Origin of the sequence: Mycobacterium saskatchewanense, assembly GCF_010729105.1 — a bacterium.
Classification (GTDB): Bacteria; Actinomycetota; Actinomycetes; order Mycobacteriales; family Mycobacteriaceae; genus Mycobacterium; species Mycobacterium saskatchewanense.
In genome coordinates this window covers 1,709,543-1,767,213 of record NZ_AP022573.1, presented here as the reverse complement: position 1 = coordinate 1,767,213, position 57,671 = coordinate 1,709,543, and the positions used below count along the sequence as shown (strand labels likewise).

The 57,671-nt window shown below is 69.4% G+C and carries 42 protein-coding genes (2 of these 42 running past the window's edge); 21 read left to right on the top strand and 21 right to left on the bottom strand.

Annotated elements, in window-relative coordinates:
• Positions 1–52: the beginning of a TetR/AcrR family transcriptional regulator gene (locus G6N56_RS08135; RefSeq protein ID WP_085258001.1), read on the bottom strand. It extends 599 nt beyond the left edge of the window; the window shows 52 of its 651 coding nt (coding positions 1–52); the start codon lies at positions 50–52; its stop codon lies beyond the left edge, outside the window.
• 103 nt (positions 53–155) lie between these two features.
• On the opposite strand from G6N56_RS08135, the gene G6N56_RS08130 reads away from it, so the two are divergent.
• Complete coding sequence (locus tag G6N56_RS08130; protein ID WP_085258000.1) at positions 156–1,424, top strand: cytochrome P450; 1,269 nt, start codon at positions 156–158, stop codon at positions 1,422–1,424.
• 269 nt (positions 1,425–1,693) lie between these two features.
• On the opposite strand, the gene G6N56_RS08125 is transcribed toward G6N56_RS08130, so the two are convergent.
• Together G6N56_RS08125 and G6N56_RS08120 are read right to left on the bottom strand one after the other, a co-directional pair.
• The gene (locus G6N56_RS08125; protein ID WP_085257999.1) at positions 1,694–2,527 is read right to left on the bottom strand and encodes an SIR2 family NAD-dependent protein deacylase; all 834 of its coding nucleotides are present in this window, start codon (positions 2,525–2,527) and stop codon (positions 1,694–1,696) included.
• A gap of 187 nt (positions 2,528–2,714) precedes the next feature.
• Complete coding sequence (locus tag G6N56_RS08120) at positions 2,715–3,254, bottom strand: cysteine hydrolase family protein (RefSeq protein WP_085258022.1); 540 nt, start codon at positions 3,252–3,254, stop codon at positions 2,715–2,717.
• 58 nt (positions 3,255–3,312) lie between these two features.
• Here G6N56_RS08120 and G6N56_RS08115 point away from each other — a divergent pair, with 58 nt between their 5' ends.
• Together G6N56_RS08115 and G6N56_RS08110 are read left to right on the top strand one after the other, a co-directional pair.
• Positions 3,313–5,376: an NAD(+) synthase gene (locus G6N56_RS08115; protein ID WP_085257998.1), complete on the top strand. Its 2,064-nt coding sequence runs from the start codon at positions 3,313–3,315 to the stop codon at positions 5,374–5,376.
• Positions 5,377–5,408: 32 nt separating this feature from the next.
• Entirely contained in the window at positions 5,409–5,807 is a 399-nt protein-coding gene (locus G6N56_RS08110; protein ID WP_085257997.1) for a VOC family protein, read from the top strand.
• 335 nt (positions 5,808–6,142) lie between these two features.
• On the opposite strand, the gene G6N56_RS08105 is transcribed toward G6N56_RS08110, so the two are convergent.
• Genes G6N56_RS08105 through G6N56_RS08085 form a run of 5 tightly spaced genes read right to left on the bottom strand, consistent with a single transcriptional unit; the run spans position 6,143 to position 10,813 of the window.
• Complete coding sequence (locus G6N56_RS08105; protein ID WP_085257996.1) at positions 6,143–6,691, bottom strand: YbhB/YbcL family Raf kinase inhibitor-like protein; 549 nt, start codon at positions 6,689–6,691, stop codon at positions 6,143–6,145.
• Positions 6,688–7,248 (bottom strand): LeuD/DmdB family oxidoreductase small subunit, encoded by a 561-nt coding sequence (locus G6N56_RS08100; protein WP_085257995.1) that lies wholly within the window; start codon positions 7,246–7,248, stop codon positions 6,688–6,690. Before G6N56_RS08100 ends, G6N56_RS08105 begins: the two co-directional genes overlap by 4 nt.
• Complete coding sequence (locus G6N56_RS08095; RefSeq protein ID WP_085257994.1) at positions 7,245–8,492, bottom strand: 3-isopropylmalate dehydratase large subunit; 1,248 nt, start codon at positions 8,490–8,492, stop codon at positions 7,245–7,247. Before G6N56_RS08095 ends, G6N56_RS08100 begins: the two co-directional genes overlap by 4 nt.
• Complete coding sequence (locus G6N56_RS08090; protein WP_085257993.1) at positions 8,483–9,367, bottom strand: isocitrate lyase/PEP mutase family protein; 885 nt, start codon at positions 9,365–9,367, stop codon at positions 8,483–8,485. The genes G6N56_RS08095 and G6N56_RS08090 overlap by 10 nt, the downstream gene beginning before the upstream one ends.
• Before the next feature lie 12 nt (positions 9,368–9,379).
• Positions 9,380–10,813 (bottom strand): MmgE/PrpD family protein, encoded by a 1,434-nt coding sequence (locus G6N56_RS08085; protein WP_085257992.1) that lies wholly within the window; start codon positions 10,811–10,813, stop codon positions 9,380–9,382.
• A 70-nt stretch (positions 10,814–10,883) separates the two neighbouring features.
• Here G6N56_RS08085 and G6N56_RS08080 point away from each other — a divergent pair, with 70 nt between their 5' ends.
• Positions 10,884–11,711, top strand: coding sequence for a GntR family transcriptional regulator (locus G6N56_RS08080; protein WP_232069249.1), 828 nt, complete (start codon positions 10,884–10,886; stop codon positions 11,709–11,711).
• 5 nt (positions 11,712–11,716) lie between these two features.
• On the opposite strand, the gene G6N56_RS29735 is transcribed toward G6N56_RS08080, so the two are convergent.
• Positions 11,717–12,337, bottom strand: a complete 621-nt coding sequence (locus tag G6N56_RS29735) for a PfkB family carbohydrate kinase (protein ID WP_408632673.1) — start codon at positions 12,335–12,337, stop codon at positions 11,717–11,719.
• A gap of 85 nt (positions 12,338–12,422) precedes the next feature.
• Between G6N56_RS29735 and G6N56_RS08070 the strand changes: the two genes are divergently transcribed.
• The 5 genes from G6N56_RS08070 (at position 12,423) to G6N56_RS08050 (ending at position 19,775) form a co-directional block, all read left to right on the top strand.
• On the top strand, positions 12,423–14,657 hold the full coding sequence (locus tag G6N56_RS08070) for an adenylate/guanylate cyclase domain-containing protein (protein WP_408632672.1): 2,235 nt from the start codon (positions 12,423–12,425) through the stop codon (positions 14,655–14,657).
• A 2-nt stretch (positions 14,658–14,659) separates the two neighbouring features.
• A complete protein-coding gene (locus tag G6N56_RS08065; RefSeq protein WP_085257990.1) occupies positions 14,660–16,066 on the top strand; it encodes a mechanosensitive ion channel domain-containing protein in 1,407 nt (468 codons plus the stop codon).
• A 68-nt stretch (positions 16,067–16,134) separates the two neighbouring features.
• Entirely contained in the window at positions 16,135–17,406 is a 1,272-nt protein-coding gene (locus G6N56_RS08060; RefSeq protein WP_085257989.1) for a glutamate-5-semialdehyde dehydrogenase, read from the top strand.
• A gap of 25 nt (positions 17,407–17,431) precedes the next feature.
• The gene (locus G6N56_RS08055; protein WP_085257988.1) at positions 17,432–18,319 is read left to right on the top strand and encodes an AAA family ATPase; all 888 of its coding nucleotides are present in this window, start codon (positions 17,432–17,434) and stop codon (positions 18,317–18,319) included.
• Positions 18,320–18,329: 10 nt separating this feature from the next.
• Positions 18,330–19,775 (top strand): vWA domain-containing protein, encoded by a 1,446-nt coding sequence (locus G6N56_RS08050; protein ID WP_085257987.1) that lies wholly within the window; start codon positions 18,330–18,332, stop codon positions 19,773–19,775.
• 7 nt (positions 19,776–19,782) lie between these two features.
• Here G6N56_RS08050 and G6N56_RS08045 read toward each other — a convergent pair whose 3' ends face one another.
• Positions 19,783–20,751 carry an alpha/beta hydrolase gene (locus G6N56_RS08045; protein ID WP_232069248.1) on the bottom strand — a complete coding sequence of 323 codons (969 nt, stop codon included), beginning with the start codon at positions 20,749–20,751 and terminating at the stop codon, positions 19,783–19,785.
• A 159-nt stretch (positions 20,752–20,910) separates the two neighbouring features.
• Here G6N56_RS08045 and nadD point away from each other — a divergent pair, with 159 nt between their 5' ends.
• From nadD to G6N56_RS08020, 5 genes are read left to right on the top strand one after another with little or no spacing between them, the layout of a single operon-like run.
• Positions 20,911–21,567 (top strand): nicotinate-nucleotide adenylyltransferase, encoded by a 657-nt coding sequence (nadD, locus tag G6N56_RS08040; protein WP_264019896.1) that lies wholly within the window; start codon positions 20,911–20,913, stop codon positions 21,565–21,567.
• Positions 21,564–21,959: a ribosome silencing factor gene (rsfS, locus tag G6N56_RS08035; protein ID WP_085257985.1), complete on the top strand. Its 396-nt coding sequence runs from the start codon at positions 21,564–21,566 to the stop codon at positions 21,957–21,959. The genes nadD and rsfS overlap by 4 nt, the downstream gene beginning before the upstream one ends.
• A complete protein-coding gene (gene gpgP, locus G6N56_RS08030) occupies positions 21,956–22,651 on the top strand; it encodes a glucosyl-3-phosphoglycerate phosphatase (RefSeq protein WP_085257984.1) in 696 nt (231 codons plus the stop codon). Before rsfS ends, gpgP begins: the two co-directional genes overlap by 4 nt.
• Positions 22,638–23,390, top strand: a complete 753-nt coding sequence (gene octT, locus G6N56_RS08025) for a diglucosylglycerate octanoyltransferase (protein WP_085257983.1) — start codon at positions 22,638–22,640, stop codon at positions 23,388–23,390. Before gpgP ends, octT begins: the two co-directional genes overlap by 14 nt.
• Positions 23,391–23,394: 4 nt before the next feature.
• Positions 23,395–24,222 carry a DegV family protein gene (locus G6N56_RS08020; RefSeq protein WP_085257982.1) on the top strand — a complete coding sequence of 276 codons (828 nt, stop codon included), beginning with the start codon at positions 23,395–23,397 and terminating at the stop codon, positions 24,220–24,222.
• On the opposite strand, the gene G6N56_RS08015 is transcribed toward G6N56_RS08020, so the two are convergent.
• The 7 genes from G6N56_RS08015 to G6N56_RS07985 all read right to left on the bottom strand — a co-directional run bounded on the left by G6N56_RS08015 (position 24,214) and on the right by G6N56_RS07985 (position 36,442).
• On the bottom strand, positions 24,214–27,165 hold the full coding sequence (locus G6N56_RS08015; protein ID WP_085257981.1) for an MMPL/RND family transporter: 2,952 nt from the start codon (positions 27,163–27,165) through the stop codon (positions 24,214–24,216). The two genes, G6N56_RS08020 and G6N56_RS08015, sit on opposite strands and share 9 nt — an antisense overlap.
• Positions 27,162–27,590, bottom strand: a complete 429-nt coding sequence (locus G6N56_RS08010; protein ID WP_085258018.1) for an MmpS family transport accessory protein — start codon at positions 27,588–27,590, stop codon at positions 27,162–27,164. The genes G6N56_RS08015 and G6N56_RS08010 overlap by 4 nt, the downstream gene beginning before the upstream one ends.
• Before the next feature lie 208 nt (positions 27,591–27,798).
• Entirely contained in the window at positions 27,799–28,857 is a 1,059-nt protein-coding gene (locus G6N56_RS08005; protein WP_085257980.1) for an NAD(P)H-dependent amine dehydrogenase family protein, read from the bottom strand.
• 87 nt (positions 28,858–28,944) lie between these two features.
• Positions 28,945–30,702, bottom strand: coding sequence for an AMP-binding protein (locus G6N56_RS08000; RefSeq protein WP_085258017.1), 1,758 nt, complete (start codon positions 30,700–30,702; stop codon positions 28,945–28,947).
• A gap of 49 nt (positions 30,703–30,751) precedes the next feature.
• Positions 30,752–31,888 (bottom strand): acyltransferase PE, encoded by a 1,137-nt coding sequence (gene pe / locus G6N56_RS07995; protein WP_085257979.1) that lies wholly within the window; start codon positions 31,886–31,888, stop codon positions 30,752–30,754.
• 51 nt (positions 31,889–31,939) lie between these two features.
• Positions 31,940–34,939 (bottom strand): MMPL/RND family transporter, encoded by a 3,000-nt coding sequence (locus G6N56_RS07990; protein WP_085258016.1) that lies wholly within the window; start codon positions 34,937–34,939, stop codon positions 31,940–31,942.
• A gap of 81 nt (positions 34,940–35,020) precedes the next feature.
• Entirely contained in the window at positions 35,021–36,442 is a 1,422-nt protein-coding gene (locus G6N56_RS07985) for a condensation domain-containing protein (RefSeq protein WP_085257978.1), read from the bottom strand.
• A gap of 422 nt (positions 36,443–36,864) precedes the next feature.
• Between G6N56_RS07985 and G6N56_RS07980 the strand changes: the two genes are divergently transcribed.
• Complete coding sequence (locus G6N56_RS07980; RefSeq protein ID WP_085257977.1) at positions 36,865–47,976, top strand: type I polyketide synthase; 11,112 nt, start codon at positions 36,865–36,867, stop codon at positions 47,974–47,976.
• 9 nt (positions 47,977–47,985) lie between these two features.
• Here G6N56_RS07980 and G6N56_RS07975 read toward each other — a convergent pair whose 3' ends face one another.
• Genes G6N56_RS07975 through G6N56_RS07965 form a run of 3 tightly spaced genes read right to left on the bottom strand, consistent with a single transcriptional unit; the run spans position 47,986 to position 50,706 of the window.
• The gene (locus tag G6N56_RS07975; protein WP_085257976.1) at positions 47,986–48,417 is read right to left on the bottom strand and encodes a PPOX class F420-dependent oxidoreductase; all 432 of its coding nucleotides are present in this window, start codon (positions 48,415–48,417) and stop codon (positions 47,986–47,988) included.
• 5 nt (positions 48,418–48,422) lie between these two features.
• Positions 48,423–49,538: an acyl-CoA dehydrogenase family protein gene (locus tag G6N56_RS07970; RefSeq protein ID WP_085257975.1), complete on the bottom strand. Its 1,116-nt coding sequence runs from the start codon at positions 49,536–49,538 to the stop codon at positions 48,423–48,425.
• 7 nt (positions 49,539–49,545) lie between these two features.
• Complete coding sequence (locus tag G6N56_RS07965; RefSeq protein ID WP_085258015.1) at positions 49,546–50,706, bottom strand: acyl-CoA dehydrogenase family protein; 1,161 nt, start codon at positions 50,704–50,706, stop codon at positions 49,546–49,548.
• A gap of 195 nt (positions 50,707–50,901) precedes the next feature.
• Between G6N56_RS07965 and G6N56_RS07960 the strand changes: the two genes are divergently transcribed.
• Genes G6N56_RS07960 through holA form a run of 3 tightly spaced genes read left to right on the top strand, consistent with a single transcriptional unit; the run spans position 50,902 to position 54,398 of the window.
• On the top strand, positions 50,902–51,783 hold the full coding sequence (locus G6N56_RS07960; RefSeq protein ID WP_085257974.1) for a ComEA family DNA-binding protein: 882 nt from the start codon (positions 50,902–50,904) through the stop codon (positions 51,781–51,783).
• Between the two features lie 50 nt (positions 51,784–51,833).
• A complete protein-coding gene (locus G6N56_RS07955; RefSeq protein WP_085258014.1) occupies positions 51,834–53,408 on the top strand; it encodes a ComEC/Rec2 family competence protein in 1,575 nt (524 codons plus the stop codon).
• 30 nt (positions 53,409–53,438) lie between these two features.
• On the top strand, positions 53,439–54,398 hold the full coding sequence (gene holA / locus G6N56_RS07950; protein ID WP_142280808.1) for a DNA polymerase III subunit delta: 960 nt from the start codon (positions 53,439–53,441) through the stop codon (positions 54,396–54,398).
• A gap of 15 nt (positions 54,399–54,413) precedes the next feature.
• Here holA and rpsT read toward each other — a convergent pair whose 3' ends face one another.
• Positions 54,414–54,674 carry a 30S ribosomal protein S20 gene (gene rpsT, locus G6N56_RS07945; protein ID WP_085257972.1) on the bottom strand — a complete coding sequence of 87 codons (261 nt, stop codon included), beginning with the start codon at positions 54,672–54,674 and terminating at the stop codon, positions 54,414–54,416.
• A gap of 165 nt (positions 54,675–54,839) precedes the next feature.
• Between rpsT and G6N56_RS07940 the strand changes: the two genes are divergently transcribed.
• The 3 genes in view from G6N56_RS07940 to G6N56_RS07930 are tightly spaced (each overlapping or abutting the next) and all read left to right on the top strand, a layout consistent with a single transcriptional unit that may run on beyond the window.
• A complete protein-coding gene (locus G6N56_RS07940) occupies positions 54,840–56,519 on the top strand; it encodes a circularly permuted type 2 ATP-grasp protein (protein WP_085257971.1) in 1,680 nt (559 codons plus the stop codon).
• The gene (locus G6N56_RS07935; protein ID WP_085257970.1) at positions 56,519–57,496 is read left to right on the top strand and encodes an alpha-E domain-containing protein; all 978 of its coding nucleotides are present in this window, start codon (positions 56,519–56,521) and stop codon (positions 57,494–57,496) included. Before G6N56_RS07940 ends, G6N56_RS07935 begins: the two co-directional genes overlap by 1 nt.
• A protein-coding gene (locus tag G6N56_RS07930; RefSeq protein ID WP_085257969.1) for a transglutaminase family protein crosses the window boundary here: on the top strand, positions 57,496–57,671 show its 5' portion. The gene runs 664 nt beyond the window's last position; the window shows 176 of its 840 coding nt (coding positions 1–176); the start codon lies at positions 57,496–57,498; its stop codon lies beyond the right edge, outside the window. Before G6N56_RS07935 ends, G6N56_RS07930 begins: the two co-directional genes overlap by 1 nt.

Sequence of the window (57,671 nt, the reverse complement as noted above, 5' to 3'; positions counted from 1 at the left end):
GCTCCCGTCCCCGCTCCTGGCGGGCCGGCGGCTTTCGCGTGACCGAGGGCATTCGCCGAGCATAGCCACCGACTCGACGTCTTGACTAGACATACTGTCTAGACATATGGTCGGCGTATCTTGTGACGGGAGTCATACCCAGGCGGAGGTCAACGATGACGGTGATGGCGGGAATGTCGGGCAGCAACCGCGCCTACGACGCGATCGATCTGTCCTCGCGCGCGTTCTGGTCGCAGGCAGCGGCGGAGCGGGAACGCTCGTTCGCGGTGCTGCGGGCGGAGCGCCCGGTGAGCTGGCACCCACCGGTCGAGGACGCGCTGATGCACGACCCCGACGACCGGGGCTACTGGGCGGTCACCCGGCGTTCGGATGTCGTCGCCGTCAGCCGCAACAACGATGTGTTCCTGTCCGGGCGGGGCGTGATGTTCGAGAACGTTCCGGTGGAACTCCTCGAGGCGTCGCAATCCTTCCTGGCGATGGACCCGCCCCGGCACACCAAGCTGCGCAAGCTGGTCAGCGCCGCCTTCACCCCGCGCCAGGTCCGCCGGATCGAGGACTCGATCAAGGCGAACGCGTTGACCATCGTCGAGGAGCTGCGGGCCGCCGGCAGCGGTGCCGACTTCGTCCAGCACTGCGCCAAGGAACTGCCCCTGCGCACGCTGTCGGACATGGTGGGCATCCCGGACTCCGAGCGCCAGCAGGTCGCACGCGCCGCCGACGCGTTGGTGTCCTGGGCCGACCCGGTCTATCTCGACGGCCGAAACCCGCTGGAGGTGCTGGTGGAGAGTCAGATGTACCTGCACCAGGTCGCCGGCGCGCTGGCCGCGGAGCGGCGCAAGCGCCCGGGCGACGACCTCTTCAGCGCGCTGGTCACGGCCGAGGTCGACGGCGACCGGCTCACCGACGCCGACGTGGCGGCCTTCTTCGTGCTGCTCGCCGTGGCCGGCAACGACACCACCCGCCAGACCGCCAGCCACGCGCTCAAAGCGCTCACCGACTTCCCCGGTCAGCGGGCGTGGCTGCTGGCGGCCTTCGAGGATCGCATCGGCATGGCGGTCGAGGAGCTCATCCGCTGGGCCACGCCGGTCATGACCTTCCGCCGCACGGCCGCAAGCGATTTCGAGCTCGGCGAGCAGACCATCCGGGCGGGGGAGAAGGTGGTGATGTTCTACTCGTCCGCCAACTGGGACACCGCGGTGTTCGAACACCCGGAGCGCCTCGATCTCGGCCGGGACCCCAACCCGCACGTCGGCTTCGGTGGCGGCGGGGTGCACTTCTGCCTCGGCGCGCACGTGGCGCGGGCACAGCTGCGCGCCATCTTCGGCGAGCTGTTGCGCCAGCTGCCGGACATTCAGGCCGGTGAGCCGGCCTACGTGCCCGGCAACTTCATCCACGCCATCCGCAGCATGCCGTGCACGTTCTGAGCGGCTAACGCCTGTTGCCCAAGGCTTGTCGGCCGCACGTCCCACGACCATCGCACTCAGCACATGAGGCGCAGCGGGGTTGGGCCCCGGAGGTCCCCGTCCGATCCGTCTGCCGGCGGCGGCCTTGATCGGGTCGCCCACCTGCGCGTGGTTGGTCTGCACCGACCCGGTGCGGATGTTGGCTAGAGCAGTCGTCTGCGCGCATCGGCCCCGACGCCATTCGTCGCGCCCGCAGCGGTGGCTCGGCGCCATTTGACTGGAATCACATTCTAAGACAATGGTTCTCGCTGTGCGATAAGCGGCAGCGTCAACTCGTCCGCAAGCAACGTCAGCAGCTCCGAGCACCCACCGTCGACCCTGACGGTGGCCAGGTCGTCACCGCGGGTCGGCCCGCGGTTGATGATGCCGATCGGCTTGCCGGTGGCGGCGGCGTGGCGCACGAACCGGTAGCCGGAGAACACCGTCAGCGACGAGCCGGCGACCAACAGCCCGTCGGCCTCGTCGACCAATGAATAGGCCTGGGCGACAACCTCTTTGCGCACGCTTTCGCCGAAGTACACAATGTCGGGTTTGAGCATGCCGCCACAGCGCGGGCAGTCCAGGTAGCGGAACGATGTCGTGTCGGCGACCACGGCGTCGGCGTCGGGCGCCACCGCCAGGCCCCCGGCGGCTCGCTGGCCGGCTCGCTCGATGAACCCCGGGTTGAGGGCCTCGAGCCGCTCGGCCAGCGCCGCCCGGCTCATGGTGGCACCGCACTCCAGGCAGACGACCCGCGCGTAGGTGCCGTGCAGGTCGACGACGTTGTGGCTGCCGGCCTTGGTGTGCAGCAGGTCGACGTTCTGGGTGATGACACCGGTGACCGCCCCGGCCCGCTCGAGTGAAGCCAGCGCCCGGTGACCGGCGTTGGGCAGCGTGTCATCCATGTGCCGCCACCCGACGTGGTTGCGCGCCCAGTACCGCTGCCGGAACACCGGATCCGCGGTGAACTGGCGGATGGTCATCGGATTGCTCGGCGGCGAGTCCGGCCCGCGATAGTCCGGGATGCCGGAGTCGGTGGACAGCCCAGCGCCGGTGAGCACCGCCACCCGTCGACCCGCCAGCATCCCGAGCAGCTCGGGGGCCCCGGAAGAAGTTGGGGAAGAGGGGACGGCCACCTCGTCGAGGGTAACCGTCGCCCGCGAGTGCGCGCGTCTGCGCTGGGGGCACCTCCCGCTTGCGGGGGGGACGACACGCCGGTCGAGCCGGCATTTTGCGCACGCTCGCGCCGGCTGGCTGAGTCTGGGGCCGGGTTCAGCGGAGGCAGTCCGCCACGCAGGTGAGCTCGGCGGACATGTTCGACTCCATCATCCTCAGTGCCGCCTTGCCCAGGTCGGCGTCGATGTGGGCGACGGCGTCGGTGGGGACCACCACGGGGAAGTGGCGTACGTAGGCGTCCAGCGCGGTGTAGAGGATGCACTGCTCGGTGACCTGGCCGGTGAGGATCAGCTGCTTCGTCTCGAGACGGTTGAGCAGGTACGCCAGCGCCGTCGCGTAGAACGCGCTGTGGCGCACCTTCGTCAGCACGCGGCTGCCCTCTTGCGGCACGATCGGCTTGACCAGGTCGGGCCGCGCGCCGTCGAGCGCGGAGCGGACGATGTCGGAGAACTCGGCGCTGAAGTCGCCGTAGTTGTCGTTGACGTACACGAGGTCGACGTCGTCGGATTCGCGCGCCCGGCGGACCAAATCGGCCAGGGGGTCGACGATCTTCCCGACATTGGGTATCAGTTCTTCAGCGTCGGGATGCTGATATGTGTTCATCATGTCGACCACCAGGACAGCAGTGTCACTCATGCTGTCGGGATACCCGGCGGCCATGAGTTGACACCCGGGAGGCGACAATGGAAGGGCCATGAGTTCTCGCAGGGACTTTTACAACGCTTACAGCCAGGGCTTCGTTCGGGTCGCCGCGTGCACCCAGCACTCCGCGATCGGCGATCCGGCGGCCAACGCAGAGTCGGTGCTCCGGATGGCGCGGGAGTGCCACGACGACGCCGTCGCCGTGGCCGTCTTCCCCGAGTTGACGCTGTCCGGGTACTCCATCGAGGACATCCTGCTGCAGGAGGTGCTGCTCGACGACGTGGAGCGCGCCCTCGCGGACGTCGTCGCGGGCGCGGCGGATCTTCTCCCGGTGCTGGTCATCGGGGCGCCGCTGCGTCACCGGCACCGGATCTACAACACCGCCGTGGTCATCCACCGCGGCTCGGTGCTGGGCGTTGCGCCCAAGTCCTACCTGCCCACCTACCGGGAGTTCTACGAGCGCCGCCAGCTCGCGCCCGGCGACGACGAGCGCGGCACCATTCGCATCGCGGGCCCGTCGGGCCCCGTCGAGGCCCCGTTCGGTCCCGACCTGCTGTTCGCCGCCGCCGACCTGCCGGGTCTGGTGTTGCACGTGGAGATCTGCGAGGACATGTTCGTGCCCATTCCGCCCAGCGCCGAGGCGGCGCTGGCGGGCGCGACCGTGCTGGCCAATCTGTCCGGCAGTCCCATCACCATCGGGCGCGCCGAGGACCGTTGCCTGCTGGCCCGCTCGGCGTCGGCGCGCTGCCTGGCGGCCTACGTCTACGCCGCGGCGGGGGAGGGCGAGTCCACCACCGACCTGGCGTGGGATGGCCAGACCATGATCTACGAAAACGGCGTCATGCTTGCCCAATCCGAGCGCTTCCCCAAGGGTGAGCGGCGCAGCGTCGCCGATGTGGACACCGACCTCATCCGGTCGGAACGGCTGCGGATGGGCACCTTCGACGACAACCGCCGCCATCACCGGAGTCCGGAGTCGTTCCGGCGCATCGAGTTCCGGCTCGACCCCCCGGCGGGCGACATCGGGCTGTTGCGGGATGTCGAGCGCTTCCCATTCGTCCCGGCGAATGCCGAACGCCTGGAACAGGATTGCTACGAGGCCTACAACATCCAGGTGTCCGGGCTCGAACAACGGCTGCGCGCGTTGAACTTCCCGAAGATCGTCATCGGGATCTCCGGCGGACTCGACTCGACGCACGCCCTGATCGTCGCGGCGCGGGCGATGGACCGCGAGGAGCGGCCGCGCAGCGACATCCTGGCCTTCACGCTGCCCGGGTTCGCGACGGGGGATCGCACCAAGCGCAACGCGATCGAGCTCTGCCGCGCGCTCGGTGTCACCTTTGCCGAGATCGACATCACCGAGACCGCGAAGTTGATGTTCAAGGAGATCGGCCACCCCTTCGCCCGCGGCGAGAAGGTCTACGACGTCACCTTCGAGAACGTCCAGGCCGGCCTGCGCACCGACTACCTCTTCCGGCTGGCCAACCAGCGCGGCGGCATCGTGCTCGGCACGGGTGACCTCTCCGAGATCGGGCTTGGTTGGTCGACATACGGGGTGGGCGATCAAATGTCGCACTACAACGTCAACGGCGGCATCCCGAAGACGCTCATCCAGCACCTGATCCGCTGGGTCATCTCGTCCGGCCAGTTCTCCTCCGACGTCACCGACGTGCTGAAGTCGGTGCTCGACACGGAGATCTCGCCGGAACTCGTGCCCAGCGGCGAAGAGGAGGAGTTGCAGAGCAGCGAGGACAAGGTCGGACCTTATGCCCTGCAGGACTTCTCGCTGTTCCACGTGCTGCGCTTCGGGTTCCGGCCTTCGAAGATCGCGTTTTTGGCCTGGCACGCATGGAGCGATCCCGAACAGGGCGACTGGCCGCCCGGATTCCCCGAGGACAAGCGACCTTCATACTCTCTGAAGGAGATTCGGCACTGGCTGGGCGTGTTCGCCCAGCGGTTCTATTCCTTCAGCCAGTTCAAGCGCTCGGCCCTGCCCAACGGCCCCAAGGTGTCGCACGGCGGGGCGCTCTCCCCGCGTGGGGACTGGCGCGCCCCGTCGGACATGTCCGCGCGCATCTGGCTCGATGAGATCGAGCGCGAGATTCCCGAGAGCTAGCGGCATCCGGCCACGACTTCATGAGGAGAAGCATGGATCTTGTTTCGTTGCGCATCATCACTGACGACTTGGAGCGGCTGGTCGGATTCTACGAACAGCTCACCGGCGTCGCGGGGACTCGCTACACGCCGGTGTTCGCCGAACTCGTGTTCCCGTCGTTCACGCTGGCGATCGGCCACACGGACACCACCCAGCTGTTCGGAGCCGATTCTGCGCGCCCTGCCGCGAACCGCAGTGCCATCATCGAATTCAGGGTCGACAACGTCGACAACGAATACGAGCGATTGCGTCCGATCGTGAGCGAGTGGGTGCAGGAGCCCACGACCATGCCGTGGGGCAATCGCTCCATCCTGTTCCGCGATCCCGATGGCAACCTCGTCAATCTGTTCACCCCGGTGACCCAGGACGCCATCAAGAAGTTCGACGGCTGAACCGCGAGTCTGCGGGCTTGAGCTTGGCAACCCCGCGGTTAGTTCGCCTCAGGCGTGGCTGTCCAGGTCGCCAGATCCGCGGATCCCCGCAGCCAGTTCACGCCCGACGCCGTCGATGCACACTCGATGCGGGGCCTAGGGCCGGTCGCGCCGGCGGCCTCGAGGCTTGGGGGGGGGGTGAGTGTGCTTTGCGGGCGTCGAATGTGCATCCTGGTCGTCCCGTGTGCGTCCAGGTTGCCGAAAACGCGTAATTCTCTTCGCTAGTGCACACTCAACGCCCTGAATGCACACTCGACGCGGTTCGGCCACGGTCCATGGCCGCACGGCCAACCCGGTCACCGCTCGTAAGTCCCGGTCAGCACCCCACGCGCCAGCACGTGTCCGCTCACCGCGGCCAACAGCGCCTTCGCGTTAACCGGGGTGTCTGGGATCGGCCGGTCGACGGCGAACACGTGGAACCGGTAGCGGTGCGGCCCGTGGCCGGGGATGGGGCGCGGGCCGGCATAGCCGCGATGACCGAGGTCGGCGCGGACGAAGCGCATACCGGCGCTGCCCGGTCGTAGCGCGCCCGCCGCGACGTCGTCGAGCGTCGGCTCGATCAGCGCCACGGTATGCATTAGCGGGCGGGGCAGTGGGACGTCGACGTCGTCGATGACGAGCAGCACCTGGCGAGTGCCGGGCGGTAGCCCGTCCCAACGCAACGGCGGGGAAACGTTGTCCCCGGCGCCCTTTCCCGCGGCGGACCGTGGCAGGGGGCCGCCGTCGATAAACGCGGCGCTGCTCACCGTAATCGAGTCCGGCGCGTCGAACCCACCGGCGCTCAACGGGCTCCGATGCGCTCCCGCACGAATCCCCCGCAGCGCCCTGCCGAGCAGGGCCGTCATGCGCCGCTCCCGGCGCCGCGGATCGCGACGGCCGGCGACCGGAGCAGGTCGCCCAACTCCTCGGCCAGGTAGCCCTGTTGCACCAGCCGCGGCAGCACGCCGCCGCTTGCGATGATCTCGAGGATGAGGTCGGGCAGCTTCGCCACCTTGCCGGATGCCCCGGTGGTGTCGTTCCTCCAGGTGCCGGCGGTGAGGTCGAACGTCCCGGTATCTCCTTCGCGAAAGACGTTGGTGGCGTTGGGAACCGTCATCGCCGGCAATCCGGAGTTCACGGCGTTGCGGAAGAACAGCGAGTTGAATTCCTCGGCGACCAAACCGGCGACGCCGAGCTCGACGAACAGCGCGGCGACCGGCCGCGACGACCCGAGCCCGAAGTTCTTGCCCGCGACCACGACGTCACCCCGCGAGACCTCGTCGGTCCAGCCGGGCCGCACCTCGTAGAAGACGTGCTTGGCGGCCTCGGCGGGCTCCATCTTCATCGCGAAAGCCGGGTACATGGCGTCGGTGTTCAGGCTGTCGCCGAAGACCCATACCTTTCCGCTGAACGACACTGTCACGCCGTCACACTCCTCGGGTCGGTGATGTAGCCGGTGACCGCCGACGCGGCCACCGTCGCGGGTGAGGCCATGAAGATCTGCGCCTCGGTGCTGCCCATGCGCCCGGTGAAGTTCCGGGTGCTCGAGGTGATGCACACCTCACCGGGGCCGACGACGCCCATGTGGTAGCCGAAGCACGCGCCGCAGGTGGAGTTGGTGATGAGGGCACCGGCGTCGGCGAGGTCCTGTAGGTACCCCAGTCGCATGGCCTCCCGGTACACCGCCTGCGAGGCGGGCGTGACGAGCAGCCGCACGCCGGGGGCAACGGCCCTGCCGCGCACCACGTCCGCGGCGATCCGCAGATCCTCGAGCTGACCGTTCGCGCACGACCCGATGAAGGCCTGGTCCACTTTCTGCCTGTCCAGCCGTGAGACGGGCAGTGCGTTGCGGCTGACTGTGCCCGGCCGCGCGACGTAGGGCTCCAGGCCCGTCAGGTCGACGCTCCGGACCTCCTGATAGGTGGCGTCGGAATCCGGTGCGGCGGCTGCGTACCCGGTGACACCTCGCTCGGCGAGGAACGACGCCAGCACGTCGTCGGGCTCGAAGGTGCCGAAGTCGGCGGAGATCTCGGCGACCTGGGTCGCGATGGTGCGCCGATCGTGCATCGGGATGCCGGCCAGCCCGGGGCCGCCGAATTCCAGGCTGCGGTTGGCGGCGTCGCCGTATTCGTTGGCGATGTGCAGGAAGACGTCCTTGCCGCTCACCGTGTTCGGCTTGGCGCCGTGAAATTCGTAGCGAATGGTCGGCGCCACCTGGAACCAGGTGCTGCCGGTGCACATGATCGAGTACACCTCCGCCGGTCCCAGGCCGCGCGCCGCGGTGTTGTAGGCGCCGGCGGCGCAGGTGTGGGAGTCGGTGCAGGCCAACACCTCTCCTGGGCGCGCCAGTCCGTTCTCGGCGATCACCTGGTGGCAGATGCCGTGGCGGCCGACATCGTAGAAGCGCTCGATGCCGAAGTCGGCGACGAACTTGCGGGCCCGCGGGCCGCCGGCCGCGTCTTTGATGGTGGGCGCCGGTACGGCGTGGTCCATCACCACTGCCAGCTTGTTCGGATCGTGGATCCGGTTGGGCGGCAACCACATCGTGGCGAACTGCAGGTCGATCAACACGGTCATGTCGACGTCGACCACCACGGTGTCGCCCGGCGAGACGGAGCCCAGGCCGGCCTTGCGGGCGAAGATCTTCTCGATGATGGTCATGCCCATGATGCGTCCTTGCGTGCGTAGCGGGTGTCCAGGTCGAGCCACTCGCTCATGCCGACCAGGTTGAAGAAGTCGGCAGGCGCGGCGGGCAGGTGCGGCGCGATCTCGGTGCCGTTGAGCTCGCAGAGGCTCTGCAGCATGCCGAAGGTGGCCTGGACCAGCAGATTGCCCGGATGAATCGCGATGGCATAGCCCAATTCCTGCAGCCGCGATGCCGACTCGAGCGGCGTCATGCCGCCGACGACCAGGTTGATCAGCAGGGGAGCGTCGACCTCGGCCGCGATGCGCTCGATCTCGGCGGCGTCCTGCGGCGCCTCGACGAAGATGATGTCCGCGCCCGCCTGCGCATACCGGTTGGCGCGCTCGATCGCGGCGTCCAGTCCCAGCGGTCCGCGCGCATCGGTGCGGGCCACCACGAGCAGGCCGTCGTCGGACCTCGCGTCCAGCGCGGCGGCCAGCGTCTGTTCGAAGACCGGCGCGTCGACGACCTGTTTGTCCGGCAGGTGCCCGCACCGCTTGGGAAACACCTGGTCCTCCAGCTGGATCGCGGCCACGCCCGCCACGTCGTAGGAGCGCACCGTGCGCACGACGTTCATGGGGGCGCCGTACCCGGTGTCGGCGTCGGCGATCAGCGGGATGTCGCCCAGGGCGTCGGCGATCATCGCGGCCCGCCCTGCCATTTCGGTCGCCGTGACCAGCCCGATGTCGGGCAGCCCGAAGCCGGAGGCGGCGACGCCCGCGCCGGTCATGTACGCCGCGGCCTGGCCGGTCCGTTTTGTCAGCTGCGCGGAGATGCCGTCGAAGACGCCTGGGGCGACGATGAGCTCGCGCTTGTCGAGCAGTTCTCTCAGCCGCCGGCGGGCCGGGGTGGCGGGCATCGGTGGGTCCTCTCAGTCCAGTGCGCCCGCCACCGGGGCGGCGAGCACATCGATCAGGTCGTTCGTGTCGTCGAGTTCTTCCAGCCCGATCACCGCCCGCTCGATCGCCTCGGCGCGCGAGCGGGCGGTCACCCGGTCGGCGAGGGCATGAAACTTCGCGACCAGTTCGTCGTTGGTGACGGGATCGGTGGGGGCGCCGTGCGGTTGGGCGACGCGGGCGCGGTGCACGGCGCCGTCGCGGGTGGTCACCGCCACGTCGGTGCGGAACTTCTCGGCGAGGCCGGCGTCGGCGAGCGACTCGTCGAGCCGCACCGTGGTGGCGCCGATCAGCGTCCAGATGTCGTCGGAGTCGAGGCGCTCGGGCGTGAACTGCTCGGGCAGCACGTTGCCGTCGAGCAGCGCAGCCGCGGTCGCGTAGGCGATGTTCATCTGGGCGCCCATCGGGGTGAGCGGCCGCTGCGGGGGCCACCAGCCGTGCTTGTAGACGGTTTCCCCCACGGCGATCTCGATCGCCGAAATATCCTGTCCCACAAGCGAACCGCGCAGGGATCGGGCGGCATCGATCGCGCCGTGCAGCCCGCCCATCGCGGCGTAGGACTTCACCATGATGACCGTGGTCTCCCAGCGCTGACCGAGTTGCCCGGTCAGCAGCGAGGCGTCGGGGTCATGGCCCTCGCCGAAGACGCTGAGGAAGCCGCCGTACTCGCGCTCGAACACCCGCTTGATGCCGGTGTATCCGGCCGCCGCGAGACCGGCGGCGTAGAAGCCGTTGCGCGCCGCCAGCCCGTGGTGCATCCGCTTGCTCATGGCCTCGTACTGCGCGGCCATCAGCCCCGCCGACTGGGTGGCGGCGAGGCCGAGGGCATCCTCCAGTTGCGCCGGCGGCAATCCGCGCAACTTGCCGGACGCCGTCGCCGCCGAGTGGGTGCCGAACACCGATCCCGAGTGCCAGCCGCGGTCGAGCATCTGCGTGCCGTGCAGCGTGTAGCCGACCCGCGGTCCCACCTCGAAGCCGACGATCGCGCCCAGCAGGAATTCGGCGCCGGTGGTGGTCTGCGGCCGCGTCGATGCCGTCGACAGCAACGCGGGAATGACCAGCGAGCAGCTGTGCAGCGGCGCCAGCGGGTGGAAGTCGTCGAGTTCGAAGCCCTGGATGAACGTGCCGTTGAGCACGGCGGCCGCCGGGGCACCGGTGGTGCGCCCGGTGCCGATGACGACCGTGCCGCTGCCGTCACCCTCGAGCCCGAGGACGGCGTCAGTGGCAACCCGTGACCAGGGGAGTCGGGCCCCCACCAGGGCGCAGCCGACGCCGTCGAGTAGGAGGTGTTTCGCGCGCTGCACGACCGGATGCGGCACGTCGTCGAGCGTCAGATCGGCGACCCAGGTGGCCAACCGTCCGGTCGGGCCCGCCGGATCGGTGGCGGGAGGGCGGTGCACCGCGGTCATTCAACCCCCTGCGAAGCGACTAGTTGTTATATACATATAACAACTGAATCGTCCGCGCAAGGAAGGCGCTGTGGAAACATTGACGCTCGTGGGCCAGAACAAAGCGGGAGCGGTGTCGACCGCCGCCGGGGTGCCCTTGCACAGGCAGTTGTTCCTGGTCCTGCACGACGAGATCGACCGTGGCGCGATCGCCCCGGGCGAGGCGTTGCCCACCGAGCAGACGCTGTGCGACCAGTTCGGGGTTTCGCGGATCACGGTGCGCCGGGCGCTGGCAGACCTGGCCGAGCAGGGCTACATCGAGCGCAGGCACGGGGTGGGCTCATTCGTGCGCCGGCACGGTCCCGCCGACGTATCCGGCTATCTGGGCAGCGGCAGCTCGTACATGCAGGGCCTGCGGCAGACCCAGTTCGAAACCGAGGTCGAGGTCATCGAGCTCGGCGTGCGCCGCCCCCCGCGCCTCGTCGCCGACGCCCTCGAGACCTCGGACGAGCTGCTTCAGGTCCTGCGGGTGCGGCGGCAACGCCGGACCGGCGAGCCGCTGATCGTCAGTGACGCCTGGCTGCCGGCGCGCCTAGCCCCGGCGCTGACCGAAACCACGCTGCTGCGCGCGCCGCTCTACCAGTTGCTGTCGGAGGCCGGGGTGGCCGTGGACCGGGTGCGCCACGAGATCACGGCCGAAATCGCTGGTCCACGCAACGCGCGCCTGCTCGACACGGCCATCGGTGCGGCGCTGCTGCGCGTGAACCGCCTGTCGTTCGTGGCCGGGGCGCCGCACCACTACCTGTCGGCGCTGTTGTCGCCCGGCCGCAGTCGCGTGTTGTTCAACCAGACGGCGGACGAACTGGAGACGGCCGACGGTCTGATCATCGCCCACGACGTCGACAGGCGTCCCGGCTAGCCCGGTCAAACGCCGCCGCCGAACGATTGCGGGCTTACCTGCTGGCCGGACCGAGCGGCTCGGCCATCATCGTGGTGGATGCCGCCGGCGACAACACCGTCGTGGTCTCGCCGGGCGCCAATGGCTGGCTTTCGCTCGACGCGCCGCACGCGCGGGCGGCCCTGACCGAGTGTGATGTGTTGCTGACACTTGGAGATTCCGGTGACGACGGCGTTGGCGGCGGCGGGGGGAAGTGCGTTCGACCGGGGCCGTCGTGGCGACCAACGCATCGCCTGCCGGCCGAGGCCAGGAGTCGCTGGCCGCGCCGGCGGCCCTGAGCGACGTGGTGATCGTGAACGAGGACGAACTCGAGCAATGGCACTGGGGCCCAGCGCGCCCACGAAATCCACCCGCGCACCCGCACGTGCGGCGGCCACCGCCTGGTTGCCGCCGTTGCCGCCGGGCGCCTCGATCACCGACGACGACAGCGCCATTTCGCCCGGGCGCGGGATGGAACCGACGACGAATGGCGTGTCCGCGTTCACGCGGCCCACCACGCTTACCCGCGCCATTGCGCCCACGTTAGCCGCGCGGTCCGGCAAGCTCGACTCCATTTCGGGCTCGTCGTCGGCTTCGTCGCTTTGCACGCAATCACCAATATCTTGAGGTCCGCGCGCTAGTCTGCTGCGTTAGCGGTGCCGATTCTCGATCGAAGAAAGGCGGGCGAGGCGATTGACAGCGACCGAGCTCGACAACGCCGAACCGGCCCCCGAAACACCCGCGGAAACCCCCGCGCAGACCGCGGCCGCGTCCGCCTCGGCTGCCAGGGCCCCAAAGGGCGCCCGCCGCCTGCTGCCCTGGCCGCGCATCCGGTTCGGCATCCAGTCCAAGATCATGGTCGCGCTGCTGCTGTCGAGCATCCTGGGCGTAGCGGTGATCGGCCTGATCGGGGGGCTGTCCGGCCGGACCGCGTTGCGGCAGGTCGAGTCGGAGCGGCTGATCGAGTTGCGTGAGTCGCAGCGGCGCCAGGTGGAGGCGCTGTTCCGCGAAGTGACGAATTCGCTCGTCGTCTACAGCGGGGGATTCAGCATCGTCGACGCGACGGCCGCACTCACGACGGGCTTCGACCAATTGTCCAACGCGACCGTCACTCCCGCCCAGCAGCAGGCGCTCGCCGGCTACTACCAGACCCAGATGATCGATCCGATCAAGCGGCTGACCGGTGACCTCATCGATTTGAACGCCGTTCTTCCGACGTCCAACGCGCAGAAATACATCCAGGCGTATTACACCGCGCCTGCCCGGCCGACCACCCCCGACGCATTGCCCACCGAGGACGCCGGCGACGGGAGCGCGTGGACGGCGGCCAACGCCCGCTTCGATTTCTACATGCGCGGCATCGTCACGCGGTTCCAGTACCGCGATGCGCTGCTCCTCGACCTGCAGGGCAATGTCGTCTACAGCGTGCGCAAGGGCCCTGATCTCGGGACCAACATCTTCACCGGCCCTTATCGCGAGTCCAATTTGAGGGACGCCTACCAGAAAGCATTGCGCTCCAACGACGTCGACTACGTGTGGATTACCGACTTCCAGCCGTACCAGCCGCAGTTGGACGCGCCCACGGCGTGGGTCGTGTCGCCGGTCGGCATGAACGGAAAGATCACCGGCCTCATGGCCCTGCCGGTGCCCATCACGAAGGTCAACAACATCATGACCGCCAACAAGCACTGGGAAAGCGCCGGCATGGGCGCCTCGACCGAGACATACCTGGCGGGTCCTGACAACCTGATGCGTTCCGACTCGCGCCTGTTCCTGCAGGACCCCACGGAGTATCGTCGCGAGGCCATCGACGCCGGCACCGCGCCGGACGTCGTCGACCGCGCGATCCGGTTGGGGGGCACCATTCTGGTGCAGCCGGTGCCGAGCGCGGGCCTGCGCGCCGCCCAGCGCGGGGAGACGGGCGTGGTGACGGGAACGGACTACACCGGCAACCGGGAACTGGAAGCCTACGCCCCGCTGAACATCGCCAATTCGGATCTGCACTGGTCCATCCTGGCGACGCGGGACGATTCGGACGCCTTCGCGCGACTCGGCCATTTCAGCAAGACGTTGGCGATCGCGGTGACCGCAATGATTTTCGCGATCTGCGTGGTGTCGATGCTGGTAGCCCAGCTGGCCATGCGGCCCATCCGGCGCCTCGAGGCCGGGACCCGCAAGATCAGCGCCGGCGACTATGACGTCAGCATCCCCGTACGGTCGCGCGACGAAATCGGTGATCTGACAGCGGCTTTCAACGAGATGAGCCGGAACCTGGCGATCAAGGACGAGCTGCTCAACGAGCAGCGCCGCGAGAACGAGCGTCTGTTGTTGGCGTTGATGCCCGAGTCGGTGGTGCAGCGCTACCGTGGCGGCGAGGAGACGATCGCGCAGAAGCATCAGGACGTCGCGATCATCTTCGCCGACATCCGAGGGCTCGACGAGATCTCTAATGACCTGTCGGGTGAACAGGTCGTCGGCATCGTCGACGACCTGTTCCGGCAGTTCGATTCGGCGGCCGAAGCCCTTGGCGTCGAACGGATCCGCACATTCCACAACGGCTACCTCGCCAGCTGCGGGGTCATCACCCCGCGACTGGACAGCATCCACCGAAGCGTCGATTTCGCACTCGAGATGCGGCACATCGTCGATCGCGTCAACAGCCAGACCGGCCACCAGCTCGGCCTCCGGGTCGGCATCAACACCGGCAACGTCATCAGCGGGCTGGTGGGCCGGTCCAGTCTGGTTTACGACATGTGGGGCGGCGCGGTCAGCCTGGCTTACCAAATGCAAAGCGGGTCACCGCAGCCCGGCATCTACGTCAGCGCGCAGGTGTACGAGGCGCTGCGCGACGTGCGCCAGTTCGCGCCCGCGGGAACGATTTCGGTCGGCGGCACCGACCAACCGATCTACCGGCTGGTGGAGCGGTGACGGTGGAGCACGCCTGGGACTCCCCATGGTTCTACTGGGCGATCGCGATCGCGGTCGGATTTCCCCTGACCCTGATCCTGCTCACCGAACTGCACAACACGCTCGTCCGCAGGGGCAACCGGCTCGCCCGGCAGGTGGGCCTGCTGCGCACCTACGTCCTGCCGCTGGGCGCGCTGTTGCTCCTGCTGGTCAAGGCCTCTCAGGTCCCGGCCGGGGACGTACCCGTGCGGATGCTGACGACGGCGTTCGGCTTCCTGGTGCTGCTCGTGCTGCTGTCGGGTCTCAATGCCACCGTGTTCGAGGCGGCGCCCGAGGAGAGCTGGCGCAAACGGCTGCCGGGCATCTTCCTCGACGTGGCGCGCTTCGCCCTGATCGGCATCGGCCTGGCCTTCATGTTGTCGTACATCTGGGGCGTCCGCGTCGGCGGCGTGTTCACCGCGCTGGGTATCACCTCGGTCGTCATCGGCCTGATGCTGCAGAACTCCGTCGGCCAGATCGTGTCGGGGCTGTTCATGCTGTTCGAACAGCCGTTCCGCATCGACGACTGGCTCGACACCACGACAGGCCGGGGCCGCGTCATCGAGGTGAACTGGCGTTCGGTGCACATCGACACCGGCGGTGGGATCCGGGTCATGCCGAACTCGATGCTGGCGACGACGTCCTTCACGAATCTCAGCCGGCCGGCGGGCGTGTACAAGCTCGGGATGACGACCACGTTTTCGGCGACCGACCCGCCGGACCGGGTGTGCGCGATGCTGTCCCGCGTCGCCGCCGGCCTCCCGCAGCTCAGGATCGACAGCGTGCCGCGCTCGGTGCCGCTCGGCGGTGGCGAGTACCGCACCAGCATCGGGCTGAAGTCGCCCGCCGACGACGGCGCCGCTCGGTCGACCTTCCTGCGATGGGTCTGGTACGCGGCCCGCCGGGAGCAGCTGCACCTCGACGGGATCGAAGACGGCTTCTCCTCGCCCGAGCGGGTGGAATACGCGCTGCGCACGGTGGTGGCGCCCGCCTTGCGGCTCAACGCCGACGAGGAACGGTCGCTGTATTCGCGCGCACGGCTCGTGCGCTACGGCGCCGACGAAGTGGTCGAGTACACCGGGCAGGTGCCGACCGGGATGACCTTCCTGGTCGTCGGACGGGTGCAGTTGGCCGCGACGACCGACGACGGGTCGATCGTGCCGATCAGCACGCTGGCCGAGGGCTCCTTCCTCGGCCTGACCGCCCTGACGCGGCAACCGAACCTCGCCAGCGCGTACGCGCTCGAGGAGGTGACCGCGCTGGAGATCGACCGCGAACACCTCGAGCACCTGGTGATGCGTGAACCGTTGCTGCTGCAGAACTTTGGCCGCATCCTCGAAGAGCGCCGGAACAAGGTGCGTCGCGTGGGGCGGAGCGACCGGGTGGGCTGACCGCCAGCGAAGGCGCCACCGTGTGGGGCAACCCGACCGGATCGGTCAACGCCCTATACCCTGGATCGATGAGTCTGCAAGCACCATCGCGAAGCGGTGCGACCCAGCAGCGGGAGCCCGACCTGCGCCACGAGGTACACAATGCCGCCCGCCGCGCCCGCGTCGCGTCGCGCGCTCTCGCCTTGTTGCCGACGGTCGCCAAGGATCAGGCGCTGCGCTCCGCGGCGCAAGCGATCACCGGCAACACCGAGTTGATCCTGGCCGCCAACGCCGAGGACCTCAACGCCGCCCGCGCCGCCGGCACGCCGGCCGCGATGCTCGACCGGTTGGCGCTGGACGCCCGGCGCGTCGAGGGCATCGCCGCCGGCTTGCGCCAGGTCGCCGGGCTGCCCGACCCGGTGGGCGAGGTGCTCCGCGGCTACACCCTGCCCAACGGGCTGCAGTTGCGTCAGCAACGGGTCCCGCTCGGCGTCATCGGCATGATCTACGAGGGCCGGCCCAACGTGACCGTCGACGCCTTCGGGCTGGCGCTCAAGTCCGGCAACGCCGTGCTGTTACGCGGCAGCTCGTCGGCGGCGCGGTCCAACCAGGCGCTGGTCCAGGTGCTGCGCGCCTCGCTGGTCAGTGAGGACCTGCCCGCCGACTCGGTGCAGCTGCTGTCGTCGGAGGACCGCGCCACGGTGACGCACCTGATCCAGGCCCGCGGCCTGGTCGACGTGGTGATCCCACGCGGGGGCGCCAGCCTGATCGACGCGGTGGTCCGCGACGCGCGGGTGCCCACCATCGAGACCGGTGTCGGCAACTGCCACGTCTACGTGCACGAGGGCGCCGACATCGACGTGGCCGAACGGATCGTGCTGAACTCCAAGACGCGCCGGCCGAGCGTCTGCAACGCCGCCGAGACGCTGCTGGTCGACGCGGCGATCGCCGGGGAGGCCGTGCCCAGGCTGGTGGCCGCGCTGCAGGAAGCCGGCGTGACGGTGCACCTGGACCCCAGCGAGGACGACCTGCGCCGCGAGTACCTGTCACTGGATATCGCGCTGGCGGTGGTCGACGGCGTCGACGCCGCGGTCGCGCACATCAACGAATACGGCACCGGGCACACCGAGGCCATCGTCACTACCAACATGGCTGCGGCGCAACGATTCACCGACGGTGTCGACTCGGCCGCGGTGATGGTCAACGCCTCGACGGCGTTCACCGACGGTGAGCAGTTCGGCTTCGGCGCCGAGATCGGCATCTCCACCCAGAAGCTGCACGCGCGCGGCCCGATGGGGCTCCCGGAGTTGACCTCGACCAAGTGGATCGCGTGGGGCGACGGGCAGATCCGCCCGGCCTGACAAGAGCTTGAGGAGAACCGAAATCGTGAGCGTGCCCGCCCGGCCCAAGCCGCTGTTCGCCGACATCGACGACGTCTCGCGGCGGCTGGCCGAAACCGGCTACCTGCCGGACACGGCCACCGCCACCGCGGTGTTCCTGGCCGACCGGCTCGGCAAGCCGCTGCTCGTGGAGGGCCCCGCCGGGGTCGGCAAGACCGAGCTGGCGCGCGCTGTCGCGCAGGCCACCGGCTCCGGGCTGGTCCGATTGCAGTGCTACGAGGGAGTCGACGAGGCCCGCGCGCTGTACGAGTGGAACCACGCCAAGCAGATACTCCGTATTCAAGCCGGCAACGCTGCCGGACAAGGCGACTGGGACGCCACCAAGACCGACGTGTTCAGCGAGGAGTTCCTGCTGCAGCGGCCGCTGCTGACCGCGATCCGGCGCACCGAGCCGACCGTGCTGTTGATTGACGAGACCGACAAGGCCGACATCGAGATCGAGGGACTGCTGCTCGAAGTGCTGTCCGACTTCGCCGTCACCGTGCCCGAACTCGGTACCATCACCGCCGAGCGGACGCCGTTCGTCGTGCTGACCTCGAACGCCACCCGGGAGCTGTCCGAGGCCCTCAAGCGTCGATGCCTGTTCTTGCACATCGACTTTCCCAGCCCCGAGCTCGAGCGCCGCATCCTGTTGTCGCGGGTGCCCGAGCTGCCGCAGCACCTGGCCGAGGAGCTCGTCCGCATCATCGGCGTGCTGCGCGGCATGCAGCTCAAGAAACTGCCGTCCGTCGCCGAGACCATCGACTGGGGCCGCACGCTGCTCGCGCTGGGCCTCGACACCATCGACGACGCCGTGGTCGCCGCGACGCTCGGCGTGGTCCTCAAACACCAATCCGACCAGCAGCGCGCGACCGGCGAGCTGCGGTTGAACTAGGAACGCGCCGATGGCCCCTCGCCGCACCCGCCCCGCCCGGCCGCTCGCCCCGCACGGGCTCCCCGGCCACCTGGTGGGCTTCGTGGAAGCGCTTCGCGGGGTGGGCATTTCGGTGGGACCGTCCGAGACGGTGGACGCCGGCCGCGTGATGGCCACCCTGGGCCTGGGCGACCGGGAGGTGCTGCGGGAGGGCATCGCGTGCGCCGTGCTGCGCCGTCCGGAGCACCGCGAGACCTACGACGCCATGTTCGACCTGTGGTTCCCCGCGGCGCTGGGCGCGCGCGCCGTGGTCGCCGAGGCCGATGCCGAGCAGGCGCCGGGCGCCGCGCTGCCGCCCGACGACGTCGAGGCGATGCGCCAGATGTTGCTCGACCTGCTCACCGAAAACCCCGATCTCGCGGACATGGACGAACGCCTCGTCGCGATGATCGCCCGGATCGTGGAGGCCTACGGCAAATACAGCTCGAGCCGCGGCCCGTCGTTCTCGTCGTATCAGGCGCTCAAGGCGATGGCGCTGGACGAGCTGGAGGGCAAGCTGCTCGCCGGGCTGCTCGCCCCGTACGGGGACGAACCCACGCCCACCCAGGAGCAGATTTCCAAGGCCCTTGCCGCGCAGCGCATCTCGCAGTTACGCAAGCTGGTTGACGCCGAGACCAAGCGCCGCACCGCCGAGCAACTCGGCCGCGACCACGTCCAGATGTACGGCATCCCGCAGCTTTCGGAGAACGTCGAATTCCTGCGGGCATCAGGCGAACAGCTGCGCCAGATGCGCCGGGTGGTGGCGCCGCTGGCCCGCACCCTGGCGACCCGGCTGGCGGCCCGGCGCCGGCGCACCCGGTCCGGGGTGATCGACCTGCGCAAGACCCTGCGCAAGTCGATGTCCACCGGTGGGGTGCCGATCGACCTGGTGCTGGCCAAGCCCCGCCCGGCGCGGCCGGAACTGGTGGTGCTGTGTGACGTGTCGGGTTCGGTGGCCGGGTTCAGCCACTTCACCCTGCTGCTGGTACACGCGCTGCGCCAACAGTTTTCCCGTGTGCGGGTGTTCGCCTTCATCGACACCACCGACGAGGTCACGCACATGTTCGGCCCGGAGGCCGACTTGGCCGTCGCGATCCAGCGCATCACCCGAGAGGCCGGGGTCTACAGCCGTGACGGACATTCCGACTACGGCAACGCCTTCGCGTCGTTCGTGCAGGGCTTCCCGAACGTGCTGTCGCCGCGGAGCTCGCTGCTGGTCCTCGGCGACGGGCGCACCAACTACCGCAACCCGGAGACGGACCTGTTGTCCCACATGGTGACCGCCAGCCGGCACGCGCACTGGTTGAACCCCGAGCCCCGGCACCTGTGGGGCAGCGGCGACTCCGCGGTGCCGCGCTACCAAGAGGTGATCACGATGCACGAGTGCCGCTCCGCCAAGCAGTTGGCGGCGGTGATCGATCAGCTCCTGCCCGTGTGAGCGGTCTTCAGGCGGGGCGCGGTTCCAGTCCCGCCAGCCAGTCGGTAACCGTCGCGACGTAGGTCTGTGGATCGGCGCCGTGCATCGAGTGCGGCATCTCCGGAAACGCGCGCAAGGTGAAGGTGTTTCCGGTACTTTCGATCAGCTTTCGGACGTGCGCGACCTGCCGATCGGAGATCGCGCCCAATAGGTTGCCGGTCTCCGGGTCCTCGAAGTGGAAGTGATGGGTGAACAGGACCGGCACCCTGACGTGGGCGAGCATCGACTCGTGGTCGCAGTTGACGGCGACGCGGCCGGACACGAACGCGTCACCCCACTCGGGGTCGTACTCGCGCAGGTTCTGCGGCGGCCCGGCGGTGTCGACGGCGTTTCCGCGGGCCGGGGACAACCTGCCGAGCCACTCCGGCAGTTCGCGACCCAGCGCCCCCTGCAGTCCCGCGTAGTCGCCGATGGACCATTGCGGGCCCAACCATTTGCACCAGAGCCGGAAGATCGGCCCGATACCTTGCCGGATGGATTGGCCGACAGCCGGATTCACCTCCGAGCTGAACAGCGGAGGGTCTTCGTAGACGGCCGCGCGGATCTGCCCCGGCGCGGCGAAGGCCGACAGCCAGGCGGCGATCACTCCGCCGGACGACAGCCCGCTGACCACCACCGGCCGGCCGATGACCCGATCGATGAAACGGACCAGGTCACCGCCGAACAGGTCGAGGCTGTAGCGGCCGGGTGTCCACGTGGAGCGACCCTGCCCCCGCAGGTCGACGGCGTACACCTGGTAACGATCGGCCAGGAGCTTCATCGCTTCCTCGTAGCCCCACCACGATTCGCTCTGCCCCGGGATCAGCAGCAGCGCGGGGTTGGCGGCGTCACCTGCGACCGCGTAGTTCATCCGTATCTCGCCCAGGTCCACCAGCCGTTCGGGATAGCGGTGCGCGACGAAGCGCTCCGGATGGTCGCTGTGTTCGAGATAGGGCACGGTGTGGTCTCCTCGGCCGGGATCGTTCGGTCTGCCGATATTGTCGGGCACGACCGCCGCGACGGGGCGGTGACCCGGTGCCGGCTACCCCGCCGACCGAAACTGCGAAATCGGCCCGCGCCGCCGGCTCAAGTAAGCTGGCGAATCGTGCAAAAGCACCTGCGCAGGCTCGGGGTAATGGGTGGGACGTTCGATCCCATCCATTACGGGCACCTGGTCGCGGGAAGTGAGGTCGCCGACCTGTTCCGCCTCGACGAGGTCGTGTTCGTCCCCAGCGGTCAGCCATGGCAGAAGAACCGCCGCGTTTCGGCGGCCGAGGATCGGTATCTGATGACGGTGATCGCCACCGCGTCCAACCCGCGGTTCTCGGTGAGCCGGGTCGACATCGACCGCGCGGGTCCCACCTACACCCGGGACACGCTGCGCGACCTGCACGCCCTGAACCCCGATTCGCAGCTGTACTTCATCACCGGTGCCGACGCGCTGGCCTCCATCCTCACGTGGCAGGGCTGGGAGGAGTTGTTCGAGCTGGCCCACTTCGTCGGCGTCAGCCGGCCCGGCTACGAGCTGCGCCGCGAACACATCACCGGCGTGCTGGGCGAGCTGCCCGACGACGTGCTGACCCTGGTCGAGATCCCGGCCCTGGCGATCTCGTCGACCGATTGCCGCGTGCGCGCCGAGCGGGACCGGCCGCTGTGGTACCTGATGCCCGACGGCGTCGTGCAGTACGTCTCCAAAAGGGGGCTGTACCACCCGGGGCGGGCCGCCGACGAGTCCGCGGGCGAGACGACGCTGGCCACCGGGAACAACTCGTGACCGCCACCGCGGAGGCGCTCGACATGGCCGTCGTGGCCGCCCGTGCGGCAGCGGCCAAGCTGGCCACCGACGTCGTCGTGATCGACGTTTCGGACCAGCTGACCATCACCGACTGCTTCGTCATCGCGTCGGCGTCCAATGAACGGCAGGTCAACGCGATCGTCGACGAGGTCGAAGAGAGAATGCGCAGGGCGGGCTACCGACCGGCGCGCCGCGAGGGCGCCAGGGAAGGGCGCTGGACCCTGCTGGACTACCGCGACATCGTCGTGCACATCCAGCATCAGGACGACCGCGACTTCTACGCGCTGGATCGGCTGTGGGGCGACTGCCCGGTGGTGCCGGTCGATTTGTCGGACACCGAAGACGCCGCAGGCTCGGCGGGCGCGCAATGACGGTCCGTCGGCTGGTGATGCTGCGGCACGGGCAGACCCACTTCAACTTCGGCAGCCGGATGCAGGGCCAGCTGGACACGGAGCTCAGCGATCTGGGGAGGATTCAGGCGGCCGCGGCCGCGGAGGTGCTGGGCAAGCTGCAGCCGCTGCGGATCGTCTCGTCGGACCTGCGGCGCGCCTACGACACCGCGATCAGGCTGGGGGAGCGGACCGGGCTGACGGTGTCGGTGGATGACCGGCTGCGGGAGACCCATCTCGGCGACTGGCAAGGTCTGACCCACGCCGAGGTCGACGCCCGGGCCCCCGGCGCCCGGCTGGCCTGGCGCGAAGACGCCACGTGGGCGCCGCATGGCGGGGAGAGCCGGGTCGACGTCGCCGCCCGCAGCGCGCCGGTGGTCGCCGAACTGGTAGCCGGCGAGCCGGGATGGGGCGACCCGAATCACGCCGACCGGCCGGTCGTGCTGGTCACCCACGGCGGCCTGATCGCCGCGTTGTCCGCCGCGCTGCTGCGGCTGCCGGTCGCGAACTGGCCGGTCCTGGGCGGCATGGGCAACGCCAGCTGGGTGCAGCTGTCCGGCCACTCGCACGACCCCGGCGACAACCCCGATGACAACAGCGCCGACTTCGAGAGCATCCGCTGGCGTCTCGACGTGTGGAACGCCTCGGCGCAGGTTTCCAATGACGTCCTCTGAGGCGCGGCCCACGCTGCTGGTGTTCGCCGATTCGCTGGCCTATTACGGGCCCACCGGGGGGCTGCCCGCCGACGATCCCCGGATCTGGCCCAACATCGTTGCGGCGCAGCTTGGTTGGGATGTGGAGTTGATCGGCCGCATCGGCTGGACGTGCCGCGACATCTGGTGGGCGGCGACGCAGGACCCGCGGGCCTGGGCCGCGCTGCCCAGGGCGGGCGCGGTGGTCTTTGCGACGGGCGGGATGGATTCGCTGCCCTCGGTGCTGCCGACGGCGTTGCGGGAGCTCATCCGCTACGTGCGGCCGCCGTGGCTGCGGCGGTGGGTGCGCGACGGGTATGGCTGGCTGCAGCCGCGGCTGTCGCCCGTTGCCAGGTCCGCTCTGCCGCCGCACCTGAGCGCCGAATACCTTGAACAGACCCGCGGCGCAATCGATTTCAATCGCCCCGGGATTCCGATCGTGGCATCCCTCCCGTCGGTGCACGTCGCCGAGACCTACGGCAAGGCCCACCACGGCCGCGCGGCCACGGTGGCGGCCATCACCGAATGGGCTCAGCAGCACGATGTTCCGCTGGTGGACCTCAAGGCGGCGGTGGCCGAGCACGTCATGAGTGGGCGAGGCAATCCCGACGGCATCCACTGGAACTTCGAGGCACACCAGGCGGTCGCGGAGCTGATGCTCAAGGCGCTGGCCGAAGTCCTGCCGAAATCGGCAGTACCCGACGAGAAGTCGCGCGGGTAGCGCCGTGGCCGTCACGGTGGTGACCGATGCATCCGCGCGCCTGCCGGCCGACCTGCTGGACAAGTGGGGGATACGAGTGGCGCCGCTGCACATCCTGCTCGACGGCCGCGATCTGCGCGACGGCGTGGACGACATCCCGGAGGACATCTACAAGCAACCCGCGACCACCGCCGCCGCCACGCCGGCCGAACTCGCCGGGGTGTACGCCGACGCGCTGGCCGCCAGCGCCGGCGACGGCGTGGTGGCCGTGCACATTTCGTCGGCGCTGTCGGGCACGTGCGGCGCGGCCGAACGGACCGCGGCCGACCTCGACCCCAATGTCCGCGTGATCGACTCGAAGTCGGCCGCGATGGCGACCGGCTTCGTCGCGCTGGCCGCGGCTCGGGCGGCGGCCGCGGGCGGCGACCTGGAGGCGGTCGCGGAGGCCGCGCGGTTGGCGGTGACCCGCAGCCATGCGTTCGTGGTGGTGCACCGCCTGGAGAACCTGCGCCGCAGCGGGCGCATCGGCGGCGCCAAGGCCTGGCTCGGCACGGCGCTGGCGGTCAAGCCCCTGCTGCGCATCGACGACGGCAAACTCGTTCTGGCGCAACGGGTGCGGACGAAGACCCACGCGACGGAGGCGATGCTCGACCGGGTCTGCGAGGTGGTGGGCGATCGGCCGGCCCAACTGGCGGTGCACCACGTCGCCAACCCCGACGGCGCCGAAGAGGTCGCCGCGGCGCTGGCCCGCCGGTTACCGGCGTGCGGGCCCGCCCTGGTCACCCCGCTGGGCCCGGTGCTCGCCCTGCACGTCGGCGCCGGCGCCGTGGCGGTGTGCCTGCAACTACCCTGACACCGCGCCTGCAACCGGGGCGGGAGTGGCGCGCTGGGCCCGATGAGCGTTGTCGCCGCGGGGATGGACCACCTGCGGCCACCAGAACCAGCGGCCCAGCAGGGTCGCGATCGACGGCATCAGCAACGTGCGCACGATCAGGGTGTCCAGCAGCAGACCGATGCAGACGGTGGACCCGAACTGGCCCAGCACCTTCAGGTCGCTGCCGAGCATCGACGCCATCGTGAAGGCGAATACCAGACCCGCGGCCGTGACCACCCCGCCGGTGCCGCCCATCGACCGGATGGTCCCGGTCTTGAGCCCGGCGTGGATCTCCTCCCTGAACCGGGAGACCAGCAGCAGGTTGTAGTCGGAGCCGACCGCCAGCAGGATGATCACCGACAGCGCCGCCACGATCCAGTGGATCTTCAAGCCCACCAGGTCTTGCCAGATGAGCACGGAAAGGCCGAACGACGCGGCGATCGAGCTGGCCGCCGTGCCCACGATGACCACTGCGGCGACCACGCTGCGGGTCAGGATCAGCATGATCATGAAGATCAGCGTGAGGGCGGACAGCACCGCGATCATCAGGTCGTACTTCTCGCCGTCGGCCATGTCCTTGAAGGTCGCGGCGGTGCCGCCGAGGTACACCCGCGAGTCCGACAAGGACGACATCTTCAGCGCCTCCTGAGCGGCCGTGCGCTCGGCGTCGACCCGCGCGATGCCCTCGGGGCTCATCGGGTCGCCCTGATGGGTGACGAAGAAGCGCGCCGACTTTCCGTCCGGCGACAGGAACATTCGCAGACCCGTCTGGAAGTCCGGGTTCTGGAACGCCTCCGGGGGCAGGTAGAACATGTCGTCGTTCTTGGACTGGTCGAAGCTCTGGCCCATCACGATCGCGGTGTTGCTCATCGCGTCCATCTGGTCGAGCATCGCCTTGAACGTCTGGTACATCGTCAGGGTCAGGCCGTGAGTGATCTTGAGCGAGTTGATCATCGACGGGATCAACACGAGCATCCCGTGCGTCGCCGCCGCGGTGCGGGTGATGTCGTCGGACAGGATGTGGAACTGCCCGGCCAGCTCGTCAAACCCGTCGAGGGAGTCCCACAGCGATCGCAGGGACCAGCAGATCGGGATGTCGTAGCAGTGTCTCTCCCAATAGAAATACGACTTGATCGGCCGGAAGAAGTCGTCGAAATCCGCGATGTGGTCCCGCAATTCGTCCGTGATCCGCGACGTCTCCGCCGTCGTCTTGGCGCTGTCGTCGGCCGCGTTGGCGAGGTCCTGCGTGACCTTGTACATGCGCTCGGTGGTCCCGATCATCGTCTGCATCTCGTCGGCCATCTTGAGGATGTCGCCCATGCGGTCCCTGAGGAACTGCATGTTCTGCATCGTCGTCTGGCTCTGGATGCTGTTTTGGAAAGGTATGGAGCTGTGCTGAATCGGGATGCCCAGCGGCCGGGTGATGTCCTGGATCATCGCGATGCCGATGGTTCGGATGACGTTCTTGGCGACCTTGTCCAGCACCAGCATGTCGGCGGGGTTGCGCATGTCGTGGTCGGATTCGATCATCAGCAGGTCGGGGTTCATCCGCGCCTGCGAGAAGTGCCGGTCCGCGGCGGCCTGCCCGAGGTTGGACGGCGCCGATGCCGGCAGGTAGTAGCGGTCGTTGTAGCTCGTCTTGAAGCTGGGCAGCACGACCATGCCGACGAGGACGACGGCGGCGCTGACGGCGAGAATCGGTGCGGGCCAACGCACTACCGCGACACCGACCCGGCGCCACAGCCCGGCCCTCTTGGCCGCGCGTCTGGGCTCGAAGCGGTGGAACCTGCTGCCCACGAAGACGACCGCGGGACCCAGGGTGAGCCCGGCGAACACGACGACGAGCATGCCGATCGCCACGGGTGCGCCCATGGTGTTGAACCACGGAAGCCGCGCGAAGCTGAGGCAGTACGTCGCGCCGGCGATGGTGAGGCCCGAGCCCAGGATGACCGGGGCGACCCCCTTGAACGTCGTGTAATAGGCGGTTTCGGGGTCCTCCCCGGCCTGGCGCGCCTCTTGATACCGGCCGACGAGGAAGATGCCGTAGTCCGTCGCGGCCGCGATCGCCAGCATGGTGAGGATGTTGGCGGCAAAGGTGGTCAGCCCGAAGACGTCGTTGTATCCGAGGACCGCGACGACTCCCCGTGAACACCCCAGCCCGACGAAGGTCATGAACAGCTGGATCAGCGTGGTCGAGATCGAGCGGTAGACCAGGAACAGCATGATCGCGATCGCGGCCAGCGTGAACAGTGTGATCTTGGCCAGGCTGTCGTTGCCGATGATGTGCATGTCGTCGGACAGCGCCGCGGGCCCGGTCACGTAGGCCCGGACGCCCGGCGGCGCCTGGGTGTGCTCGATGACCTTGCGCACCGCGTCGACGGAGTCGTTGGCCAGCGTCGTGCCCTGGTTGCCGGCGAGGTTGATCTGGACGTAGGACGCCTTCGCGTCGGCGCTCTGCGCTCCCGCCGCCGTCAGCCGGTCACCCCAGAAGTCCTGAATGTGCTGGATGTGCGTCGGATCCTGCCGCAGCTGGCGGATCAGCTCGTCGTAGTACTTGTGGGCGTCCGGGCCGAGCGGCTGCTGGCCCTCCAGCACGATCATGACCGTGCTGTTGGAGTCGAATTCGCGGAAGTTGTGCCCCATGAGCATCATCGCCTTCATGGACGGCGCGTCCAACGGCGTCATCGGCGCCGAGTGCATCTCGCTGACGACTTCCAGCCGCGGGACGAGGACGTTCACCAGGACCGTGACGACGACCCAACCGATGATGATGGGTACCGCGAAGAGGCGGATCATGTGGGGGATGAACGGGCGGTGGCCGCGCGCGGCCTTGGCGGCGGCCCGGGTGTCGATGGGACCGGTGGCGTCTGCGTCAGCGGCGTTCTGCGTCGCCGGCTGAGCCCGGTGGTTGACCTCGCTCATGCGGACTTCACCAGGCAGAAGGTCTGGGCGTTATGGCCTTGCGACTGCTGGTGTTCGCGCTCGACCCCGTCGACCGTGATCTTGCAGCTGATCTCGTTGGCATCGGCCTGCGCCATGATGTTGGCGCTCACCGACGGCAGGGTCGTCGAGATCGTCGCCCTCCACGGCAGCGCGGCGCTGTTGACCTGATGGGTGTTCGCGTCCGCATCCCAGTAGTTGATGTTGGCCGTGCTGCCCGGCGGCCCGGAGACCTCGTAGACGACGACCTTGGGGTTGAACTGGACGATCTCGATCCCGGCGCCGGCGTTGGCGTTGAGGTCCTGCGACCCGAAGATCTTGTGCAGCCGGGAGACGCCCAGCGCGGAGATACTGAGCACCACCAGCAGCAGCAGAGGTATCCACGCCCGCTTGAGCCCGCGGCTCACCTTGCCGGAAAGGGAGATCGATTTCGGATTGGCCACCGCCTGACCGCCTTCCGTGCTGCTGCCCGGGGTCCTGCCGTCCCGCCGCAAAACCCGCCAACATCTCTGGCGACGCCCGTTGTCACCAGAATCTTTGCTCGGCTAAGTACTCTAAACCTTAGTGGACGGGTGCGTTCCTCCGGGGCCGGTTGGTGTGTCGCACGCCATACGTTCAGTGGGCGAAGCGCCCGGTCACCGGCGGCAGGTCGGCGAGCGTGACGATCCCGGGCCGGGCGGCCACCACGGCCGGTACCGCGTTGGTGACCGGCATCGCGGTGTAGATCATCCCCAGCCCCATGAAGCCGGGCTCCGTCCAGTCCTTCGGCGGTAGGCAATGCAGGACGGTGCGCATGTTGGGCAGCCCGAACACCTGGATGACGTGGCCGTGCTCGAGCGGTTTCGGCGGGACGACGTGGCTGCCCATGGTCCAGTTGAAGCCGACGCTGACGACGTTGCGGTCGCCCACCCAGCCGCGGTGGTAGCCGTAGACCCCGCCGACCGTGCCCGCGGGGATCTTCATGAAGCCCAGGTCGGAGTCGGCCGTCGCCGCGGTGAAGGTGACGTCGAAGCTCATCCGGTCGAGCTTCGCCCCGATCGCGTCAGCCATCATCGCGGCCGACTCCGCGAACACCTCGCTCTCGCGTCGCACGTTCTCCGCCAGCCCTGGCGTGTCGGGATCCTGCGAGAACCCCATCGCGGTCTGCGTTTCGGCGGACTCATACGTCGAGCAGTCCACCGACTCGGTGATCCGGATCTCGTCGACGCGCTCGCAGGAGCCGCTGAGCACCATGCCGACGAGGTTGGTCATCCCCGGGTGCGCGCCGCTGCCGAAGATCGTCGAATTGCCCTTCTCGCAGGCATCCTCGATCCGTTTGCGGTCCGCCGGCGTTTGCTTGCCGCCGGTGATCCACGCCGCGCTGGAGCACACGTTCACGCCCGACTCGAGCAGCCGCACCAGTTCGTCGATGCTGGGCCACAACGGGTTGTAGCAGCAGGCGTCTGCGCCGAGCGCGAGCAGCGCGTCGATGTCGTCGGTCGCCTTGACGCCGGTGGGCGCCGGCCAGCCGGCCAATTCGGCGGCGTCGACGCCGACCTTTTCCGGCCCGTGCGCGTACACCCCGACCAGCTCCATGTCCGGTCTGCCGATGAGGGCGTGCAGCGAGCGCCGCCCGATGTTGCCGGTGGTCCACTGGATTACCCGCAGCGGTCGGTCGGTGCTGGTTGCGCTCATCGAAAGGCTCCTTTGCCGGTGCGATCTGACTCATTATGAGCAACCCGGCGCACGCGAGCGGGGCGTCCCCGATTTTCGACCAGCGACTCAGGCATCCAACCGGGTGAATTGGTCCCGGTGGTATTGCTCGACGCAGGCGGCGCGCCGAACTTTTCCGCTGGTCGTGGTCGGGATCGACCCGGGCGGCACCAGGACGAGGTCGCCGACATTCAAGCCGTGCGCATTCGAGATCGCCGAGGTGACGTCGCTCTTGACGCGGGTGAGCCAGCGCTTCGCCTCCTCGGTCTCCTCCTGGGATTCGTCGCGCTTCTTGAGCTCGATGACCGTGACGAGCTCCTCGGTGCTGTTGGTCGGTACCGAAATCGCCGCGACCCGGCCGCCGGTGATCTCCTGCACCGTCGCCTCGATGTCCTCGGGATAGTGATTGCGGCCGCGGATGATCAGGAGGTCCTTGATGCGGCCGACGATGAACAGCTCACCTTCGAAGAAGAAACCCAGGTCGCCGGTGCGCAGCCACGGCCCGTCGGGCGTGCCCGGCGCGGGCTCGGTGAGCGTCGCGCCGAAGCAGCGCTGCTCCTCCGGGGACTTGCCCCAGTAGCCGCCGGCGACATTGGGGCCGTGGATCCAGATTTCGCCCACCACCGCCTCCGGGCACTTGCGGCCGGTGTCGCCGTCGACGATCAGCAGCGTGGGCGACTGCGGCACTTTGTATTTGACCAGCGCGGTGCCGGTCCGGGCCGCGGTCCGCCGAACGCGGCCGGCGGCCAGCTCGTCCGGATCGAAGCGCACCGCGCCGGAGCGTTCGCTCCACGTGCCGGCCGCCACGAAGACGGTCGCCTCCGCCAAGCCGTACGAGGGGCGCACCATGTGGTCCCGGAAACCGAAGTGATCGAAGCGGTCGACGAAACGCTGCAAGGTGGCCGGCTCGACGCGCTCGGCGCCGCTGATGATGCCCAGCACGCTGGAAAGGCTGAGCCCGGCCAAGTCCGCGTCGGTCGTCTTGCGCGCGGCCAGGTCGAAGGCGAAGTTCGGCGCCGCCGAGAACGCGTGGGGGTTCTCGGCCAGGGCGCGCATCCATCGGGCCGGCCTTTCCAGGAACGCGACCGGACTCGTCAGCTCGCCGCGATAGCCGCCCAGGATCGGCGCGCACACCCCCAGGACCAGACCCATGTCGTGGTAGAAGGGCAACCACGACACCATCGTGGTGTCGGAGGGAACTTTGACGCCGGAGTCCGCGAAGAAGCTGCGCATCAACTGCTCGAAATTCACCTGCAGGTTGCGGTGCGAGATCATCACCCCGGTGGGCAGCCGGGTTGACCCCGAGCTGTACTGCAGGTAGGCGGTGCTTGGCAAATCACCTGTGCGGACGGGTGTTTCGGCGTCGACGTCCAGATTCAGCGCATCGACTTCGATGATCTTCGGAACCCGGTCCAGGCCCGCCTGGCCGACGTAGTCGGCGATCTCACCGGCCACCGCGGACGTGGTCAGCACGACCGACGGCGACGTGTCGGCAACGACGGCGCTGACCCGCTCGTGCGTCGAGCCGCGGTGCGGCAGGGGGAGCGGAACCGCGATCAGGCCGGCCTGCATCGACCCCAGGAACGCCGTGACGTAATCGAGGGACTGCGGGGCCAGGATCACCGCCCGGTCCCCGATCGACCCGTGCCGGCCCAGCTCGCGCGCCAGGTTTGTTGTGCGCCGCGACAATTGGGACCAGGTGAGGCTTTCGGGGACACCCGCCGGCGCGTTGTCGTAATCGGTGAACGTGAACGCCACGTCGGCGGGCCGCAGGCTGGCGCGGCCGTGCAGCATCGAGAGGATCGATGACTGGGGCGTCGTTTGCATCGGCGTCACACTACGTCCGTACCGGTCCGCCCGATGTGTCGCATCGAGGTCAGTGGTCGGCCTCTCCCGCGCCGTGCGAGAGCACCGACATCGCACCGGCCAGGATCTGCGAGAACGGGTCGGCGCCACCGCCGAACGTCGCCTGGTTGGCCGGGGCGGTCACCTCCGCCGGGTCGAAGCCGTGCACCGGATCGACCTGGACCGGCGCGGTCGCCGGGTCGTCGTTGCGCGCGTAACCGGCGTTGACCCGGGGCATCAGGATGGCGTCGAGCTTGTTCAGCGTGTCCTCCGGGATCCCGATGTAGGCGAGCGGCATGACCAGCGGGAGGTGCTTCTCGGGGACCATGATCGTCGTGTCCTTCGCGCCGCGGGAGTTGATCGTGGTCCGGATGTTCTGCGGCGGCACCATGCTGGAGTTCGTGAACGCCACCGCCGTGTGACCGGTGGCCAGGCCCATGACCGTGTTGGCGAGGGCGAACATGTTGTCCGGCCGGTCGGGGAAGTCCGCGATCGAGTCGTAGGCGGCCACGAACCGGTTGGTGTCGTACTGGCTCTCGTACGGCGGCGGCATCGTGTAGTCGAGCGCGGGCACGACGCTGCCGACCGGGAACATGGCCGAGAGGAAGCTCTGGCCGAAGGCGTGCCGCCCGATCGGGTCGCCGAAGGTGGCGAAGTTCAGCGTGCCCGGCGGGGGAGCTGCCGGGTCACTGGCGAGTCGGGCCTGCTCGCCGTCGACCACGAACCCGCCCTCGGACAGCCCGATCGCCGTGCCCGGCCGACCGGTCTTGATCGCCGCGTCGAGGTTGTTGATCCCGACGTCCACCGACTCGCCGACGCTGGGGCCGTCCAGGCCCAGCCCGGGAAAGAGCTCGTCGAGCCGGCCGATGCCGGGGAAGAGCCGTTCCAACACGTGGCCCTGAACCTGCCCGGCCGGGTAGCGGACGATTTCCCGCTTCTGGCCGGGGAACCACTGGGCGCCCTCCTGGCGGATGTACTCGTCGTACGGGATGCCCAGGACGTGAGCGCCTCCGAGGGCGAACGCGGTCTGGTCTCCCGGCGCCCCCGGAGTCGGCGGACCGCCGATGGGCGTGACGGGCGTGTCGTCGGCCGACGCGGTCCGGAGGCCGAAAAGTCCTGTGGCGCCAACAGCTACCAGCGCCGCGACTCCTGCGAGTAGCTTCTTCATCCCTACCCCTGACCCCTCGCCTCCAAGTTTCACATACGTCATGGGTGCCCGCTAACCGGCCTGCGGTTCGGCGTGGCCGACCGGTGACCGGCGCGCGTCGACCCGGGAGGGCCACCAGTTTGCCCGCCCCACGAGCGCGGCGATCGCCGGAACGGTGACGGTGCGCACGAGGAAGGTGTCCAGCAGGATTCCGATGCCGATCACGAAACCGCCCTGCACGACGGTCCCGATGCTGGAGAACAGCAGACCGCACATCGAGGCGGCGAAGATCAGACCCGCCGCGGTGATCACACCGCCGGTCGAACCGAGCGTGCGGATGATGCCGTACCGCATGCTGTGCGGGGATTCGTCACGCATTCGCGAGACCAGCAGCATGTTGTAGTCGGCACCCACCGCGATCAACACCACGAAGGCCAGCGGCGGCACGCTCCAATGCAATTGTTGGCCGAGCAGGAATTGGAACACCAGAACGCCGACCCCCACCGCCGACAGGTACGAAATGATCACGGAGGCAACCAGATACAGGGGCGCGACGATCGCACGCAGCAGCGCGACCAGGGTCAGCAGCACGACGAGCAGGGTCACCGCGATGATGAACCTGATGTCGTGCCGGTAATAGTCGCGGGTGTCTTTCAGGCCGACGGTGAATCCCGCCATCGACACCGTGGCGTCCGACAACGCGGTGTTCGGCTGGGCGCCCCGGGCGGTCGCGCTGATCGCGTTCACCTGATCCATGGCTTCGGTGCTGAACGGGTTCAGCTTGGTCTGAACCAGGTACCGCACCGTGTGGCCGTCCGGCGAGATGAACGCCTTGGCGGCCTTCTGGAACTCCTCCAAATGCAGCAGCTGGGGCGGGATGTTGAACCCGGCCATCGCCGGGTGTGCCGCGTCCCGCTTCAGCGACAACAGGAACGCCGCCGACTCGCTGAGCCCGGCGCCCAGCTGTTTGACCTGGTCGACGAGCTGGGCCACCGCGTCGGCCACCTGTCGGCTGCCGCCGGCGAACCGGTCCGCCCCGCTTTGCAGGCTGTTCAGGTTCGCCTGCAGGCCGCCGGGTTGGTCCATCCCGAGCGAGTGCAGCACGTTGGTGATCTTCGTCAACGCGGCCCGCAGCCGGTCCGTCGACGCCTTGAGGGCCCGCTTGTCCGGGTAGACCTGCAGTTGGTGGGCCAGGTCGTTGATCGCGTCGAGGTCGGCCTGGTCGCGCGACCCGGCCAGCTGCTCGAACGTCCCGCGGGTGGCGCTGCACGACGGGTCGGCGTCGCAGACCGGGTTGCCCTGCAACGCCGCCAGCACCGGGCCGATCCAGGCGAACATGTTCTTGCCCGCCGAGAAGTTCCAGCCCATCGCGTTGCTCAGCGAGTTGACGTGGTCGACGAGTTGGGCCGCGATGTCGACCTCCCGCACCAGGGCGTCGCCGCTGTACTGGTTCTTCGCCGCCGCGAAGGCGTTCTCCAGCTCCTGCACGCTGGCGGCGAGCTGGGTGACCTGGCCGCGCACGTCGCCGAGGCTGTTGGCCAGCGTGCCGGCCCCGTCGACCAGCCGGTTGAGGTCGCCGGTGTGGTCGTTGATGAGGTTGGACCCGCCCGCCAGCAGGGTGCCGATCGCGCCGGCCTGATAGGTGGCCCGGAACTGTTCCGGCACGTTTCCGGTCGGCCGGGTGATCCCGCTGACCGCGGCGACGTTGGGTAGCTGGCTGACCCGGTCCGCCATCTGATCGAGGTCGGCGAGGGCCTGCGGCGTGCGGAGGTCATGCGGGGACTGGACGAGGATGTACTCCGGGATGGACTGGTTGACCGGGAAGTGGCGATCCAGCGCGGCATACCCGAGGGAGCTGGGTGCGGAGGCCTTCAGGGCCTTGCGGTCGTCGTAGTTGTACCGCACCAGCGCCGCGCAGCTGGCCAGAATGATCAGCACCAGCACACTGGCGACCAGATGCAGCCTCGGCCGGCGCACGATCCGAATGCCGGAACGACGCCAGAACCGGGCGGTCAGTTCGCGGCGCGGCTTGATCCAGCCACGCGGCCCGGCGAGCACGACGATCGCCGGCAGCAGCGTCATCGCGGCGAGAAATGCGACGCCGATGCCGATCGCCGACGACACGCCCACCGTCTTGAACACGCCCATCCGGGCGAAGCTGATGAGCAGAAACGTGATGCCCACGGTGCTGGCGGAGGCGGTGATCACTTTCCCGATCGAGACCATCGCCCGCTTGACGGCCTGGTCGAAATCCTCGCCCGACCGCAGATAGTCGTGATAGCGGCTGATGAGGAAGACCGCGTAGTCGGTGCCGGCGCCCGCCATGATCGCGCTCAGGAAGACGATGGACTGGTTCGAGACGCCCGAGCCGGTCAATTGGGAATAGCCGGCTACCAGCGCCTGCGCGATGACCAGGGACAGCCCGATCGTGATCAGCGGCAGCAGCATGGTGATGGCGCTGCGGTACACCACGAGCAGCACGATGAGCACCAGGACGGCGATCGCCAGCTCGATCGGGAGCCGGTCCTTGTCGCCCGCGACGGTGAGGTCGGCGACGGTTGCCGCGGGCCCGGTGAGGTTTGCGGTCAGGGGCGTTCCGGCGACAGTGCGCTTGACGATGTCGCCGATCTGTTTGAAGGCGGCGTACGCCCGTGGCGTGCCCAACTCGCCGGCGACGCCGACCGGCAGCACCCAGGCCTTGTGGTCCGCACTGGTCAGGATGGGACGCAGGGGCGGTGTGCTGAGGAAGTCTTGCAACATCACGACGTCGCGCGTGTCCCGGCGCAGTGCGTCCACGAGTTTGCGATAACCGGCTTCGTCGGCGGCGCCCAGCCCCTTGTCGTCGGTCAGGACCACCAGCAGGAGGTCTTCGGAGCCCGACTCGTGGAACGCCTCGGTCATCTTCCGGGCGGTGACGCTCGACGGCGCGTCGCTGGGCAGGATGCCCAGGGGGTGCTTCTGGGCCATCGCGTTGAGGGACGGGAACGTCAGTGGCAGGGCGACGGCGATCGCGAGCCACACCCCGATCACCACCCACGGCCACCGCACCACGAAATCGGCTAACCGCCGCATGTCGCCTTCACCCCCGGGCCACACCAGGCCGGCCCGCGGTTTCGCAACCGCAGTCGTTCAAGAGCCATCGCACTACCCTCGCTAAGCAACGCGTCCCCAGTGCCCGCTCTGCGCGACCCGCACGCATACGGACTTCATCGCCTCCATGTATCGGACGACCGATTTCTGGGCGATCGGGTTGTCGGGGAACATGATCGCCATCGCGGTGCCCTCGCCGTACCGGAAGATGTAGACGGTCAGCTGATACGAGAACCGGCCGTCCGAGTAGATCCCGATGTTGTTGGCGTAACCCATCTCGGCGGCGGCCAGGACGGCGTTGAGCGGGGCGGCGCCGCCGTGCAGGAAGTTGGTCACCGGAAAATTCGGCTGCGGCCAGCTCAGCCACGGAGCGAGCTCCAGCACGCGGTAGTACGGCACCTTCGCCAGGTGCAGGCCCGAATCGAACGAGGACTGCGCCGCCCACGCGGCGTCGCCGAACGAGGCCGCGGCGATCGGGACGGTGACCGGGACCAGGCCGGTGAACCAGCCCTGCGTCATGAAGTTGTCCGTGGTCCTGCGGGTGTCCCTGGGAGTCAGCCCGTAATACGTGGGAGCACCCGTGAACTCGTGCTCCACCAGGGCGAGGCACGCGAACAGGCCGCCGACGAAGCGCGCGCCGACCGCCGTGCACGCGGCCTCGAACCGCTCCGTCTGCGCCGAGTCCAACAGCAGTTCGGACACCATGTCGCTATCGCTCGGCTCCAACGGGTTACCCAGCGGCAGCGGGAATTCGGGGAAGCCGCCGTTGTTGTTTTCGGCAAAGTCAATCCACTGGCGCACCTGCGGTGAGTCCACGGTCAGCGTGGACGTGTACTGGCGCTCGCGGGCGCAGAAATCGTCGAAGCTGCCGGCGTCCGGCAGCGCCAGGGGCTCACCGCCCCCGCTCAGCGCCGCATACATCCCGTTGGCTTCGAGCATCGTGGTGCCGATCAGCGTCGCGTCCCCGTGGACGTGATCCATGGCGGCAAAGAACGTGAAGTGACCATCGCCTTGGACGATGCCGAAGGTAAAGCAGCCCCACTCCAGCGGATTCGGTATGCCCACGACGTGGGCGCGAATCTCGTCGACGGTCATCGTGCCGTGCTCGACGGGCGCGAATTCGATGTCGGCGGGGTCGGTGAGGGTATGCCGGACGAACTCTCCGTTGCCGACGTGGTCGAACCAACTGCGGAAGGTGTCATGCCGACGCAGGTAGGCATTGAGGGCGCGATCCATGGCGGCGACGTCGCATCGGCCGGGAACCTCACAGGTGGCGATGATCTGCCGGGAGAAGTCCAGTCCCGCCGAGGTCCGCTCGTGGTAGTTGCGCAGATGCTGGCCCTGCATGTAGCTCACCGGGACGGAACTGACCGGCGCATGGCGGGCCTTTTCCCGGGCCGTGGCCGTCGGCTGCCACGAGATGACCGATCCGGGCTTCGGCGAGTAATCGCCGAGTGAGCCGATCGTGATCTTCCCAATGCGCAAGCTCTTCTCCTCCGGACGGCTTTTCTGCTCTGATGGCTTTTCCTGTGTGGATGGCTAGCCCGGCCCCCACCGGCAGCGACACCAAGATAACCTCCCGGGCCACCGACCGAGCCCACATGCGCCGATATGCATAGGACCGCACACCGCTCGCCACGCCCGGTGGGACCTGCGCGATGCGCCCCTCGAAGCACGCGCGCTGTCATACTTGCCATCGGAGGTGATTCAGCTGCGGCAACCGGTCCGGCATGTGTACATTCGCCACGACGGTCGCTGGAGCCAGTGCACGGGGGGGATTTCCACCAGGTCTGGTCCTGCGTGTGCGCGCTGGTGAGCGGCTCAACTGGTGGTTCGGAGCAACCACGGCCCCGGCGCCGCAAAGGTGCGGGCAAAAATCTTCCGGGCGGAACAGGAAGGACAACCGCATGACATCCGTCGAGAACCCGATGGAACGGGCGTTGGGTTCGGGGGGCTTTGCGATCGTCGGTTACGCGGCGCGTTTCCCTGGTGCCGCGGACGCGGACGAGTTCTGGCAGGTGCTGGCCGAAGGCCGGGACGCGGTTTCCGAGGTGCCCCAGGACCGGTGGGATGTCGACGAATTCTTCGACCCGGACCCCGACGCGCCCGGCAAGGTCGTGACCCGTCGGGCGGGCTTTGTCGACGACGTGACCGGGTTCGACGCGCCGTTCTTCGGCATGTCGGCGCGTGAGGTCAGGCTGATGGACCCGCAGCATCGGCTGCTGCTGGAGACAGCGTGGCGGGCGGTGGAGCATTCGGGTACCGCGCCAACGTCTTTGGCGAACACCAACACCGGGGTCTTCATCGGTTTGGCCACCCACGACTACCTCGGGATGGCCTCCGACGAGCTGACGTATCCCGAGATCGAGGCCTATATGGCGATCGGGACGTCCAACGCCGCCGCCGCGGGGCGGATCAGCTACCGGTTGGGGCTGCAGGGGCCCTCGGTCGCCGTCGACACGGCGTGCAGCTCGTCGTTGGTGGCGATCCACCAGGCGTGCCAGGCGCTGCGCTTGGGCGAATGCGACCTCGCGCTCGCCGGCGGCGCCAACGTCCTGCTCACGCCGGCGACGATGATCACGTTCTCCCATGCGCACATGCTCGCGCCCGACGGCCGGTGCAAGACGTTCGACGCGGCCGCCGACGGCTACGTGCGGGGTGAGGGTTGCGGCGTCATCGTCGTGAAGCGGCTCGAGGACGCGATCCGCGACGGCGACCGGATCCGGGCCGTGATCCGCGGCAGCGCCATCAACCAGGACGGCGCATCGGGCGGGCTGACGGTGCCGAATGGCGTTGCCCAGCAACGGGTTATCGCCGAAGCACTGAAACGCGCCGGCATCGCACCCAGCGACGTCGGGTACCTGGAGGCGCACGGCACCGGGACGTCGCTGGGCGATCCGATCGAGGCGCAGGCCGCGGGTGCGGCGCTCGGTGCGGGGCGCGAGCCGGACCGGCCGCTGTTGATGGGCTCGGTGAAGACGAACATCGGCCACCTCGAAGCGGCCGCGGGGATCGCCGGCGTGATCAAGGTGATCCTGTCGCTCGAGCACGAGCTGCTGCCGCAGCACCTGCACTTCCGGAATCCGTCACCGCACATCCCGTGGGACCAGCTTCCCGTGCAGGTCGTCCAGGAGCCCACCGCCTGGGAACGCGACGGTCGCCCGCGCATCGCGGGCGTCAGCTCGTTCGGGTTCGCCGGGACCAACGCGCACGTCATCATCTCCGAAGCGCCCATCGAGCTGGCGGGCCGGCAAGCGCCGGCGCCCGTTCCGTTCGACCGGCCCGCGGACCGCGGGTTCAGCGTGCTTCCGCTGTCGGCGCGCACCCCGGACGCGTTGGTTCAGGTCGCCGACCAGTACCGCCGCTGGTTGCGCGCGCACCCGGAGGCCACGCTGGCCGACCTGTGCTTCACCGCCGGCGTCGGGCGGGCGCACTTCGAGCATCGGGCCGCGATGGTGGTCAATTCGAAGGAATCGGCCAGCGAGTTGCTCGGTGCGCTGGCGGACGACCGCCCGGCGCCCGGCCTGGTGCGCGGGGTGTCCGACGACAAGCCGAAGACGGCGTGGCTGTTCACCGGACAGGGCAGCCAGTACGCGGGCATGGCGCGCGAGTTGTTCGACACCGAGCCGGTCTTCGCCGATACGCTGCGCCGCTGCGCGGCGGTGGTCGCAGACGTGCTCGAAAAGCCGCTGCTGGACATAATTTTCGATGCGGATGGCCCGGACAGCGGGGAGCTGCTGCGGCAGACCTCCTACGCCCAGCCCGCCCTGTTCGCGGTGGAGATGGGTCTGGCCCGCCTCTGGCAGTCGTGGGGCTTCGAACCGGACGTCGTGCTGGGACACAGCGTCGGTCAGTACGCGGCGGCCTGCGTCGCCGGCGTCCTCACCCTCGAGGACGGCGCGCTGCTGATGGCCGAGCGCGGCCGCCTCTTCGGCAGCCTGCCGCCCGGCGGGCGGATGGTGGCGGTATTCGCCGCCGCCGAGCGCGTCGAACGTCTCACCGACGAGTTCCCCAGCTTGTCGGTCGCCGCCTATAACGGCGCCAACACCGTGCTGTCGGGACCCGAGCAGGACCTGGACCGGGCGCTGGCCGGCTTGGTCGCCGACGGGATCCGCTGCGACGGGCTGGACACCAGCCACGCCTTCCACTCGGCGCTGCTGGACCCCATCCTCGACGACTTCGAGTCATACGCGGACCGGTTCGATTACGCCGCACCCCAACGGATTCTGGTGTGCAACCGCACCGGCGCCGCGCTCGGCAGGAGCGTGCAGCTCGATGGCGCCTACTGGCGCCGGCACGCGCGCCAGCCGGTGGAATTCGCCAAGAGCGTGCGCACCCTGGCCGACCTCGGATGCAAGGTGTTGCTCGAGATCGGCCCGCAGCCGGTGCTCACCGCCGCCGCCCTGCGGGCTTGGCCCGACCCCGCGACCGCGCCGCGGGCGATCGCGTCGCTGCGCCGCAACACCGCCGACCACCGCCAGATCACCGAAGCCCTGGCCGACGCGTACGTCCTGGGCCACCTGCCCGACTTCGGGGCCGCCTCCGGGCCCGCCCAGAAGCTCGACCTGCCCACCTATCCCTTCCAACACCGGCAGTACTGGTATCGGGACAACCGGCAACGCCCGACCCAGCACCAGAACGAATCCGCGCGGACCGATGCGGTCCGCCTCCTCGAGGACGGCCGGATCGAGGAACTCGCGGCCCTGCTCGACGGCGCGGACGGCGATGGCCAGACCCGCAAGGTGCTGACGCGCCTTGCCGCGCAGCACAACCTGCAGCGCAAGACGCAGTCGATCGCTGACGCGTGCTACGAAATCCGTTGGGAGAAGGCCACTCCCGCGGCCCCGGCGCCGGACGCCGAAACCGCGGCCTGGCTCGTGGTCGGCGACGACGCCGACGTGGTCCGGCCCCTGGCCGACGCGCTCACCGCGCGCGGGCACCGGCATCAAATCGTCGGCCTGCCGGCGTCCGAGGCGGACGAGGAGCGGTTCGAGGCCACGCTGCGCGCCGCGGTGGCGGACGAACCGGCGCTGCGCATCCTGCACGTCGCGGCCCTCGAATCGATGGGGTCGCTGCCCGGCATGCAACACCGGGTCCTCAGTGGCACTCGGCGAGTCTTCCGCGCGGCCGCCGCGGCCGAGCTGCGCAAGCCCATCTGGATGGTGACCCGCGGCGCGCAGCGCGTCACCGACGCCGACTCCGTGTCACCGGACCAGAGTTGCCTCTGGGGCTTCGGTCGTGCCGCGTCGCTCGAGCATCCGCAGATGTGGGGCGGCCTGGCGGACCTTTCGGGAGGCGCGGAGAACGAAGTCGACGAATGGTCGCGGCTGATCGACCGGCTGGCGGCGGCACCCCGCGACCCGGCGATCGCGGAAGACCAACTCGCGGTGCGTGATCAGGCGGTCTACGTCGCGAGGCTGGCTCGCCGGATCGGGCAGCCGGCCGCGGCTCCCCTGGAATTGCGGTCCGAAGCAACATATTTGGTGACCGGCGGGCTGGGCTCGGTGGGTCTCGAGATCGCCGACTACCTGGCCGCGCACGGCGCGGGGCATCTGGTGCTGACCGGCCGGCGCGCGCCCGATGACGCGGCGCAACAACGCATCGACATGATCCGCGAACAGCGCGGCTGCGAGGTCCGTGTCGTCGCGGCCAACGTCGCTGACGGGCAGGACGTCGAACGACTGCTGGCCACCGTGCGGGCCGAACTGCCCCCCCTCGCGGGCATCGTCCATGCCGCGGGCGAGATCGGCACCACCCCGCTGCGCACGCTCGACGACGCCGAGGTGGACCGGGTGTTCGCCGGTAAGGTCTGGGGTGCTTGGCATTTGAGCGAGGCGGCGGCCGATCTGCAGCTGGACTTCTTCCTGGCCACCTCCTCGATCGCCTCGGTGTGGGGCGGGTTCGGCCAGACCGCCTACGGCGCGGCCAACGCCTTCCTCGACGGCCTGGCCTGGCGGCTGCGCGAGCGGGGCGTGCCTGCGGTGAGCGTCAACTTCGGCCCGTGGTCGGCGGGCATGGCCGACGTGGAATCCCGCGCCCGGCTGAACGAGCGCGGGGTGCGGACGCTGTCCCCCGCCGATGCGCTGGCCGGGCTGGCCGCCGTGATGGCGGCCGCGTCCGCGCAGGGGCCGGCGCAAGGGGTGGTGGCCCGCATCGACTGGGCCCGCTTCCTCCCGCTCTACCAGCAGGCCGGCCGTCGCGCGTTCCTTTCGGAGTTCGAACGCGAGCTGCCGGATTCGGCTCCCGCGCCGGGACCGTCCGGACGCACCCGGCTGGTCGAGCGGCTCACCAACGCCCCGGTGCAGCAGCGGAAGAAGCTGCTGACGGACCACCTGCGCGACGCCGTGGCGGAGGTGACGCGGGTCGACGCCGCCGAGATCCGCGAGGACGCCGGGTTCTTCGACCTCGGCATGGACTCGCTGATGGCCGTCGAGTTGCGGCGCCGCATCGAGCAGGCCGTGGGCAAGGAGGTGCCGGCGACGCTGGCCATGGACCACCCCCGGCTCTCCGACGTGGTCGACTACCTGCTCGCCGACGTGCTCGGCCTGAGCGAGCAGTCGACGGACTCGAGGGCGCGGCTGGCCGCGGCGGTGACGACCCGCACCGACGAGCCGATAGCCATCGTCGCGGTGTCGTGCCGTTTCCCCGGCGCGCCCAACCCCGAGGCGTTCTGGCAGATGTTGGCCGGCGGCGTCGACGCGATCCGGGAGATCCCGGAGGACCGATTCGACATCGACGAGTTCTACGACCCCGACCCGGAGACGCCGGGCAAGATCTACAGCCGCTTCGGCGGATTCCTCGACGAGATCGACGGATTCGACCCAGAGTTCTTCGGCATCTCCCCGCGCGAGGCCGTCTGGATCGATCCGCAGCAGCGGCTGATGCTGGAAACGGTCTGGGAGGGCCTGGAACGTGCCGGGTATTCCCCGGCGTCCTTGCGCGGCAGCCGAAGCGGAGTCTTCGTCGGGGTCGCGGTCAACGAGTACTCGCACCTGTTGTCCGCCGATTCCGTCGAGAAGATCGAGCCGCATTTCATCACCGGCAACGCGCTCAACGCGATCTCGGGCCGGGTCGCCTTCGCGCTCGGGCTGGAAGGGCCGGCGGTTGCGGTCGACACGGCGTGCAGCTCGTCGCTGGTCGCCGTCCATCAGGCGTGCCAGGCGCTGCATTCCGGTGACTGCGATATGGCCTTGGCCGGTGGGGTGAACGTCCTGCTCAGTCCGGTCTCGATCATCGCCGCCTCGCGCGCGCGGATGCTTTCCCCGGTCGGTCGGTGCAAGACCTTCGATGCCTCCGCCGATGGCTACGTGCGCAGTGAGGGTTGCGGAGTCCTGGTCCTCAAACGGCTCAGCGATGCGGTGCGCGACGGCGACCGGGTGTGCGCGGTCATTCCCAGCACCGCGGTCAACCAGGACGGCGCGTCGAGTGGCCTGACCGTGCCCAATGGTGGTGCGCAGCAACGGCTCATCAACACGGCGCTGGCCCGCGCCGGCCTGGTCGGCGGGGACGTCGATTACCTGGAGGCGCACGGCACCGGCACGCCGCTCGGCGACCCGATCGAGGTGCAGGCCGCCGGCGCGGTCTACGGTGTCGCGCGCGACGCGGACCGGCCGCTGCTGATGGGATCGGTGAAGACCAACATCGGCCACCTCGAGTCGGCTTCGGGGGTCGCCGGTCTGATCAAGGTCGTGCTGTCGCTGCAGCACGAGATGCTGCCGCAGAGCCTGCACTTCGAGAAGCCCTCGCCGCACATCCCGTGGGACTCGTTGCCGGTGCGCGTCGTGGACAAGGCGACTCCCTGGGAGCCCAATGGCAAGCCGCGGCGCGCCGGCATCAGTTCGTTCGGTTTCACCGGCACGAACGCGCACGTGCTGATCGAGGAGGCGCCGGTGCAGCCGGCGACCCCCGACGAATACTCCACGGGCGATCTGTCCGACGACGTCCTCGCGACGTCGGAGCTGGCCAACGAGGAAGAGCCCGTCGAGGTGCTGCCGCTCTCGGCGCGGTCGCCGCAGGCGCTCGTCGCTCTGGCGCAGCGATACGGGGAATGGTTGAACGCCAACCCCAAAGTCGACATCGCCGATGTCTGCTTCACGGCCGGGGCCGGACGTTCGCATTTCGAGCACCGAGCCGCGCTGGTCGTGGATTCGGTGGCGAGCGCCCGCGACGCGCTGGCCGAGCTGGCCGAGAACCGCGTACGCCCGGGGCTGGCGCGCGGCGAGTGCACCGACCGGCCCACGACGGCGTGGCTGTTCACCGGGCAGGGCAGCCAATATCCGGGCATGGCGCGCGAGTTGTTCGGCGCCGAGCCGGTTTTCGCCGACACGGTGACGCGCTGCGCCGACGCGGTCAGCGGCATCCTGTCGCGACCGCTGCTGGACGTGCTGTTCGCCACCGACCGCGACACCGGTGGTCAGGCCGGAGAAACGCTGCGGCACACGTCGTTTGCGCAGCCCGCACTGTTCGCCGTCGAGATGGGCCTGGCCAGGCTGTGGCAGTCGTGGGGCGTGCAGCCCGACGTGGTGCTGGGGCACAGCGTGGGCCAGTACGCGGCGGCGTGCGTGGCCGGGGTCTTCAGCCTTGAGGACGGTGCCCGGCTGATCGCCGAGCGCGGCCGGCTGTTCGGCAGCCTGCCCGACGGCGGCCGGATGGTGGCGGTGTTCGCCGACGCGAAGTACGTCGAGGAGATCGCGGGCGAGTCCCCCCGCGTATCGGTTGCCGCCTACAACGGCCCCAACACGGTGCTGTCGGGTCCCGGCGAGGATCTCGAGCAGATCGTCGCAGGGTGCGGCAACGACGGAATCCGCTGCAGCTGGCTGGAGACCAGCCACGCCTTCCATTCGGAGCTGTTGGAGCCGGTGCTCGACGAATTCGAGTCGTACGCGGGGCGGTTGGAGTACGGGGTGCCGACGTTGCCGCTGGTGTGCAACCGCACCGGCGCGGTGCTCACCGCGGAAACCCCGCTGGACGCCCAGTATTGGCGGCGGCATTCCCGCCAGCCGGTGCAGTTCGCCGAGAGCGTGCGCACCGTGGCGGCGCTGGGCTGCTCGGTGCTGATGGAGATCGGTCCTCAACCGGTGCTGACCGGTGCCGCGGTGCAGGTGTGGCCCGACCATCTGGCCTCGCCGCGCGCGATCGTCTCCCTGCGCAAGGGCATCGGCGACCGCCGCCAGATCGCCGAGGCGGTCGCCGGCGCCTACGTCAGCGGCCACCGCCCGAATTTCGCTGCACTGCAACGGTACCCGCGCCGCAAGCTCGAACTGCCCACCTATCCGTTCCAGCGCCGGCGCTTCTGGCCGAAGACCTCCGGGACCAGCGGCATCGCCGGCATCGACGGACCGGGCGCGGGGGCGTCCGGAATCGTCGGCAGTGCAAAGGATCTCGCATCCGGCGACTCCGTCTACACCAGTCGGCTGTCGGTCAAGTCGCAGCCCTGGCTGTCCGACCACGTCATCTACGGCACCGTCGTCGTCCCGGGGGCGACGTACGCGGCGATGGCGCTGGCCGCCGTCGGGACGCCCGCCCGGGTGCGAGACGTCTTCTTCTATGAGCCGATAATCCTGCCCGAGAAGGCTTCTCGCGAGGTGCAGCTGACTCTGCATCCGCTGGACGACGGTCCGCAGGACGCGGCGAGCTGGAGCTTCCAGGTGCACAGCCGTCCCTACGGCGTCCGCGACTCCGACTGGTCGCTGAACGCCGACGGCAAGGTCGTCACCGGCGTCGAGGACGAGCCGGCACCCGATTCGTCGGACGACCCCGTCGACGTGGCGATCGAGGGGATGGAACGCACCCGTCCGCAGCAGCTGTTCGAGACCTTCGCGGACATGGAGCTGGCCTGGGGGCCGGCCTGGTCGAATTCGCTCAAGTCGCTGTGGGTCGGCGAGGGTGAGGCGATCGGAGACGTCAGCGTCGGGGAGGAGCTCGCCGAACACCTCGGCGCCGAGCCGATCCACCCCGTGCTGCTCGACCTGTGCACCGGCGTCGCCTTTCCCGCGTTCCCGGCGCTGCTCGCGGCCGAACAGGGCGTGAACGACCTGTTCCTGCCGTTGCGGTACGGCCAGGTGGAGCTGCGGGAGAAGATGCCCCGGCGATTCTACTGCCGCGCGAGGTGGCACACCAGCGGCCTCGACAGCGAGACCCAGGTCTTCGACCTCGACTTCGTCGATCGAGACGGCCGCCGCCTGGGCGGGATTCGCGAGTTCACCGTCAAACGCGCGCCCCGCGAGGCCTTGCTGCGCGGGCTCGGCGGCGACACCACCCGGCTGCTGTACACGCTGGGCTGGCACGAGGTGCCGCTCCCGGCCGACCCACCCGGAAACGCAGCGGGCACCTGGCTGGTTGCCGGATTCGACGAACTGGCGGCCCAGCTGCCGGGCTCGATCTCGTTCGACCGGACCACGGATCCGGAGCCGGTGGGGAAGCTCTTGGCGCAGGCCAAGGAACGCGGCATGCCGTTCGCCGGGATCGTCTGGCGCGCCGGCGCACCGGGCGCGGACGAATCCGGCGCCGAGGGCGCGGCGCGGCTGGAGGCCGAAATCGCCCAGTTGCTGAGCGCCGTGCACGCGCTGCAGGCCGACGACTCGATGAAACTGCCCAACGGGCTGTGGATCATCACCGAACGGGCGGTCGCCACGGAATCCGGCGAGCCCGTCGACCCGGTGCAGGCCGCGCTGTGGGGACTCGGGCGCACCATCGTCAACGAGGAGCCGGCCCTGCGTTGCAGGCTGGTCGACCACGACGGGTCGGAGCAGGCCGTGCGCTCGCTGGCCGGACTGCTCGGCGCGCCGATCGGCGAGCCCGAACTCGCACTGCGGCAGGGGAAGTTCTTCGCCTCCCGATTGCTGCAGTGGTCGCGCAGCGGCCATCTCGCGGTGCCGCGGGCGACCGACTACGTGCTGGCGCCCACGGAACGCGGCGCGATCGACAACCTCCGCCTGACCGAGGCCGACGTGCCGCCGCCGGACGACGGCTACGTGGAGGTCCGGGTCGAGGCCGCCGGGCTGAACTTCCGCGACGTCCTCAACGTGCTCGGCCTCTACCCGGGCGACCCCGGCCCGATCGGCGGCGACTTCGCCGGCACCGTCACCCAGCTGGGTGACGGGGTCACCGGGCTCGAGGTCGGCCAGCGCGTCTACGGTTTCATGCAGGGCGCATTCGCCAGCCGGTTCAATGTGCCGGCGCAACTGCTGGCGCCGATTCCCGCCCGGGTGAGCGCGGTGGACGCGGCGACCATCCCGGCGGCCGCGCTGACGGCCCGGCTCGCGTTCGACTGGGCGCAGCTGAAGCCGGGGGACCGGGTGCTCATCCACGCCGCCAGCGGCGGCGTGGGGCTGGCCGCCATCCAGATGGCCCAGCAGCACGGTGCGGTCGTCTTCGCCACCGCCAGCGCCTACAAGCGCGCGACGTTGCGCAAGCTGGGTGTGGAATACGTCTACGACTCGCGCAGTACGGATTTCGCCGACCAGATCCTCGCCGACACCGACGGTGCCGGGGTCGACGTGGTACTCAACAGCCTGACCAACGAGGGCTTCATCGAAGCGACCGTGCGGGCCACCGCCCAGAACGGCCGCTTCGCCGAGATCGCCAAGCGAGACATTTGGACTCCGGAACAGATGGCGGCGGCCCGTCCCGACATCGCCTACGAAATCGTCGCGCTGGACACGGTCACCTTCCAGGAGCCCGAACGCATCCGCACCCTGCTGAGCGAGGTTTCGGATGGGCTGGCCCGTGGCGAGTGGACGCCGTTGCCCGCCGAGATCTATCCGCTCACGGAGGCCAAGACGGCGTTTCGGAGGATGCAGCAGGCCCGGCATATCGGCAAGATCGTGCTGCAGATGCCGAGCCCGCTGCAGCCGCGCGGCGATCGCAGCTACCTGATCACCGGTGGACTGGGCGCGATCGGCCTGCACACGGCGGCCTACCTGGCCCAACTCGGCGCCGGCGACATCGTGTTGACCAGCCGGCGCACGCCGGACGCCGACGCGCAACGGGCGATAGACGACATCACCGAGCGCTACCGGTGCCGCATCCACACGTTCGCCGCCGACGTGGGCGACGAGGCCCAGGTCGAGAAGCTGCTGACGCGGATCCGCGTGGAGTTGCCGCCGCTGGCCGGGGTGGCCCATCTGGCGGGCGTGCTCGACGACGCGCTCCTGTCCCAGCAGAACGTGGAGCGTTTCCGGGCGACGCTGGCGCCCAAGGCGTTCGGCGCCTGCCACCTGGACCGGTTGACCAAGGACGACGCACTGGACTTCTTCGTCGTGTCCTCGTCGGTGTCCAGCCTGTTCGGTTCACCCGGGCAGGCCAACTATTCGACGGCCAATGCGCTGCTCGATGGGCTGGTCGCGGCGCGCAAGGCGAGGGGCCTGCCGGCGACCGGCGTCAACTTCGGTCCTTGGGCCAAGGGCGGCATGGCGTCGTCGGAGGCCGCGCGCGCGAATATCGGTGCGCAGGGGCTGGTTCCGCTGGAGCCCTCGGCCGCCCTCGGTGCGCTTGCCGAGGTGATCGCCAACGGCACCGCGCAGGCCACCGTCATCAAGGCAAACTGGCAGCGTGCCGCGAAGGTGCTGGGCACCTCCCGCCCACCGATTCTCGACCTCGTGTTGCCGAGCGCGGTGGGGGAGACCACCGGTGACAGCGAGATGCTCCGGCAACTCCAGGAGATCCCGGTGGCGCAGCGCGCAGGCTTCATCACCGAATTCCTGCAGCGGGAAGTGCAGCATTTCCTCCGGCTTGCGCAACCGCCGGCGGCAACCAGTCGGTTCCTGGACCTGGGCACGGATTCGCTGATGGCGGTCGAACTCCGCAACCGGCTGCACAGCCAGTTCGGTGGCGCGTTCACGCTCAACGCCACCGCGGTGTTCGACTATCCGACCATCGGCGGGCTCGCCGAGTACCTGGCCGGTCAGATGCCGGAGCCGGAGGACGCGGCCTCGGTGCCGGTATCAGAGCCGGCGCCGGAGCCGGGCCCGGACGACGCGGCGCCGGGGCCGGAAGCCGAAGTGCCGGAACCGAACTGACGCCCCGCGTCAGTCGGCGATGTCGAAGGCCGAGTTGACCTTGGTCGGCCGGACCCGGACCACCAGCTCGCCGGGCACGGCGTTGCGCCGCCCGAACTCGTCGCCTCGGTCGGCGCCCATGTAGCGGGCGCCGATCCGGGTCGCGGTGTCGAGCAAGTCCTGCGGGTCCTCGCTCGTCGTCGCCAGGCCTTGCACCTGTACGAACGAATACGGCGGGTGCGGATCGTCGACACAGATCACGACCCGCGGATCACGCGTCAGCGCCCGGCCTTTCGCCGTCTCCCGGCCGGTGTTGAAGACCAGCTGATCGTCCTGCACGACGAACCACACCGGCGCCACCAGCGGCCGGCCGTCGGCGGCGACGTAGCCGAGCATCCCGGTGCGGGTGCCCGCCGACAGGAACGAGACCACCCGGTCGGAGAGCTTCGCGGGCCCGGTCACGGCGGTTAGAGCCGCGCCAGGTCGTAGTCGCCGATGCGATCGATCAGGACGTGCAGGTGGTCCTGCGAGGAGCCCAGGGTGTATTCGATCGCGGTGAGCCGGGCCGCGTAGTGGCCGACGGGGTATTCGGCGGTCATGCCGATGCCACCGTGCAGCTGGATCGCCTCCTGCGCGATGTGCCGGCCCGAGCGGCCGATCTGCAGCTTGGCCCGCGACGCGATGAGCGGGTCCAGGTTGCCGTCGGCGATCGACATCGCGGCGTAGAAGCTCATGCTGCGGGCCAGCTCGAGCGACACGTACATGTCGGCCGCGCGCTGGGTGAGGGCCTGAAACTTGTTGAGGGTGACGCCGAACTGCTTGCGCGCCTTGAGGTACTCGGTGGTCAGCCGCAGCGCCTCCTCCATCGCGCCGACCGCTTCCGAGCACAGCGCCGACTGGATCCGGACGATGGCGTCGCTTATCGCGGCCGAGGCGTCGCGCACCTCGGTGGCGTCGCCGAGGGGTTCGGCGGGCGTGCCATCGAAGTCGATCTGCGCGCCGCGCTGCCCGTCGAGCGTGGGATAGGGGTGCCGCGCCGGCGCGTCGCCGTCGACCAGGAACAGCCCGCTGCCGCCGTCCGGCAGCGCGGCGCTGACCACCAGCGTGTCGGCGGAGTCGCCCGCCAGGACCGGGTTCTTCGTGCCGGTCAACGCCCACGAATCGCCTTGCCGCTCGGCCCGAGTGGTGATGGTGTCGGTGGTTCTGCGGTGGCCGGCCTCCTGGTGGGCGAAGGCGAGCAGCCGATGCCCCGCCGCGACCTCGTCGAGGAGCTCCTTTTGCGCGGCGCTGCCCAGCTGCGCGATCACCGCACCGGGCCCGAGCGCGGCGTGCAGGACGGGTTCGGGCGCCAGCCGCCGGCCGATCTCGGTGAGCACCACCGCGATCTCGTTCTGGCCCGACTCGTCGGGGTCGAAGCCGAGGCCGAGGATGCCGGTGTCGGCGAGCTGGCTCCAGACCTCGCGGCTCCAGCCGAGGTCGCTGGCGATGATCTTGTTGCGGCTCTCCGGGTCGTAGGTGCGCGACAGCAGCTCGCGGGTGGTGTCCCGCAACAGGCTTTGTTCGTCGCTCAGCTGAAAGTCCATGGCTGCCTCACAATCCCAGAATGGTGGACGCGATGATGTTGCGCTGCACTTCGTTGCTTCCGCCGTAGATGGACGTCTTGCGGTAGTTGAGGTAGCGCGGGGCGCTGGACTGCGCCCACTGCGGGGACGCGATCGCCCCGTCACCGTCCACCGGCAGCGCGTCGGGCCCGGCCACCTCGACCATCAATTCTGTTGCCAACTGCTGCAATTGGCTGCCGCGCATCTTGAGCACCGACGACGCCGGGTTCGGCTTGCCGTCTGCGGAGTCCGTGGTGACCCGCGACTGCGTGAGTTCCAGTGCCAGGATCTCGTTTTCGGCCTCGGCCAGGCGGGCGGCGAACAGCGGGTCCTCCAGCAGGCCGGTCTGCGCGGCGTGCTTCTTCACCTCGGCGAGCTTCACTTTGGTCCGGCCCACCCCGGCGATGCCGGTGCGCTCGTTGCCCAGCAGGAACTTCGCGTACGTCCACCCTTGGTTCTCTTGTCCGACAAGCTGGTTCGCGGGGACGCGGACGTCTTCGAAGAACACCTCGTTGACCTCGAAGCCGCCGTCGATCAACTTGATCGGGCGCAGGGTGATGCCGGGGGTCTCCATGTCGATGAGCAGGAAGGAGATGCCGGCCTGCCGCTTGGGCGCCTGCGGGTCGGTGCGCACCAGGCAGAAGATCCAGTCCGCGTACTGGCCCAGCGTCGTCCACGTCTTCTGCCCGTTGACGACGTAGCTGTCGCCGTCGCGAACGGCGGTGGTGCGCAGCGAGGCGAGGTCCGAGCCGGCCTCCGGCTCGGAAAATCCCTGGCACCACCAGATGTCGATGCTGGCCGTCGGCGGCAGGAAACGCTCCTTGATCTCCTTGGACCCGAACTCGGCGATCACCGGGCCGACCATCTTGGTGTTGAAGTTGAGCGGTTCGGGCACGCACGCCAACTGCATCTCGTCGGCCCACAGCTGGAACTGGGTGGGCGTCCAGTCCTTGCCGCCCCATTCGACCGGCCAGTTGGGCACGGCCAGGCCGTGCTCGTGGAGGATCTTGTGGCTCGTGACGATGTGCTCCTTCGTCACCGGCGCGCCCTCACGCACCGCCACCCGCAGCTCCTCGGGGATCTTGGTGGTGTAGAAGGTGCGGAGTTCGTCGCGGAACGCGGCTTCCTCCGGTGTGAGCGCCAGTTGCATGGCAGCCTCCTGTCGGTCCGGGGGGAGCGCGATGAACCGCTGCGGTGGCCCCGTGTGCGTCCGGTCGTTCGCTCCGACCTCCATCTTGACCCATCGCCCGCGGTGTTTGTCCACAGCCTCGGTTTAATGCACAGACGGGCGCCGTGGCGCCACGGGGCGGTCCGGTCTGGCGGTCGGCGCACCTACGGTCGGCGCATGCGAACAGAACTTCCCGCCGAGCGGCTGCACCGGCGTCTCGGAGCGGACCCGGACGCCGATCCGCAGCCCGCGTCCGACACCGATTCCTCTTCGACAAACTCCGCGGGCTCCGACACGTCCCCGGACGAGGACCAGAACTCGTTGCTGCCCCGATGGGTGCCCGACGCGTCCCCGGCCCGGGGCTGGGTGGCCAGGGTGCGTGCCGACCCCGGGCGGGCCGGTGCCATCGGGCTGGCGATCGTGGCGGTGCTCGCCGTCCTGGTCACGGTCCTCACCATGCTGCGCGACCGTCCCGCCCCGGTGTTGTCGGCCAAGCTTCCCCCGGTGGAGCGGACCACCACGGTGTCCCCGCGGTCCTCCGCGAGTCCCGGGCAGCCGGGCGGAGCCGACCACCCGGTGGTGGTCAGCATCGTCGGCCTGGTGCGCACCCCCGGGCTGGTCACCCTGGCTCCCGGCGCGCGCATCGCCGACGCGCTGCAGGCCGCCGGCGGCGTGGTGAACGGGGCGGACACCATCGGGCTGAACATGGCGCGGCCGGTCGGCGACGGCGAGCAGATCGTCGTCGGGCTCGCCCCCGCCGCCGGGCAGCCGCCCGCGCTTGGCAGCTCGGTGGCGTCGGGCTCGCCACCGACGTCGCGGACGCCCGCGCCGGGGGCCGCGGCGGGGCCCGGCAAGCCCAAGGCGGGAGACGTGCTCGACCTCAACACCGCAACCGTGGAGCAACTGGACGCCCTGCCCGGGGTGGGGCCGGTCACCGCCGCCGCCATCGTGGCCTGGCGGGAGGCCCACGGCAGATTCACCACCGTCGACCAGCTGGCCGACGTAGACGGCATCGGTCCGGCGCGCCTGGACAAGTTGCGTGCCCTGGTCCGTGTCTGAGCCGCGTGCCTCCCGCCGGTGCCGCCGAGTCGGCGCCCGTCAACGTCGATGTGCGGCTCGTGCCGGCCGCGCTCGCGTGTTGGGTAGTGACCGCCGCCGGGATCTGCTGGCCGGTCGGCCGGGCGGCGGCGCTGTGCTGCGTCGGCCTGATTGCCGGTGCCGGCGCGCTAGCCTGCCGCGCGGCGCGCCACAAGCCCCGGGGCGGGCGCCTCCGCGCGGTCAGCGCCGCCCTGGCGGCCGTCGGCGTGGTGGGCGCGGGTTACGGGTTCGCGATCGCGCTCCGCGCCGACGCGGTGGGTCGCCACCCGATCACCGCCGCGTACGGAAGGGCGGCCGCGGTGACGGTCACGCCCACCGAGAGCGCGGTGCCGCTCGGGAGCGGCCGGCTGATGTTCCGGGCCAACCTGCGGCGCGTGGGTGACGACGAGATGTCCGGGCGCGTCGTCGTATTCGCGCGCGTTTCAGAATTCGCAATCCCGGCCGACCTGCGGGAAGACCCTCAAGCCGGACCGGTGTTGCCCGGCCGGCCGTTGCGATTCACGGCGCGCATCGGCCGCCCGTCCCGCCACGACCTGACGGTCGCGGTACTCACCGCGACCGGCCGGCCGACCGTCGGCACCGCGGGCGCGGTCCAACGGGTCGCCCAGGCGGTGCGCGGCGGGTTCGCGGCCGCGGTGCGGCCCGCGCTGCCCGGCGACCAGGCCGCGATGCTGCCCGCCCTGGTCCTCGGCGACACCTCGGCCGTGAGCGCCGAGACGGGCCGCGCCTTCCGCGCGGCGGGCATGACCCATCTGACCGCGGTATCGGGGGCCAACGTCACGATCGTGTGCGCGGCGGTCTTGTTCTCGGCGCGGCTGATCGGTCCCAGGGCCGCCGTCGCCCTCGCCGCGGTCGCGCTGGCGGCGTTCGTGGTCGTGGTCCAGCCGACCGCAAGCGTGCTGCGGGCGGCCGTCATGGGCGCCATCGCGCTGGCGGCGATCCTGTCGTCCCGCCGGCGCCAAGCGATCCCGGCGCTGTCGGCGACGGTCCTCGTCCTGCTGGCCGTTGCCCCACACCTGGCCGTCGACGTGGGCTTCGCGCTGTCCGTGCTGGCGACGGCCGCATTGGTTGTCGCGGCGCCGGTATGGTCACGGCGCCTGGTCCGCCGCGGGTGCCCCAAGCCGCTGGCGGACGCGGTCGCGATCGCGTGGGCCGCGCACGTGGTGACCGCCCCGTTGGTGGCCGGCATCTCCGGCCGGGTCAGCCTGGTCGCGGTGGGCGCCAACCTGGTGGTCGCCCCGGTGATCGCGCCGATCACCGTGCTGGGCAGCGCGGCGGCCGTCGTGTGCATGGTGTGGCGTCCGGGCGCGGAACTGTTGATCCGGTTCACGGGCCCCGAGGTGTGGTGGGTCCTGCGCGTGGCGCGGGCGGCGGCCGGCATCCCGGCGGCGACGGTCCCGGTTCCGGCCGGGCCGCCGGGCGTGCTGGCGGTCGGCGCCGCGGTCGTGTCCGCGATCCTGCTGTGGCGGTGGCGCTGGTTCCGCGCCGCCGGAGGCCTCGCCGTGACGGCCTTCGGCCTGTGGGCCCTGGCCTGGTTGCTCTGCGAGCAGTGGGATCCGTCTGACGGAGTCGTCGGCCGCTCGTGACACCATCGTGGGGTGAGCGAGGATTCGCCGTTGCACCTTGTCCTGGGCGACGAGGAACTGCTGGTCGAGCGGGCCGTGGCCGAGGTACTGCGGTCGGCCCGCAAGCGGGCCAAAGGCCCGAACAACGCCGACATCCCGGTCGACCGGATGCGGGCCGGTGACGTCGGCACCTACGAGCTCGCCGAGCTGCTGAGCCCGTCGCTGTTCGCCGACGAACGCGTCGTGGTGCTCGAGGCCGCCGGCGAGGCGGGCAGGGAGACGGCCGCCATGATCGCGTCGGCCGCCGCCGATCTGACGGGGGGCACCACGCTCGTGGTGGTGCACTCGGGCGGCGGGCGGGCCAAGGCGCTGGCCACCGAGCTGCAGTCGCTGGGCGCGGTCGTGCACCCGTGCGCCAAGATCACCAAGCTGAGCGAGCGGGTCGACTTCATCCGCAAGGAGTTCCGCGCGCTGCGCGTCAAGGTCGATGAGGAGACGGTCACCGCGCTGCTGGACGCCGTCGGCTCCGACGTGCGCGAGCTCGCCTCGGCCTGCTCGCAGCTCGTCGCGGACACCGCCGGTGCCGTCGATGCCGCGGCCGTGCGCCGCTACCACAGCGGAAAGGCCGAGGTGAAAGGCTTCGACATCGCGGATAAGGCCGTGACCGGCGACGTCGAGGGCGCGGCCGAGGCACTGCGCTGGGCGATGATGCGCGGAGAGCCGCTGGTGGTGCTGGCCGATGCGCTGGCCGAGGCCGTCCACTCGATCGGCCGGGTCGGGCCGCTCTCGGGCGATCCGTACCGCCTGGCGGCGCAGCTGGGAATGCCGCCCTGGCGGGTGCAGAAGGCGCAGAAACAGGCCCGGCGCTGGTCGCGCGAATCGGTGGCGACGGCGATGAAGGTGGTTGCGACCCTGAACGCCAACGTCAAAGGCGCCGTGGCCGACGCCGACTATGCGATGGAATCCGCGGTGAGGACCGTCGCGGAGCTGGCCGCCAACCGGTCCCGATGACGAGGCGGGCGGATGTCAGATCTGATTGAGGGCGCGCGCCAGCGCGGACTTCTTGTTGGCCGCCTGGTTCTTGTGGATCACGCCCTTGCTGGCCGCCTTGTCGAGCTTGCGGTTGGTCACCAGCAGCAACTCCGCGGCCTTATCCTTCTCGCCGGCGTGGGCGGCCTCGCGGAAAGCGCGCACGGCGGTCCGAAGCGACGACTTCACCGACTTGTTGCGCAGCCGGGCGCGCTCGTTGGTGCGATTGCGCTTCTGCTGCGACTTGATGTTGGCCACGCGTGTCGTTCCTTCGTTAAGTCGTTGGTGTCTGCCGGGTTCGATGCATGTCAGAGTCGCCTCTATCCCCGACGGCGACTGCCCAGGTTAGCAGTCGGTTACGTTTTCTCCCAAAACGGCAACCCACAGCCGGCCGTAACGTCAATTTGAGGCAGCATCTGACAAGTGAGTGTTACTAACGAGCTGGAGGAGACCAAGGGGTCGCGCACCCCTCGTTCCGAGCGCATTTTCAGCGGTTACACCGCGTCGCGCGCGTACGCGGACGTCTACTCGAAGGCCTTCGACGAGATGTTCGACGCCCACGGCGACGTCCGCGGACCCTACAAGGGCATCTACGCGGAGCTGGCGCCGTCGGACGCCTCCGAGCTCAAGGCCCGCGCCGAAGCGCTGGCCCGCGCGTTCTTCGATCAGGGCATCACGTTCTCCCTGTCCGGTCAGGAGCGCCCGTTTCCCCTGGACCTCGTGCCGCGGGTCATCTCCGGCCCGGAGTGGACCAAGCTCGAGCGCGGCATCATCCAGCGCGTCAAGGCCCTCGAGCTGTACCTCGACGACATCTACGGCGACCAGGAGATCCTCAACGACGGCGTCATCCCGCGGCGGCTAGTGACCTCCTGCGAGCACTTTCACCGCCAGGCCGTCGGGATCGTGCCCCCCAATGGGGTGCGCATCCACGTCGCCGGCATCGACCTGATCCGCGACGAGAAGGGCAACTTCCGGGTCCTCGAGGACAACCTGCGCTCGCCATCGGGCGTGTCCTACGTAATGGAGAACCGGCGCACCATGGCGCGCGTATTCCCGAACCTGTTCGCCACCCACCGGGTGCGGGCGGTCGACGATTACTCGTCGCACCTGCTGCGCGCGCTGCGCAACTCGGCGGCCACCAACGAGGCCGACCCGACCGTGGTGGTGCTGACCCCCGGCGTCTACAACTCGGCGTACTTCGAGCACTCGCTGCTGGCCCGCCAGATGGGCGTTGAGCTGGTCGAAGGGCGCGACCTGTTCTGCCGTGACAACCAGGTGTACATGCGCACCACCGAGGGGGAGCGCCAGGTCGACGTCATCTACCGGCGCATCGACGACGCCTTCCTGGACCCGCTGCAGTTCCGGGCCGATTCGGTCCTGGGCGTGGCGGGCCTGGTCAACGCCGCCCGCGCGGGCAACGTCGTGATCTCCAGCGCGATCGGCAACGGCGTCGGCGACGACAAGTTGGTGTACACCTACGTGCCGACCATGATCGAGTACTACCTCGGCGAGAAGCCACTGCTGGCCAACGTGGAGACGTACCGCTGCTGGCTGGACGACGAACGCGAAGAGGTGCTGGACCGCATCGACGAGCTGGTGCTCAAGCCGGTCGAGGGTTCTGGCGGCTACGGCATTGTGTTCGGCCCGGACGCCTCCGAGAAGGAGCTGGCCACCGTCGCCAAGAAGATCCGCGACGATCCGCGCAGCTGGATCGCGCAGCCGATGATGGAGCTGTCCACCGTGCCGACTCAGGTCGGGAGTGGGTTGGCGCCACGCTACGTCGACCTGCGGCCGTTCGCGGTCAACGACGGCGACGACGTGTGGGTGCTGCCGGGCGGGCTGACCCGCGTCGCGCTGGTCGAGGGCTCGCGGGTGGTCAATTCCAGCCAGGGCGGTGGTTCCAAGGACACCTGGGTGCTGGCGCCGCGGGCGACGGGCGGCGACCGCGAGCTGGGAGCCGCCGAGGTGGTGCGATCGCTGCCGAAGTCCATGCCCGACCCGGCGCTGGACGGTGTCCCGCGGCTGGTGCAGCAGGCGCAGCCCACCGAGCCGCCGCAGCACGAGCAGACCCAGCAACAACAGCAGCAGAAGGTGGTCCGCTGATGCTGGCCCGCAACGCCGAGGCGCTGTACTGGATCGGCCGCTACGTCGAGCGCGCCGACGACACGGCGCGGATCCTCGACGTGGCGCTGCACCAACTGCTCGAGGATTCCAGCGTTGACCCCGACCAGGCGTCCCGGCTGTTGCTGCGGGTGCTCGGCATCGAGCCGCCTGATCACGACCTGGACGTGTGGTCGTTGACCGACTTGGTGGCCTTCGGCACTAACACGGCCGGCGGCTGCTCGATAGTGGACGCGATCACGGCGGCCCGGGAGAACGCGAAGTCGGCGCGGGAGGTGACCTCCAGCGAGATCTGGGAGTGCCTCAACACCACCTACAACGCTCTGCCGGAACGCTGGCGTGCCGCCAAACGCCTTGGGCCGCATGAGTTTTTGTCCTATATCGAGGGCCGGGCGGCGATGTTTGCCGGGCTGGCCGACTCGACGCTGTCCCGCGACGACGGGTACCGCTTCATGGTGTTGGGCCGCGCCATCGAACGGGTCGACATGACCGTGCGGCTGCTGCTGTCCCGGGTCGGGGACAGCGCGTCGTCGCCGGCATGGGTCACGCTGTTGCGCTCGGCGGGGGCGCACGACACCTATCTGCGGACCTACCGGGGCGTGCTCGACGCCGCCCGGGTGGTCGAGTTCATGATGCTGGACCGGCTGTTCCCGCGGTCGGTGTTCTACTCGCTGAAGCTGGCCGAACACAGCCTCGACGAACTGCTGCACAATCCGCAGAGCCGGGTCGGGTCCACCGCGGAGGCGCAGCGGTTGCTCGGCCGGGCCCGCAGCGAGCTGGAGTTCGTGGAACCCGGTGTGCTGCTCGAGTCGTTGGAAACCCGCCTGGCCGACCTGCAGCGGACCTGCCGCGAGGTTGGGGAGGCGTTGTCGCTGCAGTACTTCCACGTCACGCCATGGGTGGCGTGGTCGGACGCCGGCCAACGCAGCCGGCTGGTCACCCGGCAGGGGGACGGCTGATGTGGCGGCTGCGGATCGTGCACACCACCGGCTACGCCTACCAGTCGCCGGTGACGGCCTCCTACAACGAGGCCCGGCTGACCCCGCGGTCGAACACCCGGCAGAACGTCATCCTCAACCGCGTCGAGACCATTCCCGCGACCCGCTCCTATCGCTACATCGACTACTGGGGCAC

Coding starts and splice junctions, on each gene's coding strand:
- G6N56_RS08130 (WP_085258000.1), top strand. CDS start 156: ATGACGGTGATGGCGGGAATGTCGGGCAGCAACCGCGCCTACGACGCG.
- G6N56_RS08125 (WP_085257999.1), bottom strand. CDS start 2,527: ATGCTGGCGGGTCGACGGGTGGCGGTGCTCACCGGCGCTGGGCTGTCC.
- G6N56_RS08120 (WP_085258022.1), bottom strand. CDS start 3,254: ATGAGTGACACTGCTGTCCTGGTGGTCGACATGATGAACACATATCAG.
- G6N56_RS08115 (WP_085257998.1), top strand. CDS start 3,313: ATGAGTTCTCGCAGGGACTTTTACAACGCTTACAGCCAGGGCTTCGTT.
- G6N56_RS08110 (WP_085257997.1), top strand. CDS start 5,409: ATGGATCTTGTTTCGTTGCGCATCATCACTGACGACTTGGAGCGGCTG.
- G6N56_RS08105 (WP_085257996.1), bottom strand. CDS start 6,691: ATGACGGCCCTGCTCGGCAGGGCGCTGCGGGGGATTCGTGCGGGAGCG.
- G6N56_RS08095 (WP_085257994.1), bottom strand. CDS start 8,492: ATGGGCATGACCATCATCGAGAAGATCTTCGCCCGCAAGGCCGGCCTG.
- G6N56_RS08090 (WP_085257993.1), bottom strand. CDS start 9,367: ATGCCCGCCACCCCGGCCCGCCGGCGGCTGAGAGAACTGCTCGACAAG.
- G6N56_RS08085 (WP_085257992.1), bottom strand. CDS start 10,813: ATGACCGCGGTGCACCGCCCTCCCGCCACCGATCCGGCGGGCCCGACC.
- G6N56_RS08060 (WP_085257989.1), top strand. CDS start 16,135: ATGAGTCTGCAAGCACCATCGCGAAGCGGTGCGACCCAGCAGCGGGAG.
- G6N56_RS08050 (WP_085257987.1), top strand. CDS start 18,330: ATGGCCCCTCGCCGCACCCGCCCCGCCCGGCCGCTCGCCCCGCACGGG.
- gpgP (WP_085257984.1), top strand. CDS start 21,956: ATGACGGTCCGTCGGCTGGTGATGCTGCGGCACGGGCAGACCCACTTC.
- octT (WP_085257983.1), top strand. CDS start 22,638: ATGACGTCCTCTGAGGCGCGGCCCACGCTGCTGGTGTTCGCCGATTCG.
- G6N56_RS08015 (WP_085257981.1), bottom strand. CDS start 27,165: ATGAGCGAGGTCAACCACCGGGCTCAGCCGGCGACGCAGAACGCCGCT.
- G6N56_RS08005 (WP_085257980.1), bottom strand. CDS start 28,857: ATGAGCGCAACCAGCACCGACCGACCGCTGCGGGTAATCCAGTGGACC.
- G6N56_RS08000 (WP_085258017.1), bottom strand. CDS start 30,702: ATGCAAACGACGCCCCAGTCATCGATCCTCTCGATGCTGCACGGCCGC.
- pe (WP_085257979.1), bottom strand. CDS start 31,888: ATGAAGAAGCTACTCGCAGGAGTCGCGGCGCTGGTAGCTGTTGGCGCC.
- G6N56_RS07990 (WP_085258016.1), bottom strand. CDS start 34,939: ATGCGGCGGTTAGCCGATTTCGTGGTGCGGTGGCCGTGGGTGGTGATC.
- G6N56_RS07980 (WP_085257977.1), top strand. CDS start 36,865: ATGACATCCGTCGAGAACCCGATGGAACGGGCGTTGGGTTCGGGGGGC.
- G6N56_RS07970 (WP_085257975.1), bottom strand. CDS start 49,538: ATGGACTTTCAGCTGAGCGACGAACAAAGCCTGTTGCGGGACACCACC.
- G6N56_RS07965 (WP_085258015.1), bottom strand. CDS start 50,706: ATGCAACTGGCGCTCACACCGGAGGAAGCCGCGTTCCGCGACGAACTC.
- G6N56_RS07960 (WP_085257974.1), top strand. CDS start 50,902: ATGCGAACAGAACTTCCCGCCGAGCGGCTGCACCGGCGTCTCGGAGCG.
- G6N56_RS07935 (WP_085257970.1), top strand. CDS start 56,519: ATGCTGGCCCGCAACGCCGAGGCGCTGTACTGGATCGGCCGCTACGTC.